Here is a 57355-nt window from a genome sequence, read left to right as displayed (position 1 = left end):
TCCTTTCCGTCACCATGAGTTTCGCGTGCGCCGATCGGGCCCGGCAGTGGCGTGGGCGCCATGGTTCGAAAGGATCGCGCCACGGGCTTGGGGTGGTGGACACCGGGTGGTGGACACCGGGTGGTGGCCGCCGTCCTCACTCGCCGCGCGTAAAGGTGCGGCGGTACTCGCTCGGAGTCGTGCCGAGGATGCGCTGGAAGTGCGTCCGCAGATTCGCGCCGGTGCCCAGGCCCACGTCGTGCGCGATCTGCTCGATGCCGCGCTGCGACCGCTCCAGCAGCTCCCGGGCCAGGTCGATACGCGCCCGCATGACCCACTGCATCGGCGTGTAGCCGGTGTCCTCGACGAAGCGGCGGGAGAACGTGCGCGCCGAGACGGCCGCGTGCTCGGCGAGGGATTCGAGACTGAGCGGTTCGTCGAGCCGGTGCAGGGCCCATTCGCGCGTCGCGGCGAACCGCTCCCCCAGCGGCTCCGGCACGCTGCGCGGCACGTACTGCGCCTGCCCGCCGCTGCGATACGGCGCCGCGACCAGGCGCCGGGCCGCGTGGTTCGCCGCGGCCACACCGAGGTCGCCGCGCAGGATGTGCAGGCACAGGTCGATCCCGGAGGCGGCGCCGGCCGAAGTCAGGACACTGCCTTCGTCGACGAACAGCACGTTCTCGTCGACGTGGACGCGCGGGTGCTTCTGCGCGAGCGCCCGCGTGTAGTGCCAATGCGTGGTGGCGCGCCTACCGTCGAGCAGGCCGGTGGCGGCGAGCGCGAACGCGCCGGTGGAGATCGCGGCAAGCCGCGCGCCCCGATCGTGCGCCGCGATCAGCGCCTCGACGACGGCCGGCGGCGGATCGTCGCGGTCCGGGACGCGGTAGCCGGGGATGAAGACGATGTCGGCCCAGGCCACAGCCTCCAGGCCGTGAGCGACGTGGTAGGCGAGGCCGTCGCCGCCGGTCACGAGCCCGGGCGCGGCACCGCAGACGCGCACTTCGTAGGGCATGCTGGCCCGGGTCGTGAACACCTGCGCGGGGATGCCGACGTCAAGCGGCTTCGCCCCCTCCAGGACGAGGACCGCGATGCGGCGCAGGCCGGGGGACGGCGCGGAGGCGTGGTCGGCGGTCATGGCTGGGCGCTCCGGATGGCCATGGCGGGACTCTATCGAAGATCCAGTGGCGGATCCGGTGTCACGACCTGGGCGATGGCACCGGATCCGGTATCAGCTGACGGACTCAGCCGACAGGCTCAGCCGGTAGGTTTCCCGAGCCGGCGCGCAGGCTGGTCATCCAGGCCCTGCTGGTCGCCCCGATCAGCCTCGGACCCAGAACTCCTCTTTGAGGGCGCCGACCCAGACTTCTCCGACGGCCGCGCGGGCCTCCGCCCCCAGGCTCGCGGGTCGCTCTGTCTCAGCGCGGCGAACTCTGCCACGCGGGCTTCCTCGACGGCGATCGCCTGGTCGAGGAGTTGTTCCCCCAGCGTTGGTCTGCTCCAATCGGTTTTCTCGCGCCACCAATAAGGTTGGTCTTCCTTCGGCTGCACGTCTTCGTAAACCGTGACGAGGCCCAGCAACTCAATCGGGTTGTCCGCCGCGAAAGCTCAGCCCGACGCCATCCTCCTCATCGGGATACGCCATGCGGCAAGCCTACGAGCAGCGCTGCCGCCGGCGGCAGCGGATTTTCCGCTCGCACGACAGCTCTTGCACACGGTCGACGGCCCGGCGACCGTGGGAATGCTCGCGGAGCGCACCGACGAGGCGGTCGGCAACGTCAGCCACCACGTGCGCGTGCTCGCCGAAGCCCGGCTGGTCGAGGACGTTCCCGAGCTGGCGCGGGACCGGCGGGAGCGCTGGTGGCGGCAGACGTCGGCGGAGATGCGGTGGGCGCGCGCCGATTTCGAGGGCAGTCCGGCGGATGCCGCGGTCGCCGACGCCGCCGGCTCGCTCATGCTGGATCGACACGTAGCGGCGGCGCGATCGTGGCCTGCGCGCCGGGCGGGGTATCCGGAGCAGTGGCGGGAGGACTGCGCGGTCTCGGCCGAGGCCTGGTTGCGGTTGAGCCCGGACGAGGCTCGCGAGTTCGGGGCGCAGCTGATCGCCTTGTTCGACGCCTGGTCGCACCGGCCCGTGCCCGACGACGGCCAGGAACGCGAGCCGGTCCTGGCCTTCGGCCACGTGGTGCCGGCCGCGCCGTGACCGCGAACATCGCCGCATCAGACCACGAACACGCGCCGCTCGACGCTCCCGCGGCCGGCCAGACTGGCCAAGCAAGCCGCTCCCGCTGGGGCCTGCTCGCCGACCGCAACTTCCGGCTGCTGTGGAGCGGCCAGACGATCAGCAACGCCGGCAGCAGCATCACCACCGTCGCGCTGCCGCTCGTGGCCGTCACCGACTTGAAAGCGGGCCCGCTGGCGGTGGGCCTGTTGGTGGCGGCGATATGGCTTCCGTGGTTGGTGTTCGGTCTCCCGGCCGGGGTTTGCGTGGGGCGAATACCCCGGCGCGCGCTGATGGTCTTGTGCGACCTGGCGATGGCGCTGGTCTTCATCACCGTGCCGATAGCCGCGGCGTGCGGGGCATGCGGGATCCGCAGGCGATTCTCCCCGCTCCTCGCGTGCCGATCAGCGCTCGCTGCGGACCGAGGTCGCGGACGGATTCCGCTTCGTCGTCCGCGACCCCTACCTCCGGGGCATCGCCTCGTTCGCCGCCGCCGCCAACCTCGCGCTCACCGCCTGTCAGTCGATCGTGGTCCTCTATCTCATTCACGACCTGCATGTCCGGGCCGGCTTGGTGGGCCCGCTGGCAGGAGCGGGAGCGCTGGGCGGGATCCTCGGAGCCTGGCGTCCTGCTCTTCGTCATCGGATCCATAGCCTTGGTGGCCGGCGTCGTCGCGGTCAACGTGGTCTTCGCCAGCTTCCGGCAGGCCTACGCGCCGCCGGAGATGCTCAGCCGGGTCTCAGGTGCACATCCCCGAGACGTCCGTCCCCCCCGATCTCCGAGCACGGGATGAACCCGTCGTCATGCAGCCGGCCGGCCATGGCGTCCGAAGTCAGGAAGCCCACGAAGTCGTTCGCCAGGTCCGAGCGGTTCGCCGCTTCGAACAGGTTCTCCGTGGCCACGAAGGGATACGCGTGGTGCAGTGCGTCGTCGCGGGTCGGGAGGCGGCCGTCGAGGGCGACCACGTCCACCGAGGGGAAGAACGGCAGCGCGTCCGCCTCGGCGTAGCCGACGGCGCCGGGGGTGGCGTTGACGTACGCGAGCAGTTGCATGGTGGTCGCCGCGGTGCAGCTGCTGGGCTTGGGGCCCGGGTCGTCCGACGCGGGGCAAGGGGTGTCGCTCACGACGCTCGAGCGGGTCTGCGCGACGGTGTCCAGGAACGCGGTGCGGGTACCGGAGCCGTCCGGGCGGCCGACGAGCTTGTAGGTGCCCAGCGGCGTGGTGCCCGTGAACAGGCCGCGGACCGTCTCGGCGGTCAGGGAGCCGGCCACGTCGTGGTTGGCCACCACCGCGAAGATGACCACGCCGACCGGCTTCGGGGTCAGGCCGGCCGGCGTCGTGTCCGGCGGGCCGTCCACCATCGCCAGCTCCCGGGCCGCGCCGAGCTGCGTTCCGAACTGGTCCAGGCCGGTGCCGCTGCCGACCGGGGAGACGCTGATGTGCGCGTTCGGGCACTGCTGCTCGTAGGCGTTCTTGGCGATGGTGGCGATCGGCGCGAAGGCGGTGGAGCCCTCCAGCTGGAGCTGCCCGGAGGCGCACAGGGCCCGCGGTGTCAGGGCTCTGTTGGAGACCCACACGCCGGCGCCGATCCCGGCCACCAGCGCCACCACCGCCACGAGCGACTGCCAGGCGGTGCGGCGGCGCCGGTTGCCGCCGGCCCGGTGGATGCGGCCGCCGGTGACGTCGCCGGAGCGGACGATGCCGATCGGGGCGTTGCGCTCCCGGGGGCCGTCCAGCAGCGCCATGACCTGGAAGCTCGCGCCGCGGTTGAGGTTGAACGGCGGCAGCTGGATCCGGTTCTCCTCCTTGGGGAACAGCTTGACGAGCTCGGCCTGCTCCACCGCGCGCCGCTCGTCGTCGCTGGACCGCGCGGTGAGCTTCCGGGCCCGCTCCGCCGCGCGCCGGTCCTCGGAGCGCTGCTTCTCCACGCGGTCGCGCACGCCGTCGGTGTTCTCGGTGCCGTGCCGCCGGTGCGAGCTGTCGTTGCGGACCTTCAGGTCCACGACGGTCACGCCGGTGAAGGCGAACTTCAGCCGGCTGTCCCAGTCCTCCTCGCGGACCTCCAGCAGCCCGGCGTTGCGGATCTCCAGGACCACCAGCTGCGGCACTTCGATGCCCTCGTTGGTCTGCGCGGACTTGATCGTCCACAGATCCTGGTCGTCGATGTTGATCGGCGCGTCGTAGACCACCGACCAGGTCAGCCGGCGCCGGTTGACCAGCGTGGCCCACAGGACACCGCCCAGGGCCAGGACCGCGCCGGTCACCACCCCCGCGGGCACGACGTTCTGGTTGAGCCAGTTGTTCACGGTGGCCAGCGGCCCCTCGGCGACTGCTCTCACAGCCGCACGTTACGGACCACCGGCCACAGCGGCGTATACGGGTTCTAAATCCCCGGCGAACCGCGGCGGGCCGCGGCGGGTCTCGCGGCAGGTATAACGGCGGGTTCCGCGGTACAGGAATCAGCCGTTGCGCAGCGCGAACGGGTTGTACTGCGGGGTCGTGGTCCCGGAGTCCGAGTACCCCACGGCGTGCACGATCGACGCGCCGGGCGTCGTGGTGACACCGCTGAGCGTGGTCGACGCGCCGGCGGCGTTCGGGCTGGCCACGACCGCCCACACGCTGCCGTCCCAGTGCAGCGTCAGGCTCTGGCGCCGGGTCGTGCCGGGGACCACGTCGTCGCCGACCGCCCACACGCTGTTCGCCGCGTCGGCGGTAGTCACCGAGTGCAGCAGCGGGTCGGTGCCCGCGTTCGGGCTGGGGACCTTGGTCCAGGTGGCTCCGTTCCAGTGCTCGATCAGGGTGCTGTAACTCCCCACGGAGTCGATGACGCCGGACGTGCCGACGGCCCACACGTCCGTCGGGCTGTTCGCCTTCAGGCCGTACAGGTTGTCAACGGCGTTGATGTTGCTGCTGCCGACCGGCGGCATCGGCACGAGCGACCAGGACGTACCGTCCCAGTGCACTGAGTACGGCTCGTTCTGGTAGGCGCTCGCACCGATCTGCTCCAGCGCCGAGCCGACCATCCACACGTCGTCGGGCCCGTCAGCGGAGATCGCGGTCAGGCTGGCGCCCATGTTGTTGTTGGCGGGCTGAGGCGGCGAGAAGGTGGTCCAGGCGGTCCCGTCCCAGTGCGCCGCCTGGCCGCTGTGGGTGTAGCTGCCGAAGGCGTAGGCGTCGGTGCGGCTGACGTCCGCGACACCGAGGACTTCGGTGGATCCCAGAACACTGATGTTCACGGTGCTCCAGGCGCTGCCGTTCCAGTGCAGCGCCAGCGGCAGGAACTGGTAGCGCTGCTGCCGCATCTGCCCCACGGCCCAGGCGTCGGAAGGCCCGCTGGCGCTGACCGCGTCCAGCGCTGCCGTCGGCTCGCCGACCGCCGGCACCGCCGACTGGCCCCAGGCGGTACCGTCCCAGTGGTCGATCAGAGCCTTGGAGCCGAGGTTCGTGGTGCCGGCGCCACCCTGGCTGCCGACGGCCCAGGCGTCGATGTCCGACGTCGAGGCCGCGGCGACCAGGAACGCGTTCTGCCCGGACGGCGGCGCGGCGACGGCCGTCCATCCGCCGGCCGCCGTGGCGGGCCCGGCTGCGAGCACAAGTACGGCAGCCGCTGCGATGCCGGAGCTGATTCGCGGTAGGTGCATGCTCTTCCCCTTATGCCGATGGTGGCTTCCGGGGGTGAAACGGCACCGGAGAGGAGCCGGTTCGGCGAATCAGGCAAAGCTTCGCAGAACACTGTTTTAATTCGCGGCCCTGAACGCCGTGCGGCCGCCGCCGAACAGATCGCGCAGGCCCACGCGCCGGCCGGTCCGCAGGATCGAGCGCCGGTACACGACGGCGGCGAAGCGCGCCACGCCGACCGTCGCGGCGATGCTGATCACGACCGAGGCCGCGAACTGCCACCACGCGACGTCGCCGAACCCGACCAAGGTCGGCATCGCGAAGGGCGCGGTCGGCGGCAGGTAGGCCAGGACGCGGTAGAACGTGGACGGCGCGCCGCCGGTGATCGTCGACAGCGAGATCGCGTAGCCGAACAGGATCGGCATGCTCAGCGGCAGCGCCAGGCTCTGGACCTGGTCGCGGCGCTCGGCCAGGGAACCGGCGGCGGCGTAGACCCAGCTGTAGAAGGCGTAGCCGAGCAACAGCCAGGTCAGGGACGCGGCCACGGCCAGCGGTCCGCTCCCCCGCATCAGCGTCGAGCCGACCGATTCGGCCAGGACCAAGGCGAAGGTGACGATCAGCGCCGCCTGAGCGAAGGCCGCGACGCCGATGCCCAGCACCTTGCCGGTCAGCAGGCGTGCGGGGCGGACTGCGGACAGCAGGACCTCGGCGACGCGGCTGGACTTCTCCTCCATCACCCCCATCAGCGTCCAGGTGTTGTACTGCGTCAGCATCATGAAGATCAGGACGATGCCGATGACCGAGAACGCGCCGGACGGCTTCTTGGAGGCCGGTTGCAGGCTGCTGATCGACAACGGCTTGGTGTCGGCGACCTGCGCTGCCTGCTGTGGGGAGAGGCCTGCGGATTGGAAGGACGCGTCCTCGCCGAGCACCACGGACAGCGAGCGGACGAACTGCGCCGTGACGGAGGTGGCTTTCGAATCCGGGGACTTGTCGACCAGCAGACTCACGCCCTGGTTCGGGTCGTCGATGACCGCGACGGTGAGCTGGCCGGCGTGGACGGCATCGCGCGCTGCGGCGGCGTCCGGTTCGGTGATCAGGGTGGCGGTGGTCCCGGTGCCGGCGGCCGCGGCGGAGGCCGCGGCCTGGACGGCGGACCGCACCACGGGTGTCAGGGTGCTGACGACGCCGACCTTCTGCGGCGTGGGGTGGTTCTTGTGCAGGGTCGGGATCACGATCGCCGCCGCGACCGCTGCCAGGATCAGCAGCGTACCGACGCGGAAGAGGCGGCCGCGCAGGCGCTCGCGCAGTTCCCGCCCGGCGACCAGGCCGAGTTCGTGGGCGCGCGGGGAGGCGGTGATGAAGTCGCTGTCGAGCCAGGCGCGCGCCGGGCGCTTGGGCTTCGCGTCTTTGGCGCCTATCGCAGACTTCGCATCCCTCGTGGCTCTGGCCCGCAAGCGGGACCGGACGCGGATCGCCGTCACCGTGACGCTGATCGCCAGCAGCACGAACGGCAGGGAGTTCTTCACGCGATCGCCTCTCGGAACACTTCGGACAGCCGGCGCCGTTCGAAGACGAATTCGGTGACCCGGCCGGCGGTCATGGCCGCGCGCAGGACCGTGTCGCTGTCGGTCTCCTCGTCGAGGACCAGGCGGACGGCGCCGCGCTCCGATTCGGAGATGTGGACACCCGGCAGCTCCTTGGCCCACGTGGCATCACGGTCTCCTTCGACGCGCACCACGAGGCGGCGCGGGCCGCCGGCGGCGAGCTCGTCCACCGTCCCGGTCGCGACCAGGTGTCCGTGCGCGATGATGACGACGGTCTCGCACAGGTCCTCGACCTGATCGAGCTGGTGGCTGGAGAAGAGCACGCATTTGCCGGCGCGGGCCTGGTCGACCAGCACCTCGCCGATCGCGTCCATGCCGGTCGGGTCCAGGCCGGCCAGGGGTTCGTCGAGGACCAGCAGGTCCGGGTCGTGCAGGAGGGCGGCGGCCAGTTGCACGCGCTGCTGGTTGCCGTGGGACAGCTCCTCGACCTTGCTGGCGGCGCGGCCGGGCAGGCCGAGGCGTTCCAGCCAGGTGTCGACGGCGCGCTCGGCGGCCCGGGCGCTGAGGCCGTGCAGGCGGCCGAGGTAGCGGAGCTGGTCGCCGACCGGCATCGCCGGGTACAGGCCGCGTTCCTCGGGCATGTAGCCGAAGCGGCGGCGCTGGTCCTGGCCCAGCGGCGCGTCGTCCCAGCGGACCTCGCCGGAGTCCAGCTCGGTCAGGCCGAAGACGGCGCGCATGGTCGTGGTCTTGCCCGCGCCGTTGTGGCCGAGGAAGCCGGTGACCTGGCCGGCCGGGACGTCGAAGGTCAGGTCGTCGAGCGCGGTGAGCGCGCCGAAGCGGCGGGTCAGGTGTCGTAGTCGCAGGGGTCCGGGCACGGGAGGTCAAGACCTCCGATCGCAGGTCAGGATGCGTTTCTGGCCGCGTGACGGGCCGTTTGTCAGGAGCATGAGCCGAGTATCGGGTCGGGTCCGGCACGCGGTCATCGGCGCCCGGATGGACTTCGGCGGGCCGGACCGGTTCCTGCGCCGGGCGGACCGCTTCCACCCGTGGGTGGAGGCGTGCGGCGGATCATGTCCACCCTGCGCACCATGACCGCGCCGCGACCGGGACCTACACTCCTGATCGTGAGCCTGATGGGGAGCTGGCGACTGGAGGACCACCGGTACGTCCTGCGTGGCGTGTCGGCGACGGGACTGGCGATCGGCGGCATCGCGATCTCCCTGCGCACCGATCCGCACCCGGGCCGGCACGGCGCCGGCCTGGTGGTCTCCGTCGCGCTCGGCGCGCTGGTCGTCGGCCTGCTCGGCTCGGTGGTGAACCTGGAGGCGCCGGTACGGCGGCTGATACCGCTGGTCGCGGTGCTGGCGGCGGGCTCCTTCACGCTGCTGTGGGTGCAGCAGCGCGGCAACGCGGGGCTGCCCGGCGCGGGGACGCTGCTGCTGATCGCCGCGGCCCGGCTGTTCCAGCGGCCGCGGGCGCTGGCCGCCGTCACCGTCGCCGTCTTCGCGGTGGTCACGGCCGAGGCGCAACGGCACACGTCGCTGGCGCAGAGCGCGGTCCTGTGCTTCCCGATCGTCGCGGTGTGCCTGATGATGGCGATGTTCCAGCGCCTGCGCGACGCCAAGTGCAAGGCCCAGGCGCTGCTGGCGGAGCTGGAGCAGAGCCGGGACGCGCAGGCCCGCGCGGCGGCGATGGCCGAGCGCCAGCACCTGGCGCGCGAGATGCACGACGTGCTGGCGCACTCGCTGTCCGGGCTGATGCTGCAACTGGAGGGCGCGCGCATGCTGGCCCGAGCCGCCCCCGACGACCCGCGCCTGCCGGACGTCGTGAACCGCGCCCACGAACTGGCCAAAGACGGCCTCGCCGAAGCCCGGCACGCGATCGGCATGCTGCGCGGCGAACAGCTGCCCGGCCCGGACGCCATCGGCACCCTGACGGGCCAGTTCGAACAGCACAGCGGCATCCCCTGCACATTCGCCGCCGCCGGCCCGCCCCGCACAGTCCCGCCCGACGCGCGCCTGGCGGTGTACCGCGTGACGCAGGAGGCGCTGACGAACGTGGTGAAGCACGCGCGCGCCGCGCGGGTCGAGGTGCGGATGACGTACGCGGCGGACGAGGTGTTGTTGTCGGTCGAGGATTTCGACTGCGGGGACGGGGTCGCGGCGCGGGCGGTGGTGGCGGAGGCTGAGGCGGCGACTGCGGGGGCGGTGGCGGGCGGCGGGACAGCCGGCGTGAACGCGGCAGCGAGGGCAGGCGCGGGGGCGATGGTTTCGGCAGCAACCGCTGACCTGGCACCGGCCCGAGCTTCGGTGGATGCAGCGGCGAGCGGCGGAGGTGCGGGCTCGGGGGCGAGTTCGGGGGCGCGGATGAGTTCGGCAGCAAGCATGAGCGCCGGGGCAAGTGCCGGCTCGGAAGCGAGCGTTGGTGCTGGTGCGGTGGCGGCGCATGGAACTCCGGCTCTGATTCCGGCGCCCGCCACGACCGGCTACGGCCTTACCGGCATGCGCGAGCGCGCCGAGCTCCTCGGCGGCACGCTCAGCGCGGGCGCCACCGGGGGCGGGTTCCGGGTCGTGTTGCGGGTGCCGGTGTGAGGGCGGTGATTCGGGTGCTGGCCGCTGATGATCAGCGGGTGGTGCGGGAGGGGTTAGCGCTGGTTCTCGGGTTGTTGCCGGGGGTTGAGGTGGTGGGGACAGCCGCTGATGGGGATGAGGCGATCGACATGGCGCATCGGCTGAGTCCTGATGTCGTGCTCATGGATTTGCGCATGCCTCGGCGCGATGGGGTGGCGGCGATCCGGGTGTTGCGGGAGGAGTGTCCGCGGATCAAGGTGATCGTGCTGACCACCTATGCCGACGACCGCTCGGTCCTCGACGCGCTGCGCGCCGGCGCACGCGGCTACCTCACCAAGGATGCCGGCGGTGAGCAGATCGAGCAGGCGTTGCGGGACGTCGTCGACGACCGCTCCGTGCTCGATCCGGCGGTGCAGCATCACGTCGTGGATGCCATCGCGGCGATCGCCGCCGCACCGACGACGACAGCGACGGAGACGCAGGCGGACCCGCCGCTGCCGGCCGGGCTGACGCCGCGCGAGGCGCAGGTGCTGGAGCTCATCGCACGAGGCCTGGCCAACGCCGAGATCGCGCAGCGGTTGGCGGTCAGCGAGACGACCGTCAAGAGCCACATCAACCACCTGCTGCCGAAGATCGGCGCCCGGGACCGTGCGCAGGCCGTCGCCTTCGCCTATCAGCAGGGCCTGGTGTCTTCGATCCGCGACCAGTAAGGCGACCACGCCCCGACGGAAGGACCACGCGTGCCTCCCACCCTCACCGCCGACGAATCCGCCGCCCTCGCCGCCCTCGACGAACCCGGCATCGCCACCACCCTGCGCGACCTCATCGCCGTCCCCAGCGTCACCGGCAGCGCGGCCGAATCCGAGCTCCAGCACACGCTGGCTCGCCGGCTCGACGGGCTCGGCCTGGACGTCGACCTGTGGCCGATGGACCTGTCCGAACTCCGCGCCGACCCCGGCTTCCCGGGCACCGAGGCGCCGCGGCAGGAGGCGTGGGGTCTGGTCGCGACCACGCCGGAGCACGCCGACGGGCCGACCGTGATCCTGCAGGGCCACGTCGACGTCGTCCCGGCCGGCGACCTCGCGCTGTGGGACGGCGACCCCTTCACGCCGCGCGTCACCGGCGACGCCGCGACCGGCGAGGTGATCCACGGCCGGGGCGCCTGCGACATGAAAGCCGGCCTGGCCGCCAACCTCGCCGCGCTCGCCGCGATCCGAGCCAGCGGCGTGCGCCTGCGCGGACGCCTCGCCGCGCACTTCGTCGTCGGCGAGGAGGACGGCGGACTCGGCGCCTTCGGCACCCTGCGACGCGGCCACACCGGCGACGCGTGCATCATCACCGAGCCGACCTCCGGCACCCTCGCGACCGCGAACGCCGGCGCGCTGACGTTCCGCATCGAGGTCCCCGGCAAGGCCACGCACGCCAGCACCCGCGACGTCGGCGTCAGCGCGATCGACGCCTACCTGCCGATCCACACAGCACTGGCGCGGCTGGAGGCCCGCCGCAACGACCGCGCCGCGCTCGACCCGCTGATGGCCGAGTACCCGATCCCCTACGCGCTGTCCGTCGGCACCCTGCAGGCCGGCGGCTGGGTGAGCAGCGTGCCCGACCTCCTGGTCGCCGAGGGCAGGCTCGGCGTCCGGCTCGGCGAGGACCCGGCCGCGGCGCGCGCCGACCTGGAGTCCGGCGTCGCAGAGGCCTGCGCGCAAGACCCCTGGCTGCGGAACCACCCGGCAGTGGTGACCTGGACCGGCGGCCAGTTCGCCAGCGGCCGGCTGCCCGCCGACCACCCCTTGCGCGACCTGGTGCAGACCGCGCACGCCGACCTCACCGGCGGCCCGCGTCCGCGCGAGCGGGGCGTGCCGTACGGGAGCGACCTGCGCCTGTACTCGGCGGCCGGCATCCCGACGTTGCAGTTCGGCCCGGGCGACGTCGAACTCGCGCACAGCCCGCGGGAGCAGGTCGCGGTGGCGGAGATCGTCGCGGTCGCCCGGACGCTCGTGCTCACGGTTCTGCGCGCGTCCGCACTCTGACACGCCTGCGCTTCCGCACCAGGCACCTTGCGCTCATATATCGCAAGCCGATATATCTTCTCCCATGAAACCACTGGGCAGAACGGAGCCGGTGTTCCTGATCCTCACGGCCCTGATCGACGAACCCCGCCACGGCTACGGCATCGTCCAAGAGGTCCGCCGCATCACCGACGGCCGCGTCGACCTGCGCATCGGCACCCTCTACGGAGCCCTCACCCGATTGTCGGACGACGGCCTGGTGGAACCGCACCGCGACGAAGTCGAGAACGGCCGCCTGCGCAGGTACTACCGCCTCACCGACGCCGGCGCCGCCGTCCTGGCCGCCGAGGCGAGCCGCATGGCGGCCGACGCGGCGGTGGCGATCTCGCGGCTGAAGAAGTTCACGACGCCAGCCCGCGGCACCGGGCTGGACTCGAAGCTGGACACGAAGGGCGGCGCAATATGAGCACCGTGAAGGACACGAGCAATACGAGCGACGCGCTGGAGAAGGACTATCGCAAAGTCCTCAGACTGCTGCCGCGCACCTACCAGGCCCAGCACGCCGAGGAAATGCTCGCGGTGCTCATGGACGGCGCGAAGCCCGGACAGAGCAAGCCCAAGGCACGCGAGGTGCTGTCCGTGGCGATGCTCGGCCTCCGTCTACGGCTCACCATCGCCGACACGGGAGGGTCGAGAGGAAAACTGGCCGCGGACATCGCGCGCCGAGCCGTCCTGGTCTACCTCGTGTTCCAGTTCGGGCTTCTGATGCAGTGGAACGCCTTCGGCGCGCGCATCGGCTATTCCTTCATCCCCGTACTCCTGCAGGCCGGTATCATCGCGGCGCTCATTCAGGGATGGTCCTGGAGCGGACGGGCTTTGTGCGTCGCCTACGGCGCTTACGTGCTGCATAACATACAGTGGCAGTACTGGAGCTTGGCCAGTATGTGGTCGTACGGCGGTTTCTCCGTCTTCACACCGCTGTTGGTCCTCGCAGTAGCCGTCGTCATATTCCACCGCGGAGCGCCACGCGTCACCGGGAGCGTCTGGTGGTACACGGCCTTGGCCGCGATCGCGGTAGCCTTCTGGATCCGGGGAAAGACCGTCGACGACCTGATGTGGGAGTTCGATGGCATCTCCCACACCCCGGGGTTGCCGGCGCTGCTCTACGCGGCGGCATTGATCGTGGCGCTCTGGCGCGTCAGGTCCTCGGCGGTCTGGCCGGCAGCGCTGGCACTGGCCGGCCTGCCCGAATTCGGGGGGACGATGCTGCGTTACGCGACAGGGGCGTCTCCCAGGCTGTCAGACTCGCCGCGAGACACGTTCTACGTCGAACTGGCTCTGGGTTGCGAGCTCGCCCTGATGTGCGTGGCACTGGCATCGCTCGCCTTCACGCTCTACCAACGACGCACCACCGCGCGCGGCGGCGAAGCCGCGTAGGCCTTCAGCCCTGAGCCAGTACCGGTATATGGACGCCGCGCTGCTGGAGACGAAGCCGCCGATCACCGTGATCGCGATCCGCGACCTGGTGGCGCCCGAAGCACTGGAGCGCTACGGCGACCGGTTCGACATCGTGCTCACGGACCTCGGCAGCCATCACTTCCCCGTGGAGGCACCCGAGGCGACGGCGACGCTGCTCGACGGCTGTCTGCGTGGACGCGGACGAGCCTGAGGCGGCAAAGTACGGGCCGACAACTCATCTTTCCGATCGTTGGAGGCACCGTGAGCGCGGTCGGCCTGAAAGTCCTGACCGACCTGGAGCACGGCGGCCGCTGGACGTCGCTGTCCGGCGGCGGGCGGGAGTGGCTGTGGCACCGGGACGAGCCGCGCCGGGCGGGTGCCGCGCCCGGCGACGAGTTCGCCGACGCCGGCGGCTTGGAGGAGTGTTTCCCGACGATCAGCGGCGCGCCGGACCATGGCGAGGTGTGGGCGAGGCCGTGGGCCCGGCGTGCGGACGGCGCGGCGATGGTGGCGACCGAGCGGTATGAGCTGACGCGCACCCTGACCGAGGCCGGCGGCGTGGTGGTGGCCGACTACCGGCTGGCCGCCGACCCCGGATTCGGGTTCCTGTGGGCCGCGCACGCACTGCTGGACCTGTCGGAGCAGGCGCGCGTCGTGGTGCCGGCCGGCGTGTCGACGACGGTGTTCGAGGACGCGGACCCGATCGCCACCGGCCCCTGGCCCGCGCCCGCCGGCACCCGGCTGGATCTGCTGGGCGCGGCCGACGGCAGCGCGACCGCCGCGACCCTGGCCACCGGCGAGGTCACGGTCGCCGACGGCGCCGACCGGCTGACGCTGCGCCTGGAGGCGGACGCCGAACCGGTCTCGACCGCGCTGTGGCGCAATCTCGAGGGCTGGCCGGCGGGGGCGCCGTATCGGAGCGTGGGCATCGAGCCGATGCTGGGGCGGGCTTTCGACCTGGCGAAGGCGGGGCCGGACGCGCAGGCGCGGGTTCCGGCTTCCGGGGAGATGGCGTGGCGGCTGTCGGTGTGGGCGGAGCGGGAGTAGCGAGCGCCGAGCGCCGGTCTCACAGAGTGACGTCCGTCTGCCGCCCGGTAGAAGGGCTGCTAACTTCCGGCTCATGGTGGACCACAGTGACAACGCTGATCTCCGGACGCTGGTGACCGACGCCGAGAGCGGCATCGTCCTGTTCGGCATCACGCCGCCCCGCTTGAGCACCGCGCCGGAGCGGATCCGGGAGATCACGGCGGCCACCTTGGCACGGCTGGACTTCCTCACCGTGGACGGTCTGGCGCTGTACGACATCGACGACGAGAGCGACCGCAATCCGGCGGAGCGGCCGTTCCCCTACCTGCCGACCCTCGATCCGGCCGTGTACCACGCGGAGTACCTCGGCGAGTGGAACCGTCCGGCGGTGATCTACCGGTGCGTTGGCAAGTACCCGGAGTCGGAGCTGCGGACCTGGCTGGAGACCACCGACACGGACCGTGTGCTGTCGGTCTTCGTCGGGGCGTCGTCGAAGGCGAAGACGGTGCGGACCCGTCTGTCCGAGGCGCAGGCTCTGCGCCGCGACGTGCGTCCGGACCTGCTGCTCGGCGGCGTCGCCATCACCGAACGCCCCGAGGAGCACCTGCGGCTGATCGCCAAGCAGCAGGCGGGATGCTCGTACTTCATCTCGCAGGTCGTCTACAACGCCGACGCGGCGAAGAGCATGGTCTCCGACTACTACTACGCCTGCCGCGAGCAGCGAATCGAGCCGAGGCCGGTCCTGTTCACGCTCTCGGTGTGCGGCTCGGCGAAGACGCTGACGTTCCTCAAGTGGCTCGGCGTCGACGTCCCCCGCTGGCTCGAGAACTCCCTCCGCCACGCCGACGACACGCTGGCCGAGTCCTACCAGCAGTGCCTGACGAACGCCAGGGACCTGATCGCCTTCTGCCGCAAGCTCGGCACGCCGTTCGGCTTCCTGGTGGAGAGCGTGTCCATCCGCAAGGTCGAGATCGAGGCCTCGGTCGCGCTCGCCGGCGAGCTGAGCGGGATGCTGGGCCGCGGACGGCCGTCCGAGCCGGGCCAGGTGTGACCGGGCCGCGGCGCCGGGGGGTCCGGCCGCAGTTCGTGGTTCGGGTGACGGTGGTTTTCGCGGTCACGGCTCTGCGTCTTGTTGCTGTTCATGGCCGGACTAGGATTGTGGGGGCGGACTCCGCCCGGTCTTGACCCGTGACCCGGCGCTGATCGGATCCTCCTCCCGCGCATCTAAACTTGGCCGGTGAGTATCGCGCTGACCCTGCTCGACGACGTCCGCTGGCGCGGCGTCCCCGTCGTGGGTGAGCGTCCGCGGGCGCTGTTGGCGGCGTTGGCGCAGCGGGGCGGCCGGCCGGTGGGGTCGGCGGAGCTGATCGGTCTGGTGTGGGGCGATACGACGCCGGGCAACGGGCTCAAGGCCCTGCAAGTGCTGGTGTCGCGGACGCGCAGCGCCTGCGGGCCGGATGCCGTCGTCCGCGACGGCGTCGGATACCGGCTCGGCGTCGGGGCGGATGACGTCGACAGCGGTCGCCTGTCGCGCTTGGTCCGCGACGCGGCCTCCGTGCTCGACGACGACCCGGCCCGCGCGGCGGAGCTGGCGCGGGAGGCCCTGACCCTCGCGCTGGACCATGGCTCGCGGACCGGTGACGAGTCCGGCCCCCTCGCTGAGATTCGCCGAGCCGCAGCCGAAGGCCTCGCTGCCGCGCGGACGATCGCGGCGCGGGCCGCCAGCCGCACCGGCGCGCACGCGCAAGCCCTGCCCGCGCTGGAGTCGGCGCATGCCGCGTCCCCGCACGACGAATCGCTCCTCGCCGACTTCCTCCGCAGCGAAGGTGCCGTCCGGGGCCCGGCCGCGGCGCTCGACCGCTTCGAGCGCCACCGCCGCGACCTGCGCGAGGCGTTCGGCACCGATCCCGGCGAGACGCTGCGGCGTGTGCAGCGCGGCCTGCTGGCGCTCGATCGGCCGGTCCGCCACGGTCTGCGCTACGACGCGACCGAGCTCATCGGCCGGGACGAGGACCTGGCGCGGTTGCGGGCCGCGCTGGCCGGGGCGCGCGTGGTGTCCGTCGTCGGGGCCGGCGGGCTCGGCAAGACGCGGCTGGCGCAGGTCGTGGCGCGGCAGGCCGAGCAGGCGGCGGTCTACTTCGTCGAGCTGGCCGGGATCACGTCGGCCGAGGATCTGGCGGTGGAGGTCGGGTCGGTGCTCGGGGTGCGCGATTCGGTCAGTGGCCGCACGACCCTGACCGCGCGGCAGCAGGCGGACTTCCGGGCCCGCCTCGCGCAGCAACTGGCGCAGGTGCCCGGGCTGCTGGTGCTGGACAACTGCGAGCACCTGATCGGGGCGGCGGCCGATCTGGTCGCGTTCCTGGTCGCCGCGACGCCCGATCTGCGGGTGCTGACCACGAGCCGGGCGCCGCTGGCGATCGCGGCCGAGCGCGTCTACCCGCTCGGCGAGCTCGGTGCGGCCGACGCGGTGCGGCTGTTCGGCGAGCGGGCCCGGGCCGCGCGGCCGGACGCCCGGCTCGACGAGCGGGTCGTCGCGGGCATCGTCGGCCGGCTCGACGGCCTGCCGCTGGCCATCGAACTGGCCGCCGCGAAGGTCCGGGTGATGGCGGTCGAGGAGATCGACCGGCGGCTCCAGGACCGCTTCGCCCTGCTGCGCGGCGGCGACCGGAGCGCGCCGGACCGGCATCGGGCGCTGCTGGCGGTCATCGAGTGGTCGTGGAACCTGCTCGACGACGCCGAGAAGCGCGCGCTGCGCCGCCTGGCGCTGTTCCACGACGGGTTCACGCTGCGGGCGGCCGAATCAGTGCTCGGATCCGAGGCAGTGGATGTCGTGGACGCCGTGGACGCCGTGGATGTCGTGGACGTCGTGCGAGGCCTGGTCGACCAGTCGCTGGTGACGGTGCGCGAGGACGCGGCCGGCGTCCGCTACCGGATGCTGGAGACGGTGCGCGAGTTCGGCCGGATGAAGCTGGCGGAGGCCGGCGAGGAGGACCAGGCCCGCGCGGCCCAGCGCGAGTGGGCTGTGGCGTATGTGGGCGCGCAACGGCTGCGCTTCGCCGGAGCCGGGCAGTTCGCGGCGATCGACGCGCTCGGCGTCGAGGAGACCAACCTCGCCGACGAAGTACGCGGGGCGCTCGCCGACGGTGACCGGGGCTCCCTGGTCCAGCTCGTCGCCGCGCTCGGCACGATGTGGATGATGCGCGGCGAGCACATCCGGATGTTCGTGCTCGGCAGTGCGTTGCGGGACGCGCTGGCCGACTGGGAACCGCCGCCGGAGCTCGCGGACGCCGCACGCGCCGCCGTGGCGATCGCGCTGAACAACTCGCTGGCGCTGCCCGGCGAGTACAACGCGGACCTGCTCGCCGTGCTGCGCCGGCTGGGGCCCGCGTCCGGCGCCGATGGGTATGTCGCGGCCCTGGTCAAGGTGCTGCTGACCTGCTCCCCCGAGGTCGACGAGGCGTTTCCGGCGCGGCTGCGCGAGCTGGCCGCCGAGGCCGCCGACGCCGACTGGCACACCGCCTCGATCGCCAGCCTGTGGCTCAGCCGGCACTGCGAGAACGAGGGCGATCTGGTCGGCGCGCTGGCCGCGGCCGAGCGGGTGCTGGCGCTGGCGGAGTCCCGTTCGGGCGCGGGTTCGAACTCCGGCGCTGGTTCTGGTTCAGGCGTAGGTTCTGGTTCAGGCGCTGGTTCTGGTTCAGGCGCCGGTTCTGGTTCAGGCGCCGGTTCTGGTTCTGGCACCAGTTCTGGTTCAGGTTCAGGCGCAGGCTCTGGTTCAGGCGCAGGTTCTGGTTCAGGTTCTGGTTCTGGTTCAGGCGCAGGCTCTGGTTCTGGTTCTGGTTCAAGCACAGGTTCGCGCTCCGGCGCCCGATCCGGCTCGGGCGCCGATCCCGACCTCGGCCCCTGGGCCACGGCGATGCCGCACGCGCTGCTGGCGGAGCTGAGCATGCAGCTCGGCGACAGCGCCGCCACCGTCATGCACGCCCGGGCCGCGCTGCCGGTGGTGGAACGGCTCGGCGCCAACGAGGACGAGGCGCAGTTGCGCGCCCTGCTCGTGCTCTGCGACATCAGCGAGGGGCGTCTGACCCGGGCTCGGGAGGAACTGGCCCGGATCGACCGCATCGAGGTGCGCGTGGCCTCGTACGGCACGGACGTCTTCGCGCACATCGGCCGCGCCGAACTCCTGCTCGCCTCCGGCGATCCCGAAGGCGGCCTGCGGCTGTACCGCGAAAGCGCGGCCTGGATGCGCCGGAACGAGCTCCCCGACGCCATGCGGTCCGGAACCGAGCTGTGGAGCTACTTCGGCGACGCGCTCGTACTGAACGCGTACGCCTGGTACGCGGCCGACGACGACCGGGTGTACGGCAGCGAACGGTTCTCGATCTGCCGCGCCAACGCGCTCAAGGTCCTGACCAAGGACAACGAGCGCTTGGACTACCCCGCCGCCGGGTTGCTGCTGCTCGCGCTCGGCGCGTGGGCCCTGCTGCACCGGGCCGCACCGGCGGCGGACGCGCTGCGGTTGCTCGCGCTCGCCGACCGGTTCGCGTACAACCGGATGCTGCCGTCGATGGCGTGGGAGCGGATCGCGGCGGAGGCGGAGAAGGCACTGCCCGCCCGGCTCCACGAGCGGCGCGCCGAGTACGCCGACCGCCGTCCGCCCGACCTGCTGGCCGAGGCCCGGGAGGCGGCGCGGCGGCTGCCCTCGGCCGACGGGTCAGGAGACTGCTGACGTCTCCCCCGCGCTACATGTGCCGGCGGTAGCTCCAGGTGGACAGCGGCGCGAAGACCACGATCACCGCCAGGCACGCCAGCAGCGTCCACCCGACCTCGCCGCTGACCACGCCGTGGTTGGCCAGCGCGCGCGTCGCGGACACCAGGTGCGAGACCGGGTTGACCTTGACGAAGTCGGCGAGCCAGTGCGGCAGGGTCTGGACCGGCACGAACGCGTTGGACAGGAACGTCAGCGGGAACAGGATCAGCATCGAGATGCCCTGCACGGACTTGGCGCTCTTCGTGATGGTGCCGAACCAGGTGAAGATCCACGCGAGCGACCAGCCGGTGACGATCGCCAGCAGGATCGCGCCGAGCACGCCGAACACGCCGCCGCCGGGCCGGTAGCCGATGACGAGCCCGGCGACGAAGGTCAGGCCGGCGGCGATCAGGTAGCGGACCAGGTCGGCGACCATCGGGCCGGCCAGCGGCGCGATCCGGGCCATCGGCAGGGACTTGAAGCGGTCGAAGACCCCCTTCTCCATGTCCTCACGCAGCTGCACGCCGGTCGACATGCAGGTGGTCAGGACGGTCTGGGCCACGATGCCCGGGATCAGCACCGGCAGGTACGCCTTCACCCCGCCGGAGATCGCGCCGCCGAAGATGTACGCGAACATCGCGGTGAACAGCAGCGGCTGGATCGTGACGTCGAAGAACTGCTCGGGGTTGCGGCGCATCTTCTTCAGCGCGCGCCAGGCCATGATCAGCGTCTGGCCGACGATCTCGGCGGGGGTGCTGTGCGCGCGGGCGGCGGCGACCGCGGCGGCGGGGTCGACGGTGTGGAGTGGTACTGCGGGGGCGGTCGCCGTCAGAGCTGTGGTTGCGGTGTTCGTTGCGGTGTTCACTGGTTCTCCCGGACGGTGTCGTTGGTCGCGGTCGATGCGTGGGCTGTGTCGTCGCCGGAGTCGGTGCCGTGGCCGGTGAGCGCGAGGAAGACCTCGTCGAGCGTCGGCTGGGCCACGCTGACCGACATGATCGACACCCCGGCCTGGCGCAGCCCGATCAGCACGTCGGCGGCCCGGTCGGCGGTGTCCAGCGGGACGTTCATCCGGCCCGACTCCGGGGTGAGCACCGGCTCGGCGCCGGCGACCCGGGTCACGACCTGCCGGGCCTGCTCCTCGTCGGCGCCCGGGGACAGCTGGAGCTGGAGCGTCGAGTTGCCGACCGAGGCCTTCAGCTGCTCCGGGGTGCCCTCGGCGACCTTGCGGCCGCGGTCCAGGACGGCGATCCGGCCGGCCAGTTGGTCGGCCTCGTCGAGGTACTGCGTGGTGAGCAGCACGGTGCAGCCCTCGGTGACCAGGCCGCGGATCGTGTCCCACATCTGGCCGCGGGTCCGCGGGTCCAGGCCGGTCGTCGGCTCGTCGAGGAAGATCAGCGGCGGCCGGGTGATCAGGCTCGCGGCCAGGTCCAGCCGGCGCCGCATGCCGCCGGAGAACTGCGCGATCGGCCGGTCCGCGGCCTCTTCGAGCCCGAACTGCTCCAGCAGCCGGCGCGCTGTGGCGCGCGCGTCGGCCGAACGCAGGCCCTGCAACCGGCCGAACATCCACAGGTTCTCAGTCGCGGTCATGTCCTCGTCGACCGACGCGTACTGGCCGGTGATGCCGATCAGCTGCCGGATGCGGTGCGGCTCGCGGGCCACGTCCACGCCGAACAGCCGGGCCTGGCCGCCGTCGATCGGCAGCAACGTGGCGAGCATGCGCAACGCCGTCGTCTTGCCGGCTCCGTTCGGGCCCAGGACGCCGAAGATCTCGCCTTGGCGGACCTCCAGATCGATACCGTCGACCGCACGGAACCTGCCGAAATCCTTGCGCAGCCCGATCGCCTCTACGGCGGTGGCGGCTGTCGTCATGTCGCGCTCCTTCACACCCTTGTTGCTCGGTGGCTCACACGGGGGAAGTTAGGCGGCGCCGGCTTCACGGCGGCTACACGGCGGTATCGCTATGGTGTGCGAGGGGGGCGGCACCGCCGCGCGACAAAGATCCCCGAAACGGGCGCGATCAGGGGAGGCGGCTGTGCAAGCCAACGTCAAGGGCACCACGATGCCGGTGCTGGAGTTCCTGCTGACTCCGGGTGAGTCGATCATCTCGCCGCACGGCGAGCTGTCGTGGATGTCGCCGAACGTGCAGATGTCGCAGACCATGAACTCCGGCGGCGGGCGCGGCTTCATGGCCGGGCTGAAGCGGGTGGCGGGCGGCGGCGGGCTGTTCATGACGCGCTACGACGCCACCGGCGGCGGTACGGCGCTGCTGTGTTTCGCCTCGAAGGTGCCGGGCCACATCATGCCGGTGGACGTCCAGCCGCATCTGCCGATGATCGTGCACCGCCACGGCTGGCTGGCCTCGACGCCGGGGGTCTCCGCCACGGTCGCGTTCCAGAAGACGTTCAGCCGCAGCCTGTTCGGCGGCGAGGGCTTCGTGCTCCAGCGGCTCGACGGCCAGGGCCGGGCCTGGATCGAGCTGTCCGGGGAGCTGTCGCACTACACGCTGGGGCAGGGCCAGCAGATGCTGGTGCACCCCGGGCACATCGGCATGTTCGAGTCGAGCGTGCAGTTCACGATGACGACGGTGCCGGGCATCCGGAACAAGGTGTTCGGCGGCGACGGGCTGTTCCTGGTGGCGCTGACCGGGCCGGGGCAGATCTGGCTGCAGTCGATGCCGCTGCCGAACCTGGCGCATTCGCTGGAGCCGTATCTGCCGCAGCCCAATGGGAACGACCGGTAGAGCGCGCCTTTCGGTGGTTCACCGCGCTTCGGGCGCGTCCGGCTGCGCGGGTTTCAGGGCAGCGATGCAGCTGTGCAGCGCCGCGACGAGTTCGCGGCGCTGTTCGGCGTCGAGCCCGGCGAGCATCTGCTGCTCGATGACGGTCACCGCGGCGTCGCAGGCCTGGAGCGTCGCGTGCCCCTCGTCGGTGAGCTCGGTCTGCAGGATCCGGGCGTGCGCGGGATGCCGGGTGCGCCGGATCCAGGTACGCCCTTCGAGCTCGCGCAGGTTCTCGTTCATGCTCTGCGGGGTGATGAACGCGCGGCGCGCCAGCTCGGCGTTGGACAGGCCCGGTTCGTCGGCCAGGGCGGTGAGCACGGCGAACTGCGAGAGGGTGACGCCCCGCTCGTGCAGCGCGCGGGACATCTGGGCGTTCAGCGCGAGCTGGGCCTGCTTGATCAGGTATCCGGGCCGGTCGGTGGTCTCCACGAGTATCAGGTTACCTTGCACAGGACGACGCGGCGGCGTAGTCTCAGTATCAGGTTTCCTGATATTGAAAGGTGCTCCCTCATGGCTGTCATCGGACCGTCGTTCATCTCGCTGCAGGTCCACGACCTGGAGTCCTCCGCGCGCTTCTACGAGGAGCGGCTCGGACTCGCCCGCGCGGCCTTCTCCCCGCCGCACGCGGTGGTCTTCGACACCCAGCCGGTCCCGTTCGCGGTACGCGACGCGCTGGCCGACCTGGACACCGTCGACAAGCTCGGCTGGGGCGTCGCGCTGTGGTTCAAGGCCGAGGACGTCGAGAAGATCCACGACGAGTTGGCCGAGCACGGCGTGCGGATCGTGACCGCGCCGTTCGACGGCCCGTTCGGGCGGACGTTCGCGTTCGCCGACCCGGACGGGTACGTCGTCACACTGCACGGCTGACGGCTGACGGCTGACGACTAACGGTGCGGGCACGCTCCGCCGCGCGTCAGGACGCGAACTTGCTCGCGTCGATGACCTCGGAAGCCGGCGGGACCCCGGGGATGCGCAGATCGGTGTTCCACCCGAGGAAGTCGATCTGGCCCGAGGTGTCCCCACCGCCGGCCACCCGCAGCGGCAGCGCCTTGCCCTGGGTGGCCACGTAGAACGTCGAGCCGTCGGCGCCGGCGACGATGTCCACGGGAGTGCCGGCGATCTGCGTGGCGCCGGTGATCGTGTCGCCATCCGTGCTCGTCGTGGAGACGACGGCGAGGAACGCCTTCAGGTCCAGGAACTGGTCGAAGCCCTGGCTCTCAGCGGCATCCAGCAGCACGTACTTGCCCAGGACGAGCGACGCCGAGCCCCGCGGGATGTTCTGCTGCTTGATGAAGTCGTCCGTGACCTGCGCGTAGTCCTTGCCACCGGCCCGCAGGAGGATCAGGTCGCCCTGAGCGGTATGGACGGTGCCGTAGGCGCCCCCGGCGGTGTTCAGCGCGACGTCGAGCGACGCCTTCTGCCCGTCGACGGTCAAGCTGCCCGTGACGCGCACGCTGGTCGCCGACGCCATGTCGGCATTCATGCGGGTCAGGAGTTCGCCGACGTAGGAAATTGTCGGCGCTGTCGTGGGTACGGGAGGGGTGGCGGCGGCCGAGGAAGGCGACGCCGCCGAGGACGCCGAAGCCGAAGCCGACGAGTTCGCAGCGGCGGTCGACGAGGCAGCCACGGAACCGACCGCCCGCGTCGTCGAGGCCCCGCCGGCGCATCCCGCCGCACCGAGAACGGCTGCTGTGACCACAAGGGGAAGGACAAACCGGACAGCGGATTTCAACGGTGCTCCATCAAGCCGTTACCAGCCGCGAACCAGGCGGAAGGCGCGACGCGAAATTATGACACGAAGAGTGGACCTTCGGAGTACGGAGTACGCGAGCACCCGGCGCGCCTCGCTACGGGTTGGCTGTCGAAACCAAGCTCCGCACCGGAACCTTGCCGCCGTCGTCGAGGAACCGCGCGACCGGCAGCGTCGCGGCGCCCCGGGCCACGGCGTCGCGGCCCAGGCGGCCGAGTTCGATGCTGGTGCGGGAGAACGGGTAGCGCAGTGAGTGCTCGCGGGCGACTTCGCGGACGCGGGGCAGGATCTGTTCGGCCAGGAGCAGGCCGGCCCAGCCGCCGACGATGACGCGTTCGGGGTTGAGCAGGTTGATCAGGTTGCCGATGGCGACGCCGAGGTGCAGGGCCGTTTCGTCGAGGACGGTTCGGGCGGCTCGGGCTCGGGCCGAGGCGGGGTCTTCGCGGGCGGCGGCCAGGATGTCCAGGAGTGCGGTCTCCTCGTCCTTCGGGGCCGGAGCGGCCGCACGATCGGCAGCGGTGCCGGCCGCGGATCCGGTGCCGGCCGCGCCGATCACTTCGCAGAACCGCGCGATGACAGCCTCGGCCCCGATGTAAGCCTCCAGACACCCGCGAGCACCGCAGCGGCACCGCCGGCCGCCGACCTCGGCGGTCACGTGGCCCCACTCCCCCGCGCTGGTCGTCGACCCGCGGTAGGAGAGCCCGCCGACCGTCATCGCGGAGCCGATGCCGGAGCCGATCAGCAGGAACACGGTGTCGGCGGCGCCGAGCCCGGCGCCGAACCACATCTCGGCCTGGCCCATGGTGCTCACGCCGTTGTCGATGAAGACCGGCAGGTCCGTGACGGCGCGCATCAGGGCCGCCATCGGGACCGCGTCCCAGCCGATCGTCTGGCAGTGCACGACCGAGTCCGGGTGGCCGACGACGATGCCCGGCAGGCCGATGCCCACGCCCAGGACCGGGACGCCGGGGCCCGCGCCCGGCCCGCCGACGCCGACGCCGACGCCGACGCCGACGGCGGACAGTCCGGCCTGGATCTCGGCGACCACCGCCTCGGGCTCGTAGCGGCCCGCGACGACCGGGATCTCCGCCCGGGCCAGTTCGTTGAGGACCAGGTCGAAGCGTTCGACGCGGATGTGGGTCTCGCCGACGTCCACGCCGACCACCTGGTAGCCGGGGGCGTTCACGTCCAGCAGGATGCGCGGCCGGCCGCCCTCGGACTCCACCGCGCCGGCCTCGACGACCTGGCCGCCCTCGATCAGCTCGGCGACCACGCTGCTCACCGAGGCGGCGCTGAGCCCGGTCGCGCGGCTCAGATCCAGCCTGCTGATCAGCCGGTGGAAGTACAGATGCCGGACCAGCAGGGACTTGTTCGACCTGCGGACGTCACGCACGTCGCGGACGTTCCTGCCGCCCTGGACCGCCATGAGCCCTCCCTCGTCGTGCGTGTGCCCGATCCCCTTGACGTCACCTTAAACCAGAAGTTAAATCGGACCACGAACTTAGGCGTGAAAAAAGGCGGCCGGCCGCTCCCACGGCCTGTCGTCCGGCACGAGGCCCGGTACACCCCGCCACCTCCATGCACCACGACACAGGGGCGGGCACACCTCGGAAGGTGTCCCAATGCACGGACTCGCTCATCGCCGCACCACCGCTACCATCGCCGCCGCAGCCGTCGCCGCGCTCCTCGCCGCGTGCGGCAGCGACACCAAACCGTCGACCACGACCACCGGCGGCTCCTCCGGCGCCCCGGCGTCCGGCCAGTCGATCACCTACTGGGCCAGCGACCAGGGCAGCTCCATCGCCGATGACGTCAAGGTCCTGACCCCCGAGCTCAAAGCCTTCACCGCCCAGACCGGGATCAAGGTCAACCTGGAGGTCATCGGCTGGAACGACCTGCTCAACCGGATCCTGGCGGCCACCACCTCGGGCCAGGGCCCTGACGTGGTCAACATCGGCAACACCTGGTCCGCCTCGCTGCAGGCGACCGGGGCGTTCCTGCCGGTCTCCAGCGACGTCATGACCCAGATCGGCGACACCGGGCGGTTCCTGCCCGGCGCGCTGGCCGCGACCGGCGCGGCCGGGAAGCCGCCGGTGGGCGTGCCGATCTACTCCACGGCCTACGGGCTCTACTACAACAAGGCCGCGTTCGCCGCGGCCGGTATCGCCACCCCGCCGGCGACCTGGGAGGACCTGGTCGCGGACGGCAAGAAGCTGACCGACGGGGCCGGCAAGTGGGGCCTGACCCTGGAGGCCGGCCAGATCCCGGAGAACGCACACGCCGCGTTCGTGTTCAGCGAACAGCAGGGCGGGTCGTGGTTCGACGACGCCGGCAAGCCGACGTTCACCACGCCGCAGAACGTCGCGGCGATCAAGCAGATCGTCGACTTCATGGCCGCCGACAAGATCGTGAACCCCAGCGACGCCGAGTCCTCCAACGGCACCGAGGCGCTCCAGGAGTTCGCCAGCGGCAAGGCCGCCATGCTCATGTGGCAGCCCGCCGGGGCCAACCTCGCCAAGTACGGCATGACCGCGGACCAGTACGGCGTCGCGCCGCTGCCGTTCCCGGCCAGCCCGCCGGCCGGCAGCAAGCACATCGACTCCATGGTCGGCGGGATCAACCTGGCGGTGTTCGCCAACACCAAGCACAAGGACGCCGCGCTACAACTCGTGAAGTTCCTGACCAGCCAGCCCGAGGAGATCACGCTCAACAAGGCCTACGGCTCGCTGCCGTCGGTGTCCGACGCCTACTCCGACCCGGCGTTCAAGACCTCCGACGACACCGTGCTGCAGAACGTCCTGGCCTCCTCGGCGACCGCGATGCCGGAGATCGCCCAGGAGAGCCAGTTCGAGACCTCCGTGGGCACGGCCATGAAGACCCTGTTCGCGGATGCCGCCAGCGGCAAGGCGATCACGGACGCCATGGTCGGCGACGCGCTCAACCAGGCCCAGCAGAAGATGGAAGCAGGGGGCTGACCTACCGCGGCTGAGCGGCCGGACCACGCCCCGTCTCGACAGGGGCGCGGACCGGCCGCCACAACCGGCCGCCGCGACCAGTCGGCGGTACCCGTGCCCGGAACGGAAGGAAACCCGCTCACGATGACCGTAGCCACCGACCGCGGTCGATCCCTGCGTCGGCTGGCGGCGGCCGATCGCCGCCGGTCGACGCGGCACAAAGCACTGCCGTACCTGTTACTGCTCCCCGCGGTCTGCTTCGAGCTGCTGGTGCACGTGATCCCCATGCTCGTCGGCGTGTGGATCAGCTTCAAACAGCTCACCATCTACTTCATCCGCAACTGGACCGGCGCCCCGAGCGCGGGCCTGAACAACTACCGTTTCGCGCTGAACTTCAACAACGCGGTCGGCAAGGCCCTGCTGCACTCGTTCTACGTGACGCTGGGTTTCACGGTGCTGGTGGTCGCCCTCTCGTGGCTGATCGGGACCGGCGCCGCCGTGCTGATGCAGAACCCGTTCCGGGGGCGCGGTCTGCTGCGCACGTACTTCCTGGTCCCCTACGCGCTGCCGGCGTTCAGCGCCACCATCACCTGGGAGTTCATGTTCCAGCGCGACCACGGGCTGGTGAACCAGGTCATCGTGCACGACCTGCATCTGACCTCGCACGCGCCGTTCTGGCTGATCGGCAACAACGCTTTCGCGTCGTTGGTCATCACCGCGGTGTGGCGAACCTGGCCGTTCGCGTTCCTGGTGGTGACCGCCGGGATGCAGAGCATTCCCACCGACCTGTATGAGGCTGCTGTCATGGACGGCGCCGGGGTCTGGCAGCGCCTGCGGAAGATCACGCTGCCCTCGTTGCGGCCGGTGAACCTGGTGCTGGTGCTCGTGCTGTTCCTGTGGAACTTCAACGACTTCAACACGCCGTTCGTGCTGTTCGGGAACGTGGCCGCGCCACAGGCGAACCTGCTGTCGCTGCAGATCTATGACACCTCGTTCCAGAACTGGAACTTCGGGTCGGGTTCGGCGATGTCCGTGCTCCTGCTGCTGTTCCTGCTGGTCGTGACCGCGATCTACCTGGTCGCCACCAGTCGGGGAAGGAAGGCCGCTGATGTCTAGCACGCCCGGTCCGGCGCGCTCCCCCGGTGCCGCGAAGTACCGCTCCCCGCTGGCTCCGCCGAAGTCGTTCCTCTGGACGCGACGGATCGCGTTGACGCTGCTGGGGCTGTTCACGGCCACGCCGCTGTTCGTGATGATCAGCAGCTCGGTGAAGCCGCTGGTCGATGTGCAGGGGACGTTCGACTGGGTGCCCTCGCACCTGACGTTCCAACCGTATGTGGAGATGTGGAGCACGGTTCCGCTGGGCCGGTACTTCGTGAACAGCACGGTCGTGGCGGCGTGTTCGACGGCGATCTCGGTGGTGATCGCGATCTTCGCGGCCTACGCGGTGAGCCGCTATCGCTTCCGGGGCCGGCAGGTGTTCCGGGTGACGGTGCTGTCCACGCAGATGTTCCCGGGGATCCTGTTCCTGCTGCCGCTGTACCTGATCTACGTGAACATCGGGAACGACACCGGAATCACGCTGTCGAACACCCGGCTGGGGCTGATCGTCACGTATCTGACGTTCACGCTGCCCTTCTCGATCTGGCTGCTGGCAGGGTACTTCGATTCGATACCCCGGGAGCTGGACGAGGCCGCGGCGGTGGACGGCAGCGGCCCGTTGGGGACGCTGCTGCGGATCGTGGTGCCGGCGGCCCGGCCGGGGATCATCACAGTGGGCGTCTATTCGTTCATGACGGCCTGGGGCGAGGTCCTGTTCGCGTCGGTGATGACGGACGACAACACCCGGACCCTGGCGGTGGGGCTGCGGAACTACGCCTCGGAGAACGACGTCTACTGGAACCAGATCATGGCAGCTTCGCTGGTGGTGAGCGTGCCGGTGGTGGTCGCGTTCCTGGCCTTGCAGCGATATCTGATCGCCGGATTGACGGCGGGATCGGTGAAGTAGGGCCATGTATGCTCGTGTCCTCCCCTCCTTCGCCCAACCCGCGCCCCGGTCGGGAGCGACCCTTCAGCCAAGCTTTGAAACAACGAGGAGCCGATGCAGGGCCGACGAAGCGGAACACTCAGGGACCTGCGACGTGAGAACCGGTCGGCGGTCCTGTGGTCGCTGTATTTCGACCGGCCGCGCAGCCGTCAGGACCTGGGTGCCGCGACCGGTCTGAGCCCCGCATCGGTGACCAACGTGGTGCGCGAGCTGCTGGACGAGGGCATCGTCACCGAGGTCGGGTCGCAGGAGTCCGACGGCGGCCGGCCGCGCCGGCTGCTGGACGTCTGCGCCGAGCACGGGTTCGTGATCGGCGTCGACATCGGCGAGACGCGGGTGCGCACCACGCTGTACGACCTGACGCTGGTCGAGCGCGCGAAGGCCGATCTGTCGTGCGGTCCGGGCGAGTACGACATGGACACGGTGGTACGGGCCGTCGCGGACAGCCTGCACGCCGTCCTCACCGACGCCGCGGTGGACCCCGCGTCGGTCCTCGGTGTCGGCATAGGCGTGCCGGGGATCGTGGAGCAGGGTCCCGAGGCCGTGGTGCACGGCCAGAGCGTCCACTGGGACGCCGTGCCGCTGGAGCGGCTGCTCCGCGCCCACACCGACCTGCCGCTGCGGTTGGAGAACTGCGCCAAGACGACGGGCCAGGCCGAGTTGTGGTTCGGTGCCGGACGCGGCGCGCGCACCGCGGCGGTGGCGTTGATCGGGACCGGCGTCGGAGCCTCGCTCGTCTCCGGCGGCAGCATCTACCGGGGCGTCAACTCCAGCGCGGGCGAGTGGGGGCACACGACGATCATCGCCGACGGCCGCCGGTGCCGGTGCGGCTCTTACGGCTGCCTGGAGGCCTACGTCGGCGCCGAGGCGATCCTGGACCGTTTCACGGGCCCGGCCGCGGCAGCCCCGTCAGAGTCCACGTCCATGCTCACGCCTCCGTCCCCGTCCGCCGGAGACGAGGAGTCGGCGCTCGCGGCCCTGGTCGCCATGGACGACTCGCCGGCCGCACAGGCCCTGCTGGCCCAGACCGCCGAATACCTCGGCATCGGGATCGCGAACCTGATCAACCTGTTCAACCCGGAGCGCGTCATCCTGTGCGGCTGGGCGGGCCTGCTGCTCGGCGGGAAGCTGCTGCCGGCGATCCGCTCGGCCGCGGAACGCTACTCGCTCCGGCACCCGTTCGCGGCGACGACAGTCGAACTCGGCCGGCTCGGCCCGGAATCGGTCGTGCTCGGCGCGGCGATACTGCCCCTGGAGGGCTTCCTCAACGGCGCCATCGGTCATCGGCCGTAGGCGGTTGTGCCCACGGCCGATGACCGGTGATCGATAGCCTGCGACGGGGAAATCAGCTCCCGTACACCTGGAACTCCCAGAGCGAGTATCCGTATCCGGTGGCCCGCTGCGTGCCGTACATCCGCACGTAGCGGCCCGTGCCGGTGACGGCGAGGTTCTGCGTGCCGCCGGTGCCGGTCGTGGTCGAGTAGACCGTCGTCCAGGTGGTCCCGTCGTTCGAGGTCTGGATCTGGAAGGCCTTGGCGTACGCGCTCTCCCAGTACAGAACCACTTGCTTGATCGTGTGCACGGCTCCGAGGTCGACCATCAACCACTGCGGGTCGGAGGCGGCGCTGGACCACCGGCTGTTGAACGACCCGTCCGTCGCGGCCGCCGCCGGAGTGCCGTTGCCCTCGATCGACGAGGCGTAGGCGTCCGCGTTGAGCGCGAGGTTGGTCCCGCTGAAGGAGGCCTCGCCCGGACTCGTGTAGATCTCGTTCGAGTCCGGCGAGACGCCGGTGGCGTTGTTCGCGGCGACGAAGTAGAAGTACGTCGTGCCGTTCTTCAGGCCGGTGTCGGTGAACGTCGTGCTCGTACCGGCGACCGTGGCGACCTGCGTGGTGGCCTCTCCGTCGGAGATGGTCGAGCCGCGGTAGACGCCGTAGGACGTCGCGCCGCTGCCGGCCGTCCAGTTGAGCGTGACGGACCCGCTGCCGGCGGACCCGGTCAGGTTGCTCGGGCCGCTCGGCGCGGAGGCCGTCGCCGGGCTCACGGTCAGCTCGTCGACGCGGGAGACCCCGTGGCCGTTGGTGGCGCCCAGCGTGATCGAGTTCTTACCCGCGTTCAGATGCACCTGAAGCGCAGAGTGCTGATACACGTCGAAGCTGCCGGTCACGGGGAAGTGCTCGGTCGACGTGATGACCGTGCCGTTCACCACGAGCTGCATGTCCCGGAAGTTCACGCCGGGGAACAGCCCTTGCGCGAAGGCGTACCGCCAGTCGAGCGTGTACAGCCCGGCGGTCGGCACCACGACGTCGTCGAACGTCATCGTTCCCTCCGCCGCGTAGGCCATGTCGACGACCTGGCCGCCCGGCGTGAGCGCCCCGGAGGAGCCGAGCAGCTGCGGGAACCAGCCGCTCAGCGTCGGGAACCAGTCGAAGCCGCCGAGCAGCGCGTCCTTGCCGTAGTAGACCAGCGAGCCGCCCGAGCCCGTGCCAGGCGTGTTCCCGCCGGTTCCGATCGGCGGTGGGGTCCGGGAGGAGTCCTCGGCCGATTTGGGCGACTCGCCGCCGGCGTTCACCGCGGTGATCACGTAGAAGTAGTCCAGCGTGGTGTTCAGGTGGGTGTCGTTGTAGCTCGGGACGGTCGTCGTCGCGATCGGCGTCGCGGCCTCACCGCCCGCCGCGGTGCCGCGGTAGACGTGGTACGACGTCGCCCCCGGCGTCTGGTCCCAGCTCAGCGAGAGCGTGGAGTCGGGGTTGGCGGTGATGCCCAGGTTGAGCGGTGCCGGCGGCGGGGTCCCGGCCGCGAACGCAGGGGCCTGCGTCAGCCCCACCGCGGCCAGGGCGCAGGCCGCGGCCAGGACCAGCAGGCGGCGCAGCGACATGCCCGCCGCGCGAGAGATTGTCTTCATGGCAGCTCCACGATCACTTGTGTCGTGCTCTGCGATGCCCCGGCCGACTGGCAGCCGTGTCGCACGGTATTGACGCCGGGGAGTTTCGTCAAGCTTTGAAACAAGTCATGACCGCCGGATCCGGCCCGGGCGCCCACGTCGGCCCGGAACCGGTACCGAAATCGGTTACGGAACCGGGTCCGGGATTGACACCGCGGAAACACCGGCGCAACATCAGCCACCAAGGGTGCCCTCCCGACTGGTGCACGAAGGCTGATTCACTCGCGACGCACGGAGCGTCGCCTCCTCGTGTACTGGAGAGAGCTTTGTCCTCAGCATCCATCGCCCGGGCCGCCCGCAGACCCCGCAACCGACCGCGTAGCAGACCCCGTAGCAGACCCCTGACCATCGTCCTGGCGGTCCTGGCCCTCGTCGCCGGGTTGGCGCTGAGCCAGCCCGGCGCCCCGAAGGCGGCGGCGGCCACCTGCGACACCGGCACCGACCTGGCGCTGAACCACCCCGCCACCGCCTCCTCGCAGGAGAACGCCAGCTTCCCGGCCGCCGACGCCTTCGACGGGAACCTGAACACCCGCTGGTCCTCGCAGTTCTCCGACCCGCAGTGGGTCCAGGTGGACCTCGGCTCGGTGCAGTCGCTGTGCCAGGTCGCCCTGCACTGGGAGACCGCGTACGGCAAGGCGTTCCAGATCCAGACGTCCACCGACGGAGCGAGCTGGACCACGGTCTCCTCGACCACGACCGGCACCGGCGGCACGCAGACGCTGAACGTCTCGGGCAGCGGCCGCTACGTCCGCATGTACGGCACCGCCCGCGGCACGCAGTGGGACTACTCGCTGTGGGAGTTCCAGGTGTTCGGCACCGGCAGCGGCACCGGCGACGCCGTGACGGTGACCGATCCGGGCAATCAGACCACTGCGACCGGCAGCTCTGTCTCCCTGCAGATCCAGGCCACCGACTCGGCTTCCGGCCAGACGCTGAGCTACAGCGCCGCTGGCCTGCCGGCCGGACTGTCCATCAGCGGCACCGGACTGATCACCGGCACGGCGACGACGGCGGGCAGCTCCACGGTGACGGTCACCGCCAGGGACACCACCGGCGCGTCGGGGAGCACGACCTTCAGCTGGACCGTGGGCACCAGCGGCACCGGCGGCGCTCCGCCGCCGGCGTTCTGGGGTAACACGTCGGCCATTCCGCCGGCGACCCACGTGCTGGAACTGTCGATCGTCAACCAGACCAACGGCCAGTACCCCGACAGCCAGGTCTTCTGGAGCTTCAACGGCCAGACCAAGTCGATCGCCCAGCAGCCGTACGTCGACATGCCGGCGAACTCGGCCGGCCGGATGTACTTCTACCTCGGCACGCCGAACGGCCCGTACTACGACTTCATCGAGTTCACCGTCGGCACGACCTTCATCAACGTGGACACCACCCGCGTCGACCGGTTCGGCCTGAAGCTGGCCCTGCTGCTGCACGGCCACGACGGATCCAACCAGCAGGTCGGCGAGAACTACGCCACGTTCCAGGAATCCCGGGCGGCGACCTTCAGCCGGTTCCAGAGCTCGGTGCCGACCGAGTTCAAGGAACTGGCGACCGACCAGGCGCCGTACGGCATCCCGTCGCCGGGCAACGACAAGGCGTTCCAGACCGGCGGCGCCTACGCGAACTACTTCCAGAGCTACGCCGCAGCCAACGGCGACACCAGCGATTCCACCGCGCAGATCTTCGGGTGCGGCGGCACCATGGCGAACAACCCCCAGCTGTGCGCCGGCCTGAACCGGCACGTCGCGCAGCTGCCGGCGGCGCAGCAGTCCAACCCGGCGAACTTCTACCAGGCCGCGCCGGCCAACTACTACGCACAGTTCTGGCACCAGAACGCGATCAACGGCGCCCAGTACGGCTTCCCGTACGACGACGACGCCGGTCAGTCCTCTGACATCTCGGTGACCAACCCGCAGTACATGGTGGTCGCGGTCGGCTGGTAGCCGCCGCGCCGAACGGCGGGCTCCCCCTCGTCGCGGCCGGGGAGCCCGCCCACCCAGGCGAGTTCCCCGGCCGCGGCCCTGCCTAAGGGGCATGCCAGATGCGAGCCTTCATCCTGCCCGCGCCATCCGCCGCACAGCGGCGACGGCGCTCCGTCCTCCTGAGTTGGTTCACCGCACTGCTGGTGGTCGCACAAACGCTGATCACCGTGAACCTGAGCGCCACGCCCGCCCACGCGGCGGCGGCGAACACCGCCGTCACCACGCTGCGCAACGACAACGCGCACAGCGGCCAGTATCCGAACGAGACCGTCCTGAACACCTCGAACGTCACCTCGTCCCAGTTCGGCAAGCGGGTCTCCTACCCGGTGGACGGCCAGCTCTACGCCCAGCCGCTCTACCTGCCGAACCTCACCATCGGCGGCGCGACCCACAACGTGGTCTTCGCGGCGACGGAGAACGACAGCGTCTACGCCTTCGACGCCGACCAGTTCACGACCACTCCCCCGCCCCCGCTGTGGAAGGTGAGCCTGCTGCCGGCCGGGGCGCAGGCGGTGCCGAGCTCCTTCCAGGACTGCGGCGACCTGCAACCGATCATCGGCATCACCAGCACGCCGGTCATCGACCCGGCCACGAACACGATGTTCGTCGTGGCCTACGACCAGGAGAACGGCAAGGAGGTCTACCGGCTGCACGCCCTCGACGTCACCACCGGCGCGGACAAGTGGCCGGCCGTCGTCATCCAGGGCTCGGCGCCGGGTACGGGCGCCGGCAGCGTCGGCGGGACCATCACCTTCGATCCCAGTGTCGAACGGCAGCGCTCCGCGCTCGTGCTCGCCAACGGCCGGCTCTACGTGAGCTTCACCTCGTTCTGCGACATCGGTGACTATCACGGCTGGATCTTCGGCTACAGCTACTCGAACAACGCGTTCACGGTCGCGAACCTATACAACGACACCGCCAACGGTTCCCAGGCCGGGATCTGGGGCGGCGGCGCCGGGCTGGCCGCCGACCCCGGCGGCAACCTCTACTTCATGAGCGGGAACGGCACGTTCGACGCCGACAGCGGCGGCACCGACATGGGCCAGAGTTTCGTGCGCCTGAACTCCTCGCTCAAGCGGCAGGACTACTTCGCACCGTTCACCGCGAAGTGCGGTGGCGACAACGACCTCGGCGCCGGCGGCCCATTGCTGATCCCGTCCGCGAACGAGGTGATCGGCGCGGGCAAGGAAGGGCGGCCCTATGTGGTGAGCACCACGAACATGGGCGGTTTCACAGCGGATCCCAACCTCGTCTGCGGCGGCACCGACTACAACCGCACGGACATCGACAAGATCGTCCAGGAGCTGCCGGTCGGAAGCGTCGGGTCGCTGTTCAGCACGCCGGGGTTCTACAACGGTCCGAACGGACAGTACGTGTACTTCTCAGAGTCGGGCGGGCCGACCGTGGCCTACTCGTTCAGCGGCGGCAAGCTGTCGGCGAACCCGACCTCGAAGACGTCCGAGTCGTTCGGCGGCACCGGCGGCGACGCGGTGGTTTCGAGCAACGGGACCGCGGCGGGCAGCGGCGTCCTGTGGACCGAGGGCGGTGACTCGGTGCTGCGCGCCTACGACGCCACGAACCTCGGGAACGAGCTCTACAACAGCAGTCAGAACAACGCCCGGGACGGCATCTCAGGGTACGTGAAGTTCACGTCGCCGGTGGTGACGAACGGCCAGGTCTTCGTGGGCCTGGCCGCCAGCCTGGCCATCTTCGGCATCGTGGGCACCGCGCCCCCGCCGCCACCGCCGCTGCCGAACGGCGTCAAGATCAACGCCGGCGGCCCGGCGGTGTCCCCGTTCGTCGCCGACCAGTACTTCACCGGCGGCGCGACCTCCGCCAGCGGCAACGCGATCGACCTGAGCGGCGCGAACAACCCGGCGCCCGCCGCGGTCTACCAGACCAACCGATACGGCACTTTCGGCTACGCCGTCGGCGGGCTGCCGACGAGCGGCACATACACGGTACGGCTGCACTTCGCGGAGACGTACTGGAAGACGGCAGGCGCGCGCCTGTTCAACGTGACGATCAACGGAACGCAGGTGTTGAACTCCTTCGATATCCTGGCCACCGCCGGCGCCGCGAACAAGGCGGTCGTCGAACAGTTCACCGTCGCCGCCGGCGGGTCCGGAAAACTCACCATCCAGTTCGCCTCGGTCAAGGACAACGCACAGGTCAACGGGATCGAGATCAACCCCTCGTCCGCGACGCCGCCACCGCCGCCCACGACGGTCCAGATCAACTCCGGCGGTCCGGCCGTGTCGCCGTTCGCGGCGGACGAGGACTTCACCGGTGGCGCGACCTCCGCCAGCGGCAACGCGATCGACGTGAGCGGGGTGGCGAACCCGGCGCCGACGGCCGTCTACCAGACCAACCGGTACGGCAACTTCAGTTACACCATCCCCGGCTTCACCGCCGGTTCGAGCCACACCGTGCGCCTGCACTTTGCGGAGACGTACTGGACGACGGCAGGCGCGCGCCTGTTCAACGTGACGATCAACGGAACGCAGGTGTTGAACTCCTTCGACATCCTGGCGACCGCCGGCGCCGCGAACAAGGCGGTCGTCGAACAGTTCACCGCTGCCGCCGACAGCGGTGGCCACATCACCGTCCAGTTCGTCACCGTCAAGGACAACGCACAGGTCAACGGCATCGAAGTGTCGTGAGGTGAGGAGTGCGCGGTACGGCTGCGGGTGCATGATCCACCCGGAGCCGTACCGCGTCAAGGTGAGAATTCTTCAGCTTGCCTCTTCCTACTTGCGGGTAGCTGGCATTACCCTTCCGGACACGGCTCGCTGTGACGACGGTCACAGTACCGGTTTTCTCGCGCTTCTTCCCTGTCCCCGGGCTCGTCAGGATTCGATACCATGCGCAAATCAGTTCTCGCATTCACCGCCGGTGCCGTCGTGTGCGCCGCCGTCGCGGGGGTGATCCGGTTCAAGCTGGTGCCGGACGCCGAGCGCGTCCAGAGCGACCAGAACACCGTCACCCGCTACGCCGGGACGGCTACGTACCTCGATCAGCGGGCGGTGACCGGCGGTGACCTGGCGCACGCGTTCGTCAAGGGCGCGCCGTTCACCGCGGTGGAGACCGTCAAGGCGATCGGGATGCACGGCAACGTCGCGGTGCTGTCCGACGTCACCGCGATCAACGGGGCCGGCGGGGTGCTCGGCAACCCGACCTCGACGTGGGCCGTGGACCGCAAAACCCTGATGCCGGCGGCCGCACCGGCCGGCGTCACCGCCGACCCGCACCAGGGCCTGGCGGTGGGGTTCGCGTTCGCTCCCGGCAAGCACGACTACCCGTGGTGGGACGGCGCGACCGCGACCCAGGCCACGGCCAAGTACGTACGCAGCGAGAGCCATGTCGGGCGCTCGACGTACGTGTTCACCGTGGACGTCTCCGGGGCGTTGAAGGACCAGGGCACGCTGGCGCAGTTGCCGCCGGCGGTGCCGGTGTCGGTGCTCAAGGGACTGGCCGCGACGATGGCGCCGGACATGCAGGGCGCCTTGGCTGCGCTGCTGCCGCCGGGCGGTGACAGCGTGATGGTGCCGCTGTCGTACACGTCGGCGACGAAGACCACGATGTGGGTGGACCAGCCGAGCGGGACCACGGTCGACGCCGACGCGCACCAGATCGTGACCGCGCAGATGACGACGAAGCTGGGGACGGTGCCGCTGACGGCGGTGCTGGACGTGGACACCAAGATGTCGCCGCAGGGGATCTCGGACGCGGTCAAGCAGTCGAAGGACGACCAGTCGAAGCTGCTGTGGGAGGGCACGGTGGCGCCGGCGGCGTTGGTGGTGCTCGCGCTGGCGCTGGTTGTCGGGGCGGTGATGGCGGGGCGGCGGCGGCAGGCTGGGGTGGCTGGTTCGGCTGGTTCCGGCTCTGGCTCCGGCTCCGGTTCGGACGACGGTGCTGGCAGCGCGGACACCGGCACGCCGGAGTCGCTCGAACCAACCGCCACGGAGGACTAAGGCCGAAGGTCTCGCCGTTCCCGCGCTGAACCCTGGCCGAGCCAGCCGGCCCGCACCTGACGCTGCCGCTGAGCGTCCTGAAGCGATCAGTCCCGCCCCGCCTGATGCGCGAGCGCCGCCTCGACGACCGGCAGGTAGCCGTGCTCCGCCTGGAGCGCGGCACGTGCGGTGTAGTTCGCCGGGTCCTCGGGCGCGACCGTGGCGAGCCCGTCGACGTAGCGGTTGTACATGCAGAAGGCGGCGGCTATCAGGACTGTGTCGTGCAGCTCCAGATCCGTCGCCCCCTGCGCGCGGGCGGCCTCGACGAGTTCCGGCGTGACGGCCTTCCCGCTCTTCTGCACCGCCTCGGCGACGGCCAGCAGGGCCCGCAGCTTGGCACTGAGCGGGGCGGCGAGGATGTCCGCACCGACGCTCGCCGGGACGGCTATGACGTCGGAGCGGACCAGGTCCAGCCCGGTCTGCGCCGGGGCCTGCTCGCAGGCGTACGCGGCGTGGGTCGTGGTGCAGTAGCGGCACTCGTTGAGGCCGGAGACCCGGGTGGCGATCAGCTCCCGTTCCCAGCGCTCCAGCGTGCTCGGGCCGCGGAGCAGGACCTCGACCAGGTCGCACAGCGGCGCGGCGGTCTCGGGACGGTAGAAGAACAGCGAGCGGATGCCTGGCTGGTCGTTGCCAAGGTCGATGTGCGGCACGGCCTTGAACCTCCGAGGTGAGGGGGTGAAGCGGTCAGGTCAGCACGTCCACCGGCAGCGGCGGCTCGGCCGGCGCCGGCGGGTTCACCGGGGTCTCGCGGAACGAATCGGCGATCTCGCCCCGCTCGCGGCGCAGGTGCCACAGCGCCATGGCGAAGATGAAGGAGCCCACGACGTTGGCCCAGAAGTGCCACCAGACCCGGTACGTGGTGGCGCCCGGCCCCGGCTTCAGCTGCCCGAACCAGGTGGACAGCCCGACGGCCTCCTTGGCGCCCAGCCAGATCGACACCGTCAGCGCCAGGTGCTCCAGGCCGTGGATGCCCTGCATCCACACGCCCATCCGGCCCCACCAGCGGGTCCGGGTCCGGCGGGCCCGGCCGGTGACGACCATCACCGCGGCCAGCCCGGCCAGGAAGATGAAGTTGCCGACCAGGTGCAGGATCTCCATGCCCAGCGTCTTCCGGCCGGGGTCGACCTGCTGGAACCCGTTGGCCAGACCGGTCCCCCACGGCGTCATCCACGACGGCGACTCCGGATGCCAGATCCAGTAGCCGGCCTGCGCGACGTGCTCGGTCAGGTGCCCGATCTGACCGACCACGCCGATCAGGATGACGGTCAGGCTCGCCCGGTACATCCAGGCCTTCTTGCCCCCGCGGTCGACGAACGCCAGCCCCGCGACCGCCAGCCACATGGCCGCGGCCCAGGCCAGCAGCCCCACCGCTCCCAGCGTGTCGAGCAGCGGCACGTGGTGCCCGCCGCCCATCACCATCCCCGGCATCTTCGGCATGTTCGGCATGTTCGGCAACGACATCCCCTCCGGCCCCGCCGAGGACGCACACCGGCACCGACGCGTCGGCGACGCAGGGCACTGATGCACGTCCGATTGGACTCCTGCGCAGAACGTAGGGCCTGGCGGGCCGCGAACACTTCTTCGAAAATGCCCTACCGCTCACCGATCAACCGGGTTGCCCGCCCGAAAGTCAGCGCGCTGATTCCCGCACGACGTCGTTCACCTCGCCCAGCACCGCGTCCGCGACGGTCACGGAGCGCTCGATCAGGCCGTTGGCGAAGAACAGATCAGCGGCGTGCTGCTGTTCGGCGACGAAGCCGGGGTCCAGCGGCAGCAGGCCCCAGGGGCGGGTGCGCAGGGCGTGCTCCCACTCGGCGGCCGGGCGGTCGTCGTCGGCGGCGAAGAACTCCGCGGCCTGAGCCGGGTGCTCGGCGGTCCAGGCGTCCGCCTCCTGGAGCGCGGCGACGATGGCGGCGAGGTCGTCGCGGCGGCCGGTGGCGAAGGCGCGGCTGGTGAACCACAGCGAGCGGTGGCTGAACAGCCCGTCGGTGGGGATCAGCTCCCTGAGCTCCGCCTGCTGCTCGACCTTCGTCAGGTACGGATACGAGCCGACCCAGGCGTCGACCTCGCGGGCCAGGAAGCGCTCGGCGGCGTCGCCGTAGACGTCGACCGGGGTGATGTCGGACCAGGTGAGACCGGCCTTCTCCAGGGCGAGCAGCAGCAGCGTGGTCTGCCACGATCCGTGGCCGAGCGCGACGCGCCGGCCTTTGAGCCCGCCGGGATCGACGATGTCGGAGTCGGCGTGCACGACCAGGCGGCCGTTCTCCACGCGCGGGCCGGACACCGCGACGTAGACGATGTCGTGGCCCTTGGCCTGCGCGGTGACCGGCGGGGTGGAGCCGGTGCCGATGAAGTCGTAGCCGCCGTCGAACAGGTGGTCGCCGTGGGCCGAGGGCAGCGCGCGGGTCGGGTCGACGCGCGGGCCGTGCTCAAGCCCGCGCAGGTCGACCCACTCGACGTCGGGGAGCCGCTGCTCCAGGAGGCCGAGGTGGCGCAGCACGAACAGGGAGTTGTTCTGCGGGAAGTAGCCGACGCGGACGGTCATCGCGGGTTTCCTTTCAAGAGGTTCGCTTCCAGCGGATTCACGGTCAACGGGTTCGTTTCCAAGAGCGGCAGGACGTGCCGGCCGACCCGGCGCGCCTCCTCCAGGTGCGGCACTCCGGCCAGGATGAAGGCGTCCACGCCGAGCGCTATCAGCTCGTTGAGCCGGTCGGCGACTTGCCGGTAGTCGCCGACCAGGCCGAACGCCGGGCCCGGCCGCAGCCGGTGGAAGCCGCCCCAGACGTTCGGCGCCACCTCCAGCGCGCGGTACGAGCCGTCGCCGGCGGACGTGAAGTCCTGGCTGCGGCGCCAGCCGACCGAGTCCCCACTCTCGCCCCCGGCCTGCGAGGACTCCTGCGGCAGCCCGGCCCAGCCGCGCCGGACCACGTCCCAGGCCTCTTCCTCGGTCTCGCGGGCCAGGATGTCGATCCGGACGGCGAACTTCGGCGGCTTCGGGCTGCGCTCGCGCACCGCGGCGAACTTCGCGGCCAGCGCCTCGAACGGCTCCAGCCAGGACAGGTAGTAGTCGGCGTGCCGGCCGGCCGCCTCGATCGCCGCCGGGGAGGAGCCGGAGAAGAAGATCTCCGGGAACGGCTGCCCGGCGAGCGCCGCGGGCAGTCCGCCGTCGGTGACCTGGTAGAAGCGGCCGTCGTGCCGGAACAGGCCGTCGCCGGTCCACACGCCCTTGAGCACATCGAGGAATTCCGAGGTACGCGCGTACCGGTCGTCGTGCCCGGTGGTGTCGCCCCACCACAGCTGCGCGGGTCCGCCGCCGCCGGAGATGATGTTGTAGACCAGGCGTCCGCCTGTGGCCTTCTGCAGCGTCGCGGACATGCGCGCGGCCTGGACCGGGTGCAGGAACCCCGGCTGGAAGGCGACCATGAAGCGGTAGCCGCGGGTTTCGGCGGCCAGTGTCGCGGCGGCGGCCCAGGGGTCGTCGGTGTGCGGGAACGAGGGCAGCAGCCCGCCCACGAAGCCTGATTCCTCCGAGGCGCGGACCACCTCGGCCATGTAGTCGGCGTGGGTGAAGCCGTCGGCCGTGCCGCGGTTGGTGCCCGGGGCGACGCCGCCGGACAGGTGCCGGGCGAAGCCGCCCCGGGTGCTGCCCGGCTCGTGGAGCGATTTCTGGTCGCCCTCCATGGCGATGCGCCAGTAGATGTCAACCGACACGGGCCGGCTCCTTTTCCTGGGACAGGACCGGGAGGACGTACTCCCCGATCCGGTAGACCTCGCCGGGGTCGTGGCCGACGGCGAGGAAGAACTCTGCGATGTCCGCGCCGCGACGCTCCTGGATCAGCGCGGTGACGGCGTCGGGTTCGAGGCCTGCGACGTCCAGGTGTGCCGTGCCGCCCTCGCCGGCGGTGGCCAGGTGCGGGAAGGGGTGCTCGGACAGCACGTCGGGCAGGCCGTCGGGGCGGTGCCAGAACTCGCGGGCGGTGCCGACGAACGCCGCGGATTCGGCGGTGTCGTCGAGGTACCAGCCGAAACGGCCGCCGGAGAAGCGCTGGAGCGAGGCCGAGAGCTTCGCGGTGTACTGCGGCGTCGCGATCCAGGGCTGGATCCCGGCGAAGACCGTGACGTGGCGGGTCGCGCGCAGCAGTCCGGCCGCGGTGACCAGCGGTTCGGGACCCTGGGGGTCGTGCGGAACGACGATGCCGGAGAGCCCGGCCAGATCTGCGGCCTTGGCGAGCGCCAGGAAGGGATCGACTGTCTGCGGACGCACGTCGGTGAACGAGCCCGGGAGGGTGGCCAACGGCGGGGCGTCGGCCGCCGGTGGCAGGACTATGTGAATGCGGGGCATATCAGGAGGCTTCTTTCCGTGGTCGTAGAGCGAGTTCGGCCAGCAGCGCCGCGCCGTCGGCGAGAACGGCGTCGTCGAACACCGCGTGCGGCGAGTGGTTGGGCGCTGCGTGCTCGGCGTCCAGGCCCCGAGGGCGTGCGCCGAGCGACACCATGGCGCCGGGCACTTCGGCCAGGACGCGTCCGATGTCGTCGGAGACCAGCGCGGGCCGCTCGGCGGCGGCGTAGCGGTCGGCGCCGAACAGGTCGGCGCACGCGGCGGCGACGAAGTCCGTGGCGGCCGGGTCGTTGACCGTCACCGGGTAGCCGGGGCTGTGGGTGATCTCGGCTTCGACACCGTGCGCGGCGGCGATGCCGTGGACGACGCGGTCGATCTCGGCTTCCAGCCGCCGGTGGGCGTCGGCGCTGAACGCCCGCAGCGTGGCCGCGAGCTGCGCGGTCTCCGGGATGATGTTCGGCGCGGTGCCGGCCGCCACCCGGCCGATCGAGACCAGCACCGGTTGCAGGGCGTCGAACCGGCGGGTGACCATGGTCTGGAGCGCGCCGATCGCCGCGCCGAGGGCCGGGATCGGATCGCGTGCGGTCTGCGGCCAGGCGCCGTGGCCGCCGCTGCCCCGGAACAGCACCTCGACGGTGCCGGACGCGGCCAGGGCGGGTCCGGGCCGGGTGCCGAAGCGGCCGAGCGGGGCGGTGGACGCCGCGTGCAGGGCGTAGGCGGCGGCCGGTCGGGGGCCGGCGGCGGCGAGCAGGCCTTCCTCCAGCATCAGGCGGGCGCCGTCGTGGCCTTCCTCGCCGGGTTGGAACATCAGGATGACGTCGCCGGGCAGCTGCTCGCGGCGGGCCGCGAGCAGCCGGGCGGCGCCGACGAGCATCGCCGCGTGCAGGTCGTGGCCGCAGGCGTGGGCCGCGCCGGGGGTTCGGGAGGCGTAGTCCAGGGCGGTGGACTCGGTGAGCGGGAGCGCGTCGAGGTCGGCGCGCAGCAGGACCGGGGCGGCCGGGACCGGGGCGGCCGGGACCGGAGTGGTCGGGACCGCAGCGGTGTCCGGCCGCGAGGCCCGCACTACCGCCGTCACCGATGTCAGGGCTTTGCCGAGCGTGATCTCCAGACCGAGACCGTCCAGCGCTGCGAGCACCTTCTCCTGGGTGCGCGGCAGACGCAGGCCGGTCTCGGGTTCGGCGTGCAGGGACCGGCGCAGTCGTACGAGCTCGGGCTGGAGGTCGCGGGCGTCGTCGAGGACGGTCATGCCGCGCGCTCCTGGACGACCGGTGTCACGCCGAGCTCGGCGAGCAGCCGGCGGCGCAGCACCGGGAACGCCGGGTCCGCGTCGTCACGCGGGCGGGCCAGAGCGACCGGCTCGTCCAGGACCAGGCGCCCGCCCCCGCCGAGCACCACGACGCGGTCGGCGAGCCGGATCGCCTCGTCCACGTCGTGCGTCACCAGCAGCACCGCCGGCCGGTGGCGGGCCACCAGGTCGGCCACCAGGTCCTGCATCTTCAGCCGGGTCAGCGCGTCCAGCGCGGCGAACGGCTCGTCGAGCAGCAGCAGCCCCGGCTCGCGCACCAGCGCCCGGGCCAGCGCCACGCGCTGCGCCTCGCCGCCGGACAGGGTCGCCGGCCAGGCGCGGGCGTGGCCGGCCAGGCCGACCTCGGCCAGCGCCGCCAGGGCGGTCGCGCGGGTGGCGGCGCCGCGCGGCAGGCCGAGCGCGACGTTGCCCAGCACCCGCTGCGAGGGGACCAGGCGCGGCTCCTGGAAGACCACGGTCCGCTGCCGGGGCACCAGGACCGTGCCGGAGTCCGGGCTGTCCAGTCCCGCAAGCAGCCGCAGCAACGTGGTCTTGCCCGAGCCGCTGGCGCCGAGCAGCGCCACGAACTCCCCGCGCCGGATCTCCAGGTCCACGCCGCCGAGCACGGTCCGGCCGCCGAACTCGCGCCGGACACCGTCGGTTCGCACCGCGACGCTCATCGGGTCCCTCCCACCGCGTTGCGCCAGGGCATGAGCACGCGTTCCAGGGCCCTGATCACCACATCGGCGGTCAGGCCGAGCAGGCCGTAGATGAGGATGCAGACGGTCAGGATGTCGGTGCGGGAGAAGTCCTGCGCCTGCGCCATCAGGTAGCCGAGACCGGCGGTGGAGTTGATCTCCTCGGCGGCGATCAGGGCGATGACGCTGAGCGTCGTGGACAGCCGCAGGCCCGACAGGATCGCCGGCAGCGCGCCGGGCAGCACGATCCGGCGGACGATGGCCAGCCGGCCCATCCCGAAGGCGCGCGCCGCCTCCAGCAGCTTCGGGTCGGCGTTGCGGACCGCGCCGGCGGTGGAGACGTACATCGGGAAGGTGGTGGCGACCGCGATCAGGATGATGCGGGCGGCCTCGCCGATGCCGAACCAGACCATGAACAACGGCACCAGGGACAGGAATGGCAGGGCCCGCAGGGTCTGCATGGCGGAGTCGAGCAGGTCGTCGCCGATCCGGGAGAAGCCCGCGGTGACGCCGAGGACCAGCCCGGCCGTGACGCCCAGCAGCAGGCCGGTGCCGGCGCGGACGAGGGAGACGGTGAGGGCTTGCGACAGCTGCCCGCTGCGCCACAGGTCCACGGCCTGCCGGAACACGTCCGGCGGCGAGGCGAGCAGGTCCTTGGTCAGCACGCCGGTCGCCGAGGCGGTCCACCAGCCGGCGAGGATGACCAGCGGGCCCAGCGCGCGCAGGGCGAAGGCCAGGCCGCGGGGGCGGCGGCGCGGGCGGCGGACTTGTGGGGTGACGAGGTCCAGCGGTTCGGGGTCGGGTTCGCTTTCGTGAGCGTGAGCGTGAGCGGGTTCGCGAGCGGGAGCGGGGTCGGGCTCGCGAGCGGGAGCGGTCGGGTCGGCGGGCTCGGCGAGCTCGGTCGGCCTCGTCGGCTCCGTCGGCCCGGCCGGCTCCACGGCCGGCTCCACGGCCGCCACCGTGTCGGACTCCAGCGCCGTCATCACGACCCCGCCAGCGTCGTCACGTCGATCACGTTCGGCGCCAGGTCCACCAGGCCCGGCGTCACCTTCTCGTCGGCGAAGAACTGCGCGACCTCCTTGAAGTTCGCCAGATCCGCGGCGGTGATCGGCGAGGTCGGGCTGCCGGCCCGGTAGTCCTGGACCGTCAGGTCCTTCTCCTTGCCGGACACCGCGTCCGGCCCGGAGCTGTGGAACACGTTGAGGTAGGCCTCGGGGTTCTGCGCCTGCTTGGTCTCGACCTCGTGCAGGTAGTCGTAGAACGCCTTCACCACCGCCGCATGCTTGCTCGCGAACTCGTTGCGCACGGCCCACACCGCGTAGTTCTGCGAGCCGATGTCGCCGCCGGTGACCAGGAAGTGCTCGCCGGCGTTGGCCCGCTCGGAGATCGAGAAGGTCGCCCAGGCGGCCCAGGCGTCGACCTGGCCGGAGTGCAGCACCGCCGCGCTCTGGTTCGGCTGCAGATACACCCGCTGCACCGCGGAGTCCGGGACGTGGTTCTGCGCCAGTGCCTTGAGCAGCAGGTACTCGCTGGAGCCGCCGTGCCAGACCACGACCTTCTTGCCGGCCAGGTCCGCGACGCTGGTGATACCCGAGTTGTCCTTCACCAGGATGCCCTCGCCGACCTTGTCCGGGGCGACCGCGGCGAAGAGTTTGAAGCCGGGCTTCTGGGCGAGCGCGGCGACGGCGGAGGTGATGGAGCCCTCTGCGACGTCCAGCTGGTCGCCGTCCAGTTCCTGCGCGGCCGGGGCGAACGCGCCGGCGCTCCCGGTCCACGCGACCTTCGCGCCGACCTTGGCCAGCGCGGCGGCCAGGGTGCCGTCCTTCTTGCCCAGCGCCAGCGCGCCGGAGTTGCCGGGATCGGGGATGCGGATCGTGACGCTGCCCGAACCGGCGAGCGCGGCGGCGTCGGTGTTCGAGCCCTGCGACGAGGCGGACTTCGACGACGAGCAGGCCGCCGCGGCGGCCACGAGGACGGCGGCGGTCAGGACGGCGGATATTCGGCGGATCGGAGCGTTCATCAGGGTTCCTTGTCGGGCTGTGGAAGATGTCGGGACACGGCTGCCGGGCAGCCGGAAGCTAGACAGACGCGGCGGACCGGCGCGCGGCCGACGCTTGGGCGGCGGCCAGCGGTTCGGGCGCGGCCCAGGCCGCGACGTCGACCGGAGCGGCCAGGAAGCCCTGGCCGCGCAGGAAGTGCTCCTGCCGCGCCAGCAGGCCCAGGCGGTGCTCGGACAGGTCCAGGTGCAGGTCGGAGGATCCGGCGCCGCGGTAGGCACCGGCCACGCCCTCGGGCCCGGCGCCGGTCTCGGCGGCCAGGATCCGGGCCAGCTCGCCCGGGTGCGACGCGGCCCAGTCGGCGGCCTCGACCAGCACCCGCAGGAAGCGGACCACCAGCTCGGGATGCCGGTCCAGCAGGTCCTGGTGCACGGTGACCGGGCGCGGCGTGCCGTTGTTGATCCGGACCGCCGGGTCGGCGAAGGCGTCCAGGTCGATGCCGATGACCGCGCCGTGCGCGGCGGCCGCCTCCACCGCCAGCGCGCCCTTGACGTACACGGCGTCGACCCGGCCGGCGCGCAGCGCTTCGAGCTCGGCGATCCACTGCCCCGCCGACGGCGCCGCGACCACCTCGACCGGGGTCACGTCGCCGAAGCCCAGGCCGGTCCCGGCGGCGGCCAGCGCGCCGCGGAACCCGGCCAGCGCCATCGCGCGCCAGAAGTCGATCGCGATGTCCCGGCGCGGGACCGCGATCCGGAGCCCGGCCAGGTCGCCGGGCTCGGCGATCCGGTCCCGGTCCTCGGCGCGGACCAGGATCGCCTGCCGTTCCTCGATCCAGGTCAGGCCGATCAGCCGGGTCCGTTCCCCCGCCGCCCGGGCCCACAGCGCCGGGACGTTGCCGCCTTCGCGGAACAGGCCGGTCAGGGCGTGCGTGAAGTGCCGGTCGCGCGGCACGTCGGGACCAGCGTCCTGGAGCGAGCGGACCGCGAGGCCGTCAGCGGCGAACTCGGCGGCCAGCCAGCCGCGGTCGGCGGCGATGCCGGTGGCGGTCGGCACCGGACAGCGGGTGAACCAGAGGGTGTCGAGCGTCGGCGGGACGAGCGGGGAGATCGGGGCGGCGGGTGTCGGCATAGCAGTGCCCTCACAGGGGGGATGGGCCGGCGCGCGCCTGGGGGCAGGCACGACTCCGGAGGCAAGAAGGGAAACGAGAAAGACGCGGCGGGGTGGATCCGCGGGGTGGATCAATGCGATCAGTGAGATCTATGCGATCGGCGCGACCGGAGCGATCGGTCGGCGCGGCCCGCCGGGCGAGGTCAGACCGGACAGATGGCGCTGGAGACGCGCACCAGATCGACGTGGCGGCGTGCTGTCAGGGCGGGGCGGACCGGGATGGGTCGCGGGCGCGGGCGGTCGGTGCCGTGTGCGTTCATCGCGATCCTCCCTCCTGTCCCGGTGGCCCGGCGGTCCCGGGCCGGCGCCGGCCCGGCGCCTGGCTTCCACTATCCGGGAGGAGCCGAGCGAAGACAATCACTGCGCGTAAATCGTCCACACTGCGGGATTAGTTCGGTGCCAGACACGTTGCCGGCGCCACGATCTCCCACAATATGGAATACTCCAGCGCATGGACCGAGATTCCGCACCGGCGGCGCCGCGCGAGGGCGCACAGGCCGTGCACCGGACGCTGGCGCTCCTGCAGTGCTTCTCCGACAGCCCCCAGGACCTGACCGCGTCCGACTTGGCGCGCCGCACCGGCCTGGCGCTGTCGACCGCGCACCGCCTGCTCAAAGTCCTGACGAACGAGGCCTTCCTGGAACAGGACCCGGCCACGGCCCGCTACCGCCTCGGCCCGTCCCTGGCCGAACTGGGCCGGCTGGCGTACCACCGCCGGGGCCTGCACCGCGCCGAACCCGAACTGGCCGAGCTCTCCGCCCGCACCGGCGCGACCGCGGACCTGGCGACCCGCGTCGCCGAGCACGCCGTCATCCTGGTCGGCGGCTCCCTGGACCGCGACGGCGCACGAGGCCTGCGCCGCCCCCTGCACTCCACCGCCCTCGGCAAGGTCCTGCTGGCCTGGGGCGACGACGCGGACCTGGCCGCACTCCCCCGACCACAACTCACCGGCCGCACCATCACCGACCCCCGCGACCTGCGCGACGAACTGGAACGCGTCCGCACCGCGGGCTTCGCCCTCAACGAAGGCGAGTCCAGCGCGGGCGTCCGCACCGTCGCCGTCCCGGTCCTGGACAACGCGAACCGAGCCCGCTTCGCCCTGGCGCTGCGCTCCTCCCCCGAGGCGATGGCCAGCGCCCGGCTGGGATGGTTCGCCGAGCAGGCCGCGGCGTGCGCCACCGCGTTGGAAGTGCTCTTGCTCCCGCCGGGGCAACGGCGCACCGGGCCGCGTCCGCCGATCGCGCTGCCTTAGGCGCGCCGCCGGTTGGCGTCGGGTGTCAGGTTTCATCACCGCTACGACGCGGCGCGCTCCTGAGCTTCGAGGAGCTCGGCAGCGTGCTCCACCGTCCAGCGGCCCAACGCCTCCATCGGGCCGTCGACCAGGCTCCGTCCCAGGGCGGTCAGGCCGTACTCGACGCGCGGCGGAGCCTCGGCGTGCGCGCGGCGGTCGATCAGGCCGCTGGCGAGCAGCCGGTGCAGCGCTTCGGTCAGCACCTTGTCGCTGAGGCCACCGATCGCCGTACGCAGTTCGCGGCGCCGGCGCGGCCCCGGCCGGAGCGCCACCAGCACGACCGGGTCCCAGGTGTGCGCGAACAGCTCGGTCCCCGCGCGCAGTTGGCAGTCGACGACAAGCTCGCCGCTGTGGTCTTCGTGGTTACTCATGGCGGCTGCCATTATCGCGTCCCCGATGCCTACCGATCGGTGCGTACCGGCTTCCCTACCGTGGCTCGCGAACGATCAGCGTGAGTCCGACACACAAGAAGGAACCGGCCATGAGAATCGGCATTCTGGGGACGGGAACACTGGCGGCGGCGTTGGGCGAAGCCTGGTCACGCGCCGGGCACCAGGTGGTCGTCGGCGGACGATCCCCGGCGAGGGCACAGGCCCTGGCCCACCGGTTGGGCCACGGGGTGCGGGCCGCCGCCCCGCGCGAGGCCGTCGCCGGGTGCGACGCGGTGTTGCTCACCGTGGCGTGGGCCGGCGTGGAGGACATGCTGCGCGAATCAGGAGCCTGCGAAGGCGCGCTGGCGGGGACGCCGTTGATCGATCCGACGAACGCCGTCGAGCACGGCGTAGGCGTGTTGCTCACGGACGCGGGTGATTCGGCGGCGGAGCGGATCGGCCGGCTGGCGCCGGGGGCGCACGTCGTCAAGGCGTTCCATCTCGTTCCCGCCGAGCAGTGGTCGGCGGGAACCGCCAACGGTGCCGACTCCCCCGTAACGGTACCCATCTGCGGCGACGACCCGGCGGCCGTGGAGCTCGTCGGCCGGCTCGTGCGCGATGTCGGCGCGGTGCCGGCCCTGTTCGGAACGCTGGACCGGGTCCGGCAACTGGAGGAGGTCGCGGGTTTCGTCATCGGGCTGGCGTTCGCCGGCACCGATCCGAGCTCCGCGATCCCGCGTGTCGGCGGCGCGCGGTGACACCACGATCGCCGCCGCCGCGATCGCCGGTGCCGCAACCACCGCCCCCGCACCCCCGAAAGCCCCGAGAACCCCGAAACTCGAAGAATTCGCACATCCCTCGCCTCCCTCCCCGAGCGCGCGGGGCCTCCGATTCGGCAGAATCCCGGTATGGCGATCTTGCGCTCCTCTGTACCGGCCCCGGAAGCCGCGATGACCTCGGCCGACGACCGGAGCACTCCGCGCCGGCAGTTCCTGCGCACCGAGACCGGGAGTGCGGCGCTGCTGGCCGCCGCCGCGGTCGTGGCGCTGGCCTGGGCGAACATCGCGCCGGCCGGGTACGACACCGTGTGGGCGACCCGCGCGGCGGTCACCGTCGGGCGCTACGGGGTGGACCAGGACCTGCGGGGCTGGGTCAACTCCGGGCTGATGACCTTCTTCTTCCTGGTCGTGGGGCTGGAGGCGCGGCGGGAGTTCGACATGGGCGAGCTGCGGCGGCGCAGCCAGCTCGCGCTGCCGCTGGCCGCCGGGGTCGGCGGGGCGGTGGTGCCGGTCGCCATCTACCTGGCCGTCAACGCCGGGCACTCGTCGTGGCACGGCTGGGGCGCGGCGATGAGCACCGACACCGCGTTCGCGCTGGGCGCGCTGGCGCTGGTCGGGCGGGGTCTGCCGCTGCGGGTCCGCACCTATCTGCTGACCGTTTCGGTGGTCGACGACGTGGTCGGCATCCTGGTGATCGCCTTCGTCTACAGCAGCCGGGTGGAGCTGGTCGCGCTGCTGGTCGGGCTGGCGCTGCTCGCGCTGGTCCTGGTGCTGCGGCAGCGCGGCGTGCGCTACGGGCCGCCGTACTTCGTGATCGGGCTCGCGGCCTGGGTCGCGTTCTTCAAGTCCGGCGTGGACCCGGTGGCCGTCGGGCTGGTGATCGGCCTGCTGACGTTCGCCTATCCCGCCGCCCGCGACGATCTGCAGCAGGCCAGCGAGCGGTTCCGGAGCTTCCGCGAGCAGCCGACGGCCGAGCTGGCGCAGAGCGCGCGGCTGGGGGTGTCGGCCGCGATCTCACCGAACGAGCGGCTGCAGAGCTGGTACCACCCCTGGACCAGCTATGCGATCGTGCCGCTGTTCGCGCTGGCCAACACCGGCATCCCGATCGACGCGCGCTTCCTGGCCGACGCCTACTCCTCCCCGATCACGCTGGGCATCCTGATCGCGTACGTGGTCGGCAAGCCGGCCGGCACCGTGGGCTCCGCCTGGCTGCTCACCCGGGCCAGCCGCGGCCGGGTCCGGCTGCCGGTGGGCTGGGCCGGGGCCGCGGGCGCCGGGGCGGCCGCCGGCATCGGGTTCACCGTGTCGCTGCTGATCGCCACCCTGGCCTTCCACGGCGTGCAGCTGGAGCAGGCCAAACTCGGCGTGCTCACCGCGGCGCTGGTGTCCTCGGCGCTGGCCTGGGCCGTCTTCCGGATCACGGCGCTGCTGCCCAAGCCGGCCCGGCAGCGCGCGCTGCTGGGCACCACCGAGTCGATCATCGACCTGGCGGTCCCGGTCGACCCGCACCGCGACCACGTGCGCGGCCCGGCCCGGGCCCCGGTCACGATCGTCGAATACGGGGACTTCGAATGCCCCTACTGCGGCCAGGCCGAGCCGGTGGTGCGGGCCCTGCTGGCAGAGTTCGGCGACGTCCGGTACGTCTGGCGGCACCTGCCGCTCGACGACGTCCACCCGCGGGCCCGCCTGGCCGCAGAGGCCTCCGAGGCCGCGGCCCGCCAGGACGCGTTCTGGCCGATGCACGACCTGCTGATGGCGCACCAGGACGCCCTGACCCCGGTCGACCTGCGGCGCTACGCGACCGAGCTGGACCTGGACCTGGCACGCTTCACCGAGGACCTGCGCGGCCACGTCCACGCCAACCGCGTCGCCGAGGACGTCGACTCCGCCGATCTGAGCGGCGTGTCCGGCACGCCGTCGTTCTTCATCAACGGCCGGCGCCACCACGGCGCGTACGACATCGAGACGCTCACGACCGCGGTCAAGGCCGCCTATGCGCGGGCGCGGATCGCGGGGGCTTCGAGCGAGGACGGCTGAGTTGGACTCGGTCGGACTGAGCCGGACTGAGCCGCGGCCTCGTCCGCAGCACCGCTCACAGGAGCCTGACCAGCCCCTTGACCACGAAGTAGCACCCGGCACCGGCCGCGACAACGACGGTGATGACCCGGCCGTGGCGAGCGAACCACGCGTTGGCGCTGCCGAGCATCGCGGACGTGCGCTCCGGCGCGACCAGGTACGTCAGGATCGGCAGCTCGGCCATCAGCAACACGATCGCCGCGATGAGGATCACCTCGGCGGTGCGGACCCCCACCGCGGGCTTCGCCTGCGCGACCGAGTGCAGCGACATCAGATACATCGGCGACGGCGAGCCCATCGCCAGCCCCAACACCACGGCCGTGGCCAACCGGGTCTCGCGCCGACGTTCCTTCTTGTCCCGCGGCGGACGGCGCAGCATCACCACAGCGAACACCACGGCCGCCACGCCGAGCGCGATGTCCAAAGCGGGCGGCACCGTCGGATGGCGCCGGCTGTCGTCGATCCTGGTGTCGGCCAGGACAGTCACGACAAGGAAGCCGACCATGAGGGTGACCGCGGCCGCCGCCGCGAGGAAGGCCAGCGACAGCTGCCGCCCGCGCTCCCGAGCGAGCAGGCCGGCGACGACGACGAGCGTGGCCGGGGAGAACGACGCCGCCAGCGCGGTCGGCACAGCCTCCCAGAGCATCAAGTCACTCCCGTTCACCGTACGGCGTTACGTCCGATTCTTACCTAATACGGCATAAGAGTACCTATTCTGTATCCGTGTCAGAGCCGTCGCGTGGTGAACAGGGTGGTCCCATGCACCGGGTCCACTTCCGTCCGCCCGGTCTCGGTGAACCCGACTTTGGCCAGCACGCGGCGAGAAGCGACGTTCCAATCCCAGACCGTGGCCCACAGACGCCCATACCCCAGCGATTTCGCCCACTCCAGCACCGCCAACGAGGCCTCAGTCGCGTATCCCTGACCCCAGACTCGGCGCAGAAACTCGAATGCCAGTTCCGGCTCCCCTGCCGATCCTCGCCCACTGTCGACCAGCCCGCAGTAGCCGACGACGTCGCCCGAGGCCTTGCGCTCGACCGCCAGCAACCCGACAGCGGACTGCTGGCCGGTGCGGATCGAATCTTCCAGCTCGGCAAGCGTGGGATGGCCATCGGCATCGATGCGGCGACGCGACGGAACCCGTGGATCACGTTCGGTCCACAGCTCACGCAGGACGACAGCCTCGGCAACCCGCCACGGCCTGAGCAACAGGCGACTCGTCTCAAGCACAATGTCGCCGTCCGGATTCGCCTCGCTTTCCATGACAGCAACCATCGCACGTACACACGGACTGTCTAATGATTCAGTTCACGCGACACTAGTTCGCCGCCACGGTGCCGCTGTTCACTACCGCCGAGCACAGCAGATACGACTTGTCGGCGGGCCGCCATGAACCGTCCGAGGTGGCGTTCCATCCGGGGACGTCGGTGGTGTTGCACTGGGCCGTCGGGTCGTCGAAGCGCCGCAGCACCTGCCAGACCTCCTCGCCGGTCGGCGGCTTGGCCGAGCACGCGATCGGGGCCCAGGGCATCGAGGCGCCGCCGATCGGGGCGGCGTAGAAGCACTGGCCTTCCTTGATGTTCTTGATGTCGTACGGCGTCGCGTGCGTGAAGTGGTCGTGGACGTAGTTCCAGATCGGCTGGTGCCAGATGAGGAGCACGAGGGCCAGGATGAGGCCCAGGCCTCCGAGGACGTCGTTGCCGCTGCTCTTGCCGGCGCTCGACGAGGTCGTCGGCGGCGTGGAGCTCGTCGTCGGCATGAGGCCCACCGCGGCGAGACTGTTCGTCTGGCCCGGCGGCGCGATCACCTTCGTCGGCGCGTTCGGCACTTTCGGCTCGCTCGGCACGTTCGGTATGTTCGCCGCGCCCGACAGCCCGGCCGTCAGCATCTGCCGCGCCGCCTCGACCGTCGGCCGCTCCTCGGGATCCTTCTGAAGCAGTGCCATGATCAGGCCCTCAAGATCGCCGGCGTGCCGCGGCCACTCCGGGTCCTTGCGCACGATCGCCGCCATCACCGCGGTCGGCGTGTTCCGGTGGAACGGCGAGACGCCCTCGACCACCTCGTACAGCGTGACACCGAGGGCGAACATGTCGCCGGCTTTGACGTCCTCGCCGTCCAGCCGCTCGGGCGACATGTACTGCAGCGAGCCGATCAGCATGGCGCGCGTGGTCTGGGTCGTGTCGGCGTGGTGCTTGGCGATGCCGAAGTCGGCGAGCAGAACCGTGCCGTCCGCGGCCAGCATGACGTTCGCCGGCTTGACGTCGCGGTGGATGATCCCCTTGCCGTGCGCCTCGGCCAAGGCGGCCAGCAGGCCGCCCGCGATCGTCCGCGCCTCGGCCACCGGCAGCCGGGTGCGCGCCGCCAACTCGTCGAGCAGCGAGCGCCCCTCGACCAGCCGCATCACCAGCCACGGGGCGCCGCCGTCGAGCACCACGTCGTAGACCGCGACGATGTTCGGCGCGTCCCGGACCCGCGCGCCGTTGCGGGCCTCGTGCTCAGCACGCCCGATGAGCTTCGCCCGCTCGGCGTCGGTCGCCGTCGGGTCGAGCCGCACCTGCTTGAGGGCCACCTCGACGCGCAGCGTCTCGTCGTAGGCACGCCACACATTGCCCATGCCGCCGGACGCGATGAGCGCCCGCAGCACGAAGCGATCCGCGATCCGATCCCCGACGTCGGCCATCGAGCCCCCCTTAATGAACACCGGCGTACGCAGCGTACCAGGCCTCTGACGAGGGCGGGAACGGCTCAGCAGGCTGATCCGCCGGGGGCCTCTGGCGTCTTCTTCGTTCCGGGGCGAGATCCGCGATCGCTCTTGCCCCTTTCTGCCGCCTGTTCACGGGTCGACAGCCCGCGACCAGTTCAGGGCGTTGCTCGCGCACGCGGGCGGCTCTAGCCCGGTGCCCGGTGCTTCTTCCTACGTTTGTCGTGGTTCAGGCGCGGGTTCTCCGCGCACGACACAGGGAGGGAACCTTGTTCAAGGAACGCCGCACGGTCGCGGCCGTCCATCGGCCGCCAACGCACCACCGAACGCAACACCGAACGCACCAGCACCGGCGCGCGCTGAGCACTCTGGCCGCAGTGGCCGTGGTGCTCGGGGTGGGGCTCGCCAGCGCTCCGCAGTCCTCCGCGGCCACTGGTGCCGGTGCCGGTAACCGCGCCGCCGCCACGAGTACGCCCACGAAAACCAAGCCCAAAGGCATCAGCGACGCAGCCGTCATGGCCGCGCACGCCGCGGCGAAACCCGCGGTCGAAAATGCCTGCGCCGCCCCCAAGCCGGGATCCGCGACCTGCCTCGCGCAGCGGCGTACCGATCTCAGACCACTGGCTCGCGGCACCGCCGCGCCCTTCAACACGCCCTGGGGCTACGGGTACTTCCCCTCCGACCTGCAGAGCGCCTACGGGGTCGGGGCGACCGCGAACGGTCCGCAGACCACCGTGGCGATCGTCGACGCCTACGACGATCCCGCCATCGTCGCGGACGACGCGGCCTACCGGGCCCAGTTCGGCCTGGCCGCCTGCGACCCCACGACGCTGTCGGGCTGCGTGACCAAGGTCAACGAGCTCGGTGCCCCGGCGCCGCTGCCCGCCGCAGCATCCGGCGCCACCATCGGCTGGGCCACCGAGGAGACGCTGGACGTGGACATGGTGTCCGCGCTGTGCCAGCAGTGCCACATCCTGCTGGTCGAGACGAACAGCGCCGGCTACGGGGACCTCGGTGCCGGCGTCAACTCGGCCGTCGCCGAGGGAGCCAAGTACGTCTCCAACAGCTACGGCGGGCCCGAGTTCAGCGGGGAGACCCAACTCGACACCGCCTACTACAACCACCCCGGCGTCGTCATCACCGCCTCCGCCGGCGACAGCGGCTACGGGGTCATGTATCCGGCTGCCTCCCCCGACGTGACCGCGGTCGGCGGCACCTCGCTGTCGACCGGCGGCAACGGCCGCGGCTGGACCGAGAGCGCCTGGTCCGGCACCGGCTCCGGCTGCTCCGCCTACGAGGCGAAGCCGGCCTGGCAGTCGGACACCGGCTGCTCCCGGCGCACCGTGGCCGATGTCTCGGCGGACGCCGACCCGAACACCGGCGTGGCCGTCTACGACAGCTACAACGCGGGCGGGTGGACGCAGGTGGGAGGCACCAGCGAGTCCTCCCCGATCATCGCCGCCGTGTACGCCCAGGCGAACGACATCACCGCCGGGACGTACCCCGCGTCGTATCCGTACGCGCACATCGGTCACCTCAACGATGTCACGAGCGGCAGCAACGGCAGCTGCAGCCCGACCTACCTGTGCACCGCCCAGACCGGTTACGACGGGCCCACGGGCAGCGGCACGCCGCAGGGGACGGCCGGCTTCGTGCCGGACACCGCGTTCTCGGACCCGAACCTGGTGCTCGGCGCCAGAAGCACGGACGGCAACACCTACGCCTCCCAGGGCGCGCTGAGCGGCGCGTCGTGGAACCTCGAGATATCCGGTGCCGCGCACCAGGCCGTGGCGAGCGATTCCACGAACGGTCCGTTGCTCGTCGCCTCCACCGGCAACGGCGAGGTGTACGCGAAGGAGGGCGGCCTGTCCGCCGGCTGGGTCGACGAAGGCGGCCCGGCGACCCAGGTCGCGGCCGCGAGCGACCCGGCGAACGGTCCGCTGGTGGCGTACGTCGCCTTCGGCGGGGAGCTGTACGTGAAGGAGGGCAGCCTGTCCGCCGGGTGGGTGGACGAAGCCGGCGACGTCGCGCAGGTCGCGGTCGCCAGCGACCCGGTCCACGGCCCGCTGCTGGTGATCGTGCAGTCCAACGGCGAGGTCTGGGCCAAGGAGGGCGGCCTGTCGACGAACTGGGTGGACGAAGCCGGCGGCATGACCCACGTCGCGGCGGCCAGCGATGCCGCGAACGGCCCGCTGATCACGGCCCTGAGTTCGACCGGCGAGGTCTGGTCGAAGGCGGGCGGCCTGTCGACGAACTGGGTGGACGAGGCGGGCGGCATGACCCAGATCGCGGTCGCCAGCGACCCGGTCGACGGCCCGCTGATCACCGCGATCCGCGCCGACGGCGAGGTCCTCGCCAAGGAGGGCGGGCTCTCGACGAACTGGGTCGACGAGCACACCCAGGCCGCCTCGATCGCCGTGGGCAGCGATCCCGGCAACGGTCCGCTCATCTTCACCCTGAACAGCAGCGGCACGGCTTACGTGAAGGCCGGCGCGCTGTGGACGAGCTGGGTGTACGTGGGAAAGAACGTCCTGGACATCGCCGCCACGGGGTGATGCCCGGCAACGGGTGACCGAGCCGCCGGCGGTCGCATGTGGGATCCACGTGCGAGCGCCGGCGGCGCTTACCGTCCGATGACAGGTTCCGCACGAGGCATATCAGAGGCCTACCAGCGGTGCCAGAATCATCCCCGGGGTCCACGGCAGGGATCCCGGGGAGCGATGGCACAACCATGGCCGGCAAGGCACACACCGTCCGGGACGACGACAGTCCGCTGCGCCGTGCGCGCGAGGCGGCGGGTATCAGCCAGAAGGAGCTCGCCGGACGCGCCGGGATGAGCGTCCGGGCTCTGCGATACCTCGAAGACGGCCAGGTCGCCAAGCCCAGGGCGGTCTCGATCCACCGTCTGGCCCGAGCCCTGGACCTGACCGCCGAGGAACTGGCCGAGCGCCTTGCCGGGCCCGCCTCCGCGCGTCCGCGTCCACTGCCCGGCGGTGTCCGGCAGCATCCG

The 57355-nt window shown here is 71.3% G+C and carries 51 protein-coding genes (1 of these 51 running past the window's edge); 25 read left to right on the top strand and 26 right to left on the bottom strand.

Annotated elements, in window-relative coordinates:
• Window positions 1-136: 136 nt before the first annotated feature.
• Window positions 137-1114, bottom strand: a complete 978-nt coding sequence (locus ABH920_RS19755) for a GlxA family transcriptional regulator (RefSeq protein ID WP_370350507.1) — start codon at window positions 1112-1114, stop codon at window positions 137-139.
• A gap of 453 nt (window positions 1115-1567) precedes the next feature.
• Here ABH920_RS19755 and ABH920_RS19750 point away from each other — a divergent pair, with 453 nt between their 5' ends.
• Window positions 1568-2179: a helix-turn-helix domain-containing protein gene (locus tag ABH920_RS19750; RefSeq protein ID WP_370350506.1), complete on the top strand. Its 612-nt coding sequence runs from the start codon at window positions 1568-1570 to the stop codon at window positions 2177-2179.
• On the top strand, window positions 2176-2850 hold the full coding sequence (locus ABH920_RS19745; RefSeq protein ID WP_370350505.1) for an MFS transporter: 675 nt from the start codon (window positions 2176-2178) through the stop codon (window positions 2848-2850). Before ABH920_RS19750 ends, ABH920_RS19745 begins: the two co-directional genes overlap by 4 nt.
• Before the next feature lie 75 nt (window positions 2851-2925).
• Here ABH920_RS19745 and ABH920_RS19740 read toward each other — a convergent pair whose 3' ends face one another.
• The 4 genes from ABH920_RS19740 to ABH920_RS19725 form a co-directional block, all read right to left on the bottom strand.
• Window positions 2926-4536, bottom strand: coding sequence for a PstS family phosphate ABC transporter substrate-binding protein (locus ABH920_RS19740; protein ID WP_370350504.1), 1611 nt, complete (start codon window positions 4534-4536; stop codon window positions 2926-2928).
• A 120-nt stretch (window positions 4537-4656) separates the two neighbouring features.
• Window positions 4657-5838, bottom strand: coding sequence for a hypothetical protein (locus ABH920_RS19735; RefSeq protein WP_370350503.1), 1182 nt, complete (start codon window positions 5836-5838; stop codon window positions 4657-4659).
• A 96-nt stretch (window positions 5839-5934) separates the two neighbouring features.
• Window positions 5935-7344 carry an ABC transporter permease gene (locus ABH920_RS19730; RefSeq protein ID WP_370350502.1) on the bottom strand — a complete coding sequence of 470 codons (1410 nt, stop codon included), beginning with the start codon at window positions 7342-7344 and terminating at the stop codon, window positions 5935-5937.
• Window positions 7341-8237 (bottom strand): ABC transporter ATP-binding protein, encoded by an 897-nt coding sequence (locus tag ABH920_RS19725; RefSeq protein WP_370350501.1) that lies wholly within the window; start codon window positions 8235-8237, stop codon window positions 7341-7343. Before ABH920_RS19725 ends, ABH920_RS19730 begins: the two co-directional genes overlap by 4 nt.
• A 258-nt stretch (window positions 8238-8495) precedes the next feature.
• On the opposite strand from ABH920_RS19725, the gene ABH920_RS19720 reads away from it, so the two are divergent.
• The 9 genes from ABH920_RS19720 to ABH920_RS19680 all read left to right on the top strand — a co-directional run bounded on the left by ABH920_RS19720 (window position 8496) and on the right by ABH920_RS19680 (window position 19154).
• A complete protein-coding gene (locus ABH920_RS19720) occupies window positions 8496-9953 on the top strand; it encodes a sensor histidine kinase (RefSeq protein ID WP_370350648.1) in 1458 nt (485 codons plus the stop codon).
• On the top strand, window positions 9950-10642 hold the full coding sequence (locus tag ABH920_RS19715) for a response regulator (protein WP_370350500.1): 693 nt from the start codon (window positions 9950-9952) through the stop codon (window positions 10640-10642). The genes ABH920_RS19720 and ABH920_RS19715 overlap by 4 nt, the downstream gene beginning before the upstream one ends.
• A 30-nt stretch (window positions 10643-10672) precedes the next feature.
• Window positions 10673-11965: an ArgE/DapE family deacylase gene (locus tag ABH920_RS19710; RefSeq protein ID WP_370350499.1), complete on the top strand. Its 1293-nt coding sequence runs from the start codon at window positions 10673-10675 to the stop codon at window positions 11963-11965.
• 64 nt (window positions 11966-12029) lie between these two features.
• Window positions 12030-12410 carry a PadR family transcriptional regulator gene (locus ABH920_RS19705; protein ID WP_370350498.1) on the top strand — a complete coding sequence of 127 codons (381 nt, stop codon included), beginning with the start codon at window positions 12030-12032 and terminating at the stop codon, window positions 12408-12410.
• Complete coding sequence (locus ABH920_RS19700; RefSeq protein WP_370350497.1) at window positions 12407-13381, top strand: hypothetical protein; 975 nt, start codon at window positions 12407-12409, stop codon at window positions 13379-13381. Before ABH920_RS19705 ends, ABH920_RS19700 begins: the two co-directional genes overlap by 4 nt.
• Before the next feature lie 28 nt (window positions 13382-13409).
• Window positions 13410-13613 carry a hypothetical protein gene (locus tag ABH920_RS19695; protein ID WP_370350496.1) on the top strand — a complete coding sequence of 68 codons (204 nt, stop codon included), beginning with the start codon at window positions 13410-13412 and terminating at the stop codon, window positions 13611-13613.
• A gap of 50 nt (window positions 13614-13663) precedes the next feature.
• Window positions 13664-14449, top strand: a complete 786-nt coding sequence (locus ABH920_RS19690) for a hypothetical protein (RefSeq protein ID WP_370350495.1) — start codon at window positions 13664-13666, stop codon at window positions 14447-14449.
• 73 nt (window positions 14450-14522) lie between these two features.
• Complete coding sequence (locus ABH920_RS19685) at window positions 14523-15479, top strand: methylenetetrahydrofolate reductase (RefSeq protein ID WP_370350494.1); 957 nt, start codon at window positions 14523-14525, stop codon at window positions 15477-15479.
• Between the two features lie 186 nt (window positions 15480-15665).
• Entirely contained in the window at window positions 15666-19154 is a 3489-nt protein-coding gene (locus ABH920_RS19680) for a BTAD domain-containing putative transcriptional regulator (RefSeq protein ID WP_370350493.1), read from the top strand.
• A gap of 13 nt (window positions 19155-19167) precedes the next feature.
• On the opposite strand, the gene ABH920_RS19675 is transcribed toward ABH920_RS19680, so the two are convergent.
• Window positions 19168-20040, bottom strand: coding sequence for an ABC transporter permease (locus ABH920_RS19675; RefSeq protein ID WP_370350492.1), 873 nt, complete (start codon window positions 20038-20040; stop codon window positions 19168-19170).
• Window positions 20037-21044, bottom strand: coding sequence for an ATP-binding cassette domain-containing protein (locus ABH920_RS19670; protein ID WP_370350491.1), 1008 nt, complete (start codon window positions 21042-21044; stop codon window positions 20037-20039). The genes ABH920_RS19675 and ABH920_RS19670 overlap by 4 nt, the downstream gene beginning before the upstream one ends.
• 163 nt (window positions 21045-21207) lie before the next feature.
• On the opposite strand from ABH920_RS19670, the gene ABH920_RS19665 reads away from it, so the two are divergent.
• Window positions 21208-21915 (top strand): AIM24 family protein, encoded by a 708-nt coding sequence (locus tag ABH920_RS19665; protein WP_370350490.1) that lies wholly within the window; start codon window positions 21208-21210, stop codon window positions 21913-21915.
• A gap of 18 nt (window positions 21916-21933) precedes the next feature.
• On the opposite strand, the gene ABH920_RS19660 is transcribed toward ABH920_RS19665, so the two are convergent.
• Window positions 21934-22383, bottom strand: a complete 450-nt coding sequence (locus ABH920_RS19660; protein WP_370350489.1) for a MarR family winged helix-turn-helix transcriptional regulator — start codon at window positions 22381-22383, stop codon at window positions 21934-21936.
• Between the two features lie 81 nt (window positions 22384-22464).
• On the opposite strand from ABH920_RS19660, the gene ABH920_RS19655 reads away from it, so the two are divergent.
• Window positions 22465-22821, top strand: coding sequence for a VOC family protein (locus ABH920_RS19655; protein WP_370350488.1), 357 nt, complete (start codon window positions 22465-22467; stop codon window positions 22819-22821).
• Window positions 22822-22867: 46 nt separating this feature from the next.
• On the opposite strand, the gene ABH920_RS19650 is transcribed toward ABH920_RS19655, so the two are convergent.
• Both ABH920_RS19650 and ABH920_RS19645 read right to left on the bottom strand, forming a co-directional pair.
• Window positions 22868-23581 (bottom strand): hypothetical protein, encoded by a 714-nt coding sequence (locus ABH920_RS19650; protein ID WP_370350487.1) that lies wholly within the window; start codon window positions 23579-23581, stop codon window positions 22868-22870.
• A gap of 220 nt (window positions 23582-23801) precedes the next feature.
• The gene (locus tag ABH920_RS19645) at window positions 23802-25130 is read right to left on the bottom strand and encodes an ROK family protein (protein ID WP_370350486.1); all 1329 of its coding nucleotides are present in this window, start codon (window positions 25128-25130) and stop codon (window positions 23802-23804) included.
• 196 nt (window positions 25131-25326) lie between these two features.
• Between ABH920_RS19645 and ABH920_RS19640 the strand changes: the two genes are divergently transcribed.
• The 4 genes from ABH920_RS19640 (at window position 25327) to ABH920_RS19625 (ending at window position 29995) form a co-directional block, all read left to right on the top strand.
• Entirely contained in the window at window positions 25327-26679 is a 1353-nt protein-coding gene (locus tag ABH920_RS19640) for a sugar ABC transporter substrate-binding protein (RefSeq protein WP_370350485.1), read from the top strand.
• Between the two features lie 123 nt (window positions 26680-26802).
• Complete coding sequence (locus ABH920_RS19635) at window positions 26803-27774, top strand: carbohydrate ABC transporter permease (protein ID WP_370350484.1); 972 nt, start codon at window positions 26803-26805, stop codon at window positions 27772-27774.
• On the top strand, window positions 27767-28663 hold the full coding sequence (locus ABH920_RS19630) for a carbohydrate ABC transporter permease (protein WP_370350483.1): 897 nt from the start codon (window positions 27767-27769) through the stop codon (window positions 28661-28663). The genes ABH920_RS19635 and ABH920_RS19630 overlap by 8 nt, the downstream gene beginning before the upstream one ends.
• A gap of 93 nt (window positions 28664-28756) precedes the next feature.
• Window positions 28757-29995 carry an ROK family protein gene (locus tag ABH920_RS19625; RefSeq protein ID WP_370350482.1) on the top strand — a complete coding sequence of 413 codons (1239 nt, stop codon included), beginning with the start codon at window positions 28757-28759 and terminating at the stop codon, window positions 29993-29995.
• A gap of 52 nt (window positions 29996-30047) precedes the next feature.
• On the opposite strand, the gene ABH920_RS19620 is transcribed toward ABH920_RS19625, so the two are convergent.
• Window positions 30048-31607: a discoidin domain-containing protein gene (locus ABH920_RS19620; protein ID WP_370350481.1), complete on the bottom strand. Its 1560-nt coding sequence runs from the start codon at window positions 31605-31607 to the stop codon at window positions 30048-30050.
• Window positions 31608-31912: 305 nt separating this feature from the next.
• Between ABH920_RS19620 and ABH920_RS19615 the strand changes: the two genes are divergently transcribed.
• The 3 genes from ABH920_RS19615 to ABH920_RS19605 all read left to right on the top strand — a co-directional run bounded on the left by ABH920_RS19615 (window position 31913) and on the right by ABH920_RS19605 (window position 37599).
• A complete protein-coding gene (locus tag ABH920_RS19615) occupies window positions 31913-33586 on the top strand; it encodes a beta-1,3-glucanase family protein (protein ID WP_370350480.1) in 1674 nt (557 codons plus the stop codon).
• A gap of 98 nt (window positions 33587-33684) precedes the next feature.
• Window positions 33685-36288: a malectin domain-containing carbohydrate-binding protein gene (locus ABH920_RS19610; RefSeq protein ID WP_370350479.1), complete on the top strand. Its 2604-nt coding sequence runs from the start codon at window positions 33685-33687 to the stop codon at window positions 36286-36288.
• A gap of 201 nt (window positions 36289-36489) precedes the next feature.
• Window positions 36490-37599 carry a porin PorA family protein gene (locus ABH920_RS19605; RefSeq protein ID WP_370350478.1) on the top strand — a complete coding sequence of 370 codons (1110 nt, stop codon included), beginning with the start codon at window positions 36490-36492 and terminating at the stop codon, window positions 37597-37599.
• 86 nt (window positions 37600-37685) lie between these two features.
• Here the strand turns inward: ABH920_RS19605 and ABH920_RS19600 are convergent, their stop codons facing one another.
• The 11 genes from ABH920_RS19600 to ABH920_RS19550 form a co-directional block, all read right to left on the bottom strand.
• Window positions 37686-38288, bottom strand: a complete 603-nt coding sequence (locus ABH920_RS19600) for a carboxymuconolactone decarboxylase family protein (RefSeq protein WP_370350477.1) — start codon at window positions 38286-38288, stop codon at window positions 37686-37688.
• Between the two features lie 34 nt (window positions 38289-38322).
• Entirely contained in the window at window positions 38323-39075 is a 753-nt protein-coding gene (locus tag ABH920_RS19595) for a DUF6008 family protein (RefSeq protein ID WP_370350476.1), read from the bottom strand.
• A 193-nt stretch (window positions 39076-39268) separates the two neighbouring features.
• Window positions 39269-40183, bottom strand: coding sequence for an ABC transporter substrate-binding protein (locus ABH920_RS19590; RefSeq protein ID WP_370350475.1), 915 nt, complete (start codon window positions 40181-40183; stop codon window positions 39269-39271).
• On the bottom strand, window positions 40180-41349 hold the full coding sequence (locus ABH920_RS19585) for an LLM class flavin-dependent oxidoreductase (RefSeq protein ID WP_370350474.1): 1170 nt from the start codon (window positions 41347-41349) through the stop codon (window positions 40180-40182). The genes ABH920_RS19590 and ABH920_RS19585 overlap by 4 nt, the downstream gene beginning before the upstream one ends.
• Complete coding sequence (locus ABH920_RS19580; RefSeq protein ID WP_370350473.1) at window positions 41339-41980, bottom strand: LLM class flavin-dependent oxidoreductase; 642 nt, start codon at window positions 41978-41980, stop codon at window positions 41339-41341. Before ABH920_RS19580 ends, ABH920_RS19585 begins: the two co-directional genes overlap by 11 nt.
• Window position 41981: 1 nt before the next feature.
• Window positions 41982-43223, bottom strand: coding sequence for a M20 family metallopeptidase (locus ABH920_RS19575; protein WP_370350472.1), 1242 nt, complete (start codon window positions 43221-43223; stop codon window positions 41982-41984).
• Window positions 43220-43942 (bottom strand): ABC transporter ATP-binding protein, encoded by a 723-nt coding sequence (locus ABH920_RS19570; RefSeq protein ID WP_370350471.1) that lies wholly within the window; start codon window positions 43940-43942, stop codon window positions 43220-43222. The genes ABH920_RS19575 and ABH920_RS19570 overlap by 4 nt, the downstream gene beginning before the upstream one ends.
• Complete coding sequence (locus ABH920_RS19565) at window positions 43939-44943, bottom strand: ABC transporter permease subunit (RefSeq protein WP_370350470.1); 1005 nt, start codon at window positions 44941-44943, stop codon at window positions 43939-43941. The genes ABH920_RS19570 and ABH920_RS19565 overlap by 4 nt, the downstream gene beginning before the upstream one ends.
• The gene (locus ABH920_RS19560) at window positions 44943-45980 is read right to left on the bottom strand and encodes an NrtA/SsuA/CpmA family ABC transporter substrate-binding protein (protein ID WP_370350469.1); all 1038 of its coding nucleotides are present in this window, start codon (window positions 45978-45980) and stop codon (window positions 44943-44945) included. The genes ABH920_RS19565 and ABH920_RS19560 overlap by 1 nt, the downstream gene beginning before the upstream one ends.
• A gap of 58 nt (window positions 45981-46038) precedes the next feature.
• Complete coding sequence (locus ABH920_RS19555; protein WP_370350468.1) at window positions 46039-47088, bottom strand: ABC transporter substrate-binding protein; 1050 nt, start codon at window positions 47086-47088, stop codon at window positions 46039-46041.
• Window positions 47089-47270: 182 nt separating this feature from the next.
• On the bottom strand, window positions 47271-47387 hold the full coding sequence (locus tag ABH920_RS19550) for a putative leader peptide (RefSeq protein WP_370350467.1): 117 nt from the start codon (window positions 47385-47387) through the stop codon (window positions 47271-47273).
• 191 nt (window positions 47388-47578) lie between these two features.
• On the opposite strand from ABH920_RS19550, the gene ABH920_RS19545 reads away from it, so the two are divergent.
• Complete coding sequence (locus ABH920_RS19545; protein ID WP_370350466.1) at window positions 47579-48379, top strand: IclR family transcriptional regulator; 801 nt, start codon at window positions 47579-47581, stop codon at window positions 48377-48379.
• A gap of 41 nt (window positions 48380-48420) precedes the next feature.
• On the opposite strand, the gene ABH920_RS19540 is transcribed toward ABH920_RS19545, so the two are convergent.
• Complete coding sequence (locus ABH920_RS19540) at window positions 48421-48789, bottom strand: winged helix-turn-helix transcriptional regulator (RefSeq protein ID WP_370350465.1); 369 nt, start codon at window positions 48787-48789, stop codon at window positions 48421-48423.
• Between the two features lie 80 nt (window positions 48790-48869).
• Between ABH920_RS19540 and ABH920_RS19535 the strand changes: the two genes are divergently transcribed.
• Window positions 48870-49547, top strand: a complete 678-nt coding sequence (locus ABH920_RS19535) for an NADPH-dependent F420 reductase (protein WP_370350464.1) — start codon at window positions 48870-48872, stop codon at window positions 49545-49547.
• Between the two features lie 150 nt (window positions 49548-49697).
• On the top strand, window positions 49698-51605 hold the full coding sequence (locus ABH920_RS19530; protein ID WP_370350463.1) for a Na+/H+ antiporter NhaA: 1908 nt from the start codon (window positions 49698-49700) through the stop codon (window positions 51603-51605).
• Between the two features lie 55 nt (window positions 51606-51660).
• Here the strand turns inward: ABH920_RS19530 and ABH920_RS19525 are convergent, their stop codons facing one another.
• The 3 genes from ABH920_RS19525 to ABH920_RS19515 all read right to left on the bottom strand — a co-directional run bounded on the left by ABH920_RS19525 (window position 51661) and on the right by ABH920_RS19515 (window position 54324).
• Entirely contained in the window at window positions 51661-52290 is a 630-nt protein-coding gene (locus tag ABH920_RS19525) for a GAP family protein (protein WP_370350462.1), read from the bottom strand.
• Between the two features lie 80 nt (window positions 52291-52370).
• Window positions 52371-52907 (bottom strand): GNAT family N-acetyltransferase, encoded by a 537-nt coding sequence (locus tag ABH920_RS19520; protein WP_370350461.1) that lies wholly within the window; start codon window positions 52905-52907, stop codon window positions 52371-52373.
• Between the two features lie 55 nt (window positions 52908-52962).
• On the bottom strand, window positions 52963-54324 hold the full coding sequence (locus ABH920_RS19515; RefSeq protein ID WP_370350460.1) for a serine/threonine-protein kinase: 1362 nt from the start codon (window positions 54322-54324) through the stop codon (window positions 52963-52965).
• A 398-nt stretch (window positions 54325-54722) separates the two neighbouring features.
• Between ABH920_RS19515 and ABH920_RS19510 the strand changes: the two genes are divergently transcribed.
• Together ABH920_RS19510 and ABH920_RS19505 are read left to right on the top strand one after the other, a co-directional pair.
• Window positions 54723-56900, top strand: a complete 2178-nt coding sequence (locus tag ABH920_RS19510) for a hypothetical protein (RefSeq protein ID WP_370350459.1) — start codon at window positions 54723-54725, stop codon at window positions 56898-56900.
• Window positions 56901-57076: 176 nt separating this feature from the next.
• On the top strand, window positions 57077-57355 hold the beginning of the coding sequence (locus ABH920_RS19505; protein WP_370350458.1) for a BTAD domain-containing putative transcriptional regulator. It continues 3297 nt past the right edge of the window; the window shows 279 of its 3576 coding nt (coding positions 1-279); its start codon is at window positions 57077-57079; its stop codon lies off the right edge, out of view.

It is taken from the genome of Catenulispora sp. EB89 (assembly GCF_041261445.1).
In the GTDB taxonomy this organism is placed as follows: domain Bacteria; phylum Actinomycetota; class Actinomycetes; order Streptomycetales; family Catenulisporaceae; genus Catenulispora.
Note: the sequence above shows the minus strand (reverse complement) of the source record. Positions and strands in the feature narration are given on the sequence as shown.

Bases quoted from the DNA above. Each gene is read 5' to 3' on its own strand.
- ABH920_RS19685 (WP_370350494.1), top strand. From the start codon at position 14,523: ATGGTGGACCACAGTGACAACGCTGATCTCCGGACGCTGGTGACCGAC.
- ABH920_RS19605 (WP_370350478.1), top strand. From the start codon at position 36,490: ATGCGCAAATCAGTTCTCGCATTCACCGCCGGTGCCGTCGTGTGCGCC.
- ABH920_RS19590 (WP_370350475.1), bottom strand. From the start codon at position 40,183: ATGACCGTCCGCGTCGGCTACTTCCCGCAGAACAACTCCCTGTTCGTG.
- ABH920_RS19645 (WP_370350486.1), bottom strand. From the start codon at position 25,130: ATGGCGGTCCAGGGCGGCAGGAACGTCCGCGACGTGCGTGACGTCCGC.
- ABH920_RS19580 (WP_370350473.1), bottom strand. From the start codon at position 41,980: ATGCCCCGCATTCACATAGTCCTGCCACCGGCGGCCGACGCCCCGCCG.
- ABH920_RS19575 (WP_370350472.1), bottom strand. From the start codon at position 43,223: ATGACCGTCCTCGACGACGCCCGCGACCTCCAGCCCGAGCTCGTACGA.
- ABH920_RS19635 (WP_370350484.1), top strand. From the start codon at position 26,803: ATGACCGTAGCCACCGACCGCGGTCGATCCCTGCGTCGGCTGGCGGCG.
- ABH920_RS19540 (WP_370350465.1), bottom strand. From the start codon at position 48,789: ATGAGTAACCACGAAGACCACAGCGGCGAGCTTGTCGTCGACTGCCAA.
- ABH920_RS19530 (WP_370350463.1), top strand. From the start codon at position 49,698: ATGGCGATCTTGCGCTCCTCTGTACCGGCCCCGGAAGCCGCGATGACC.
- ABH920_RS19550 (WP_370350467.1), bottom strand. From the start codon at position 47,387: ATGAACGCACACGGCACCGACCGCCCGCGCCCGCGACCCATCCCGGTC.
- ABH920_RS19720 (WP_370350648.1), top strand. From the start codon at position 8,496: ATGGGGAGCTGGCGACTGGAGGACCACCGGTACGTCCTGCGTGGCGTG.
- ABH920_RS19705 (WP_370350498.1), top strand. From the start codon at position 12,030: ATGAAACCACTGGGCAGAACGGAGCCGGTGTTCCTGATCCTCACGGCC.
- ABH920_RS19695 (WP_370350496.1), top strand. From the start codon at position 13,410: ATGGACGCCGCGCTGCTGGAGACGAAGCCGCCGATCACCGTGATCGCG.
- ABH920_RS19630 (WP_370350483.1), top strand. From the start codon at position 27,767: ATGTCTAGCACGCCCGGTCCGGCGCGCTCCCCCGGTGCCGCGAAGTAC.
- ABH920_RS19625 (WP_370350482.1), top strand. From the start codon at position 28,757: ATGCAGGGCCGACGAAGCGGAACACTCAGGGACCTGCGACGTGAGAAC.
- ABH920_RS19560 (WP_370350469.1), bottom strand. From the start codon at position 45,980: ATGAACGCTCCGATCCGCCGAATATCCGCCGTCCTGACCGCCGCCGTC.
- ABH920_RS19595 (WP_370350476.1), bottom strand. From the start codon at position 39,075: ATGCCGAAGATGCCGGGGATGGTGATGGGCGGCGGGCACCACGTGCCG.
- ABH920_RS19570 (WP_370350471.1), bottom strand. From the start codon at position 43,942: ATGAGCGTCGCGGTGCGAACCGACGGTGTCCGGCGCGAGTTCGGCGGC.
- ABH920_RS19555 (WP_370350468.1), bottom strand. From the start codon at position 47,088: ATGCCGACACCCGCCGCCCCGATCTCCCCGCTCGTCCCGCCGACGCTC.
- ABH920_RS19755 (WP_370350507.1), bottom strand. From the start codon at position 1,114: ATGACCGCCGACCACGCCTCCGCGCCGTCCCCCGGCCTGCGCCGCATC.
- ABH920_RS19735 (WP_370350503.1), bottom strand. From the start codon at position 5,838: ATGCACCTACCGCGAATCAGCTCCGGCATCGCAGCGGCTGCCGTACTT.
- ABH920_RS19610 (WP_370350479.1), top strand. From the start codon at position 33,685: ATGCGAGCCTTCATCCTGCCCGCGCCATCCGCCGCACAGCGGCGACGG.
- ABH920_RS19670 (WP_370350491.1), bottom strand. From the start codon at position 21,044: ATGACGACAGCCGCCACCGCCGTAGAGGCGATCGGGCTGCGCAAGGAT.
- ABH920_RS19520 (WP_370350461.1), bottom strand. From the start codon at position 52,907: ATGGAAAGCGAGGCGAATCCGGACGGCGACATTGTGCTTGAGACGAGT.
- ABH920_RS19640 (WP_370350485.1), top strand. From the start codon at position 25,327: ATGCACGGACTCGCTCATCGCCGCACCACCGCTACCATCGCCGCCGCA.
- ABH920_RS19515 (WP_370350460.1), bottom strand. From the start codon at position 54,324: ATGGCCGACGTCGGGGATCGGATCGCGGATCGCTTCGTGCTGCGGGCG.
- ABH920_RS19620 (WP_370350481.1), bottom strand. From the start codon at position 31,607: ATGAAGACAATCTCTCGCGCGGCGGGCATGTCGCTGCGCCGCCTGCTG.
- ABH920_RS19525 (WP_370350462.1), bottom strand. From the start codon at position 52,290: ATGCTCTGGGAGGCTGTGCCGACCGCGCTGGCGGCGTCGTTCTCCCCG.
- ABH920_RS19700 (WP_370350497.1), top strand. From the start codon at position 12,407: ATGAGCACCGTGAAGGACACGAGCAATACGAGCGACGCGCTGGAGAAG.
- ABH920_RS19545 (WP_370350466.1), top strand. From the start codon at position 47,579: ATGGACCGAGATTCCGCACCGGCGGCGCCGCGCGAGGGCGCACAGGCC.
- ABH920_RS19565 (WP_370350470.1), bottom strand. From the start codon at position 44,943: ATGACGGCGCTGGAGTCCGACACGGTGGCGGCCGTGGAGCCGGCCGTG.
- ABH920_RS19655 (WP_370350488.1), top strand. From the start codon at position 22,465: ATGGCTGTCATCGGACCGTCGTTCATCTCGCTGCAGGTCCACGACCTG.